The 56,916-nt window shown below is 61.4% G+C and carries 52 protein-coding genes (1 of these 52 only partly in view); 24 read left to right on the top strand and 28 right to left on the bottom strand.

The features are described 5' to 3' along the window. From FHT79_RS30255 to gyrB, 5 genes are all read left to right on the top strand, one after another. Positions 1–215, top strand: the end of a protein-coding gene (locus FHT79_RS30255) for a Tim44/TimA family putative adaptor protein (RefSeq protein WP_047615912.1). It extends 490 nt beyond the left edge of the window; the window shows 215 of its 705 coding nt (coding positions 491–705); its start codon lies beyond the left edge, outside the window; the stop codon is at positions 213–215. After that, positions 208–1,326, top strand: a complete 1,119-nt coding sequence (locus FHT79_RS30250; RefSeq protein WP_183904632.1) for a murein transglycosylase A — start codon at positions 208–210, stop codon at positions 1,324–1,326. Before FHT79_RS30255 ends, FHT79_RS30250 begins: the two co-directional genes overlap by 8 nt. Next, positions 1,326–1,892: a Smr/MutS family protein gene (locus tag FHT79_RS30245; RefSeq protein ID WP_132574492.1), complete on the top strand. Its 567-nt coding sequence runs from the start codon at positions 1,326–1,328 to the stop codon at positions 1,890–1,892. The genes FHT79_RS30250 and FHT79_RS30245 overlap by 1 nt, the downstream gene beginning before the upstream one ends. Then, positions 1,889–2,266 (top strand): helix-turn-helix domain-containing protein, encoded by a 378-nt coding sequence (locus FHT79_RS30240; protein WP_047615918.1) that lies wholly within the window; start codon positions 1,889–1,891, stop codon positions 2,264–2,266. Before FHT79_RS30245 ends, FHT79_RS30240 begins: the two co-directional genes overlap by 4 nt. A gap of 134 nt (positions 2,267–2,400) precedes the next feature. Continuing rightward, positions 2,401–4,836 (top strand): DNA topoisomerase (ATP-hydrolyzing) subunit B, encoded by a 2,436-nt coding sequence (gyrB, locus tag FHT79_RS30235; RefSeq protein ID WP_132574494.1) that lies wholly within the window; start codon positions 2,401–2,403, stop codon positions 4,834–4,836. Between the two features lie 87 nt (positions 4,837–4,923). Here the strand turns inward: gyrB and FHT79_RS30230 are convergent, their stop codons facing one another. Then, the gene (locus tag FHT79_RS30230) at positions 4,924–5,523 is read right to left on the bottom strand and encodes a nitroreductase family protein (protein WP_047615924.1); all 600 of its coding nucleotides are present in this window, start codon (positions 5,521–5,523) and stop codon (positions 4,924–4,926) included. A gap of 46 nt (positions 5,524–5,569) precedes the next feature. Further along, positions 5,570–5,854 (bottom strand): DUF2218 domain-containing protein, encoded by a 285-nt coding sequence (locus tag FHT79_RS30225; RefSeq protein ID WP_047616089.1) that lies wholly within the window; start codon positions 5,852–5,854, stop codon positions 5,570–5,572. Positions 5,855–6,024: 170 nt separating this feature from the next. Here FHT79_RS30225 and FHT79_RS30220 point away from each other — a divergent pair, with 170 nt between their 5' ends. The 10 genes from FHT79_RS30220 (at position 6,025) to FHT79_RS30175 (ending at position 16,134) form a co-directional block, all read left to right on the top strand. Beyond that, complete coding sequence (locus FHT79_RS30220; protein ID WP_183904631.1) at positions 6,025–6,978, top strand: glutathione S-transferase family protein; 954 nt, start codon at positions 6,025–6,027, stop codon at positions 6,976–6,978. A 151-nt stretch (positions 6,979–7,129) separates the two neighbouring features. After that, the gene (locus FHT79_RS30215) at positions 7,130–7,972 is read left to right on the top strand and encodes a fumarylacetoacetate hydrolase family protein (RefSeq protein WP_183904630.1); all 843 of its coding nucleotides are present in this window, start codon (positions 7,130–7,132) and stop codon (positions 7,970–7,972) included. A gap of 204 nt (positions 7,973–8,176) precedes the next feature. Next, positions 8,177–9,454 (top strand): polyhydroxyalkanoate depolymerase, encoded by a 1,278-nt coding sequence (phaZ, locus tag FHT79_RS30210; protein WP_127431155.1) that lies wholly within the window; start codon positions 8,177–8,179, stop codon positions 9,452–9,454. A gap of 145 nt (positions 9,455–9,599) precedes the next feature. Next, a complete protein-coding gene (locus tag FHT79_RS30205) occupies positions 9,600–10,034 on the top strand; it encodes a DUF2852 domain-containing protein (RefSeq protein ID WP_132574498.1) in 435 nt (144 codons plus the stop codon). Between the two features lie 108 nt (positions 10,035–10,142). Beyond that, positions 10,143–10,901 carry a SprT family zinc-dependent metalloprotease gene (locus FHT79_RS30200; protein ID WP_127431156.1) on the top strand — a complete coding sequence of 253 codons (759 nt, stop codon included), beginning with the start codon at positions 10,143–10,145 and terminating at the stop codon, positions 10,899–10,901. A 75-nt stretch (positions 10,902–10,976) separates the two neighbouring features. After that, complete coding sequence (locus tag FHT79_RS30195) at positions 10,977–11,645, top strand: phosphoribosylanthranilate isomerase (protein WP_047615938.1); 669 nt, start codon at positions 10,977–10,979, stop codon at positions 11,643–11,645. A gap of 2 nt (positions 11,646–11,647) precedes the next feature. Continuing rightward, positions 11,648–12,868, top strand: a complete 1,221-nt coding sequence (gene trpB, locus FHT79_RS30190; protein WP_047615941.1) for a tryptophan synthase subunit beta — start codon at positions 11,648–11,650, stop codon at positions 12,866–12,868. A gap of 3 nt (positions 12,869–12,871) precedes the next feature. Continuing rightward, positions 12,872–13,711, top strand: a complete 840-nt coding sequence (gene trpA / locus FHT79_RS30185; protein WP_047615944.1) for a tryptophan synthase subunit alpha — start codon at positions 12,872–12,874, stop codon at positions 13,709–13,711. A gap of 137 nt (positions 13,712–13,848) precedes the next feature. Beyond that, entirely contained in the window at positions 13,849–14,754 is a 906-nt protein-coding gene (gene accD, locus FHT79_RS30180; RefSeq protein ID WP_047615946.1) for an acetyl-CoA carboxylase, carboxyltransferase subunit beta, read from the top strand. A 27-nt stretch (positions 14,755–14,781) separates the two neighbouring features. Then, on the top strand, positions 14,782–16,134 hold the full coding sequence (locus tag FHT79_RS30175; RefSeq protein ID WP_179867870.1) for a folylpolyglutamate synthase/dihydrofolate synthase family protein: 1,353 nt from the start codon (positions 14,782–14,784) through the stop codon (positions 16,132–16,134). Positions 16,135–16,205: 71 nt separating this feature from the next. Here FHT79_RS30175 and trxA read toward each other — a convergent pair whose 3' ends face one another. The 12 genes from trxA to FHT79_RS30115 all read right to left on the bottom strand — a co-directional run bounded on the left by trxA (position 16,206) and on the right by FHT79_RS30115 (position 34,051). Continuing rightward, positions 16,206–16,526 (bottom strand): thioredoxin, encoded by a 321-nt coding sequence (gene trxA, locus FHT79_RS30170; protein ID WP_063473894.1) that lies wholly within the window; start codon positions 16,524–16,526, stop codon positions 16,206–16,208. A gap of 74 nt (positions 16,527–16,600) precedes the next feature. Further along, positions 16,601–20,152: a double-strand break repair helicase AddA gene (addA, locus tag FHT79_RS30165; protein WP_183904629.1), complete on the bottom strand. Its 3,552-nt coding sequence runs from the start codon at positions 20,150–20,152 to the stop codon at positions 16,601–16,603. Next, the gene (addB, locus tag FHT79_RS30160) at positions 20,145–23,339 is read right to left on the bottom strand and encodes a double-strand break repair protein AddB (protein WP_183904628.1); all 3,195 of its coding nucleotides are present in this window, start codon (positions 23,337–23,339) and stop codon (positions 20,145–20,147) included. The genes addA and addB overlap by 8 nt, the downstream gene beginning before the upstream one ends. Positions 23,340–23,342: 3 nt before the next feature. Further along, a complete protein-coding gene (locus FHT79_RS30155; protein ID WP_132574506.1) occupies positions 23,343–24,074 on the bottom strand; it encodes a nucleotidyltransferase family protein in 732 nt (243 codons plus the stop codon). Positions 24,075–24,087: 13 nt separating this feature from the next. Next, positions 24,088–25,605, bottom strand: a complete 1,518-nt coding sequence (tsaE, locus tag FHT79_RS30150; protein WP_183904627.1) for a tRNA (adenosine(37)-N6)-threonylcarbamoyltransferase complex ATPase subunit type 1 TsaE — start codon at positions 25,603–25,605, stop codon at positions 24,088–24,090. Continuing rightward, positions 25,602–28,187: a PAS domain-containing sensor histidine kinase gene (locus FHT79_RS30145; protein WP_132574508.1), complete on the bottom strand. Its 2,586-nt coding sequence runs from the start codon at positions 28,185–28,187 to the stop codon at positions 25,602–25,604. Before FHT79_RS30145 ends, tsaE begins: the two co-directional genes overlap by 4 nt. A 203-nt stretch (positions 28,188–28,390) precedes the next feature. Beyond that, entirely contained in the window at positions 28,391–29,791 is a 1,401-nt protein-coding gene (gene ahcY / locus FHT79_RS30140) for an adenosylhomocysteinase (protein ID WP_047616091.1), read from the bottom strand. A 274-nt stretch (positions 29,792–30,065) separates the two neighbouring features. Beyond that, positions 30,066–30,341, bottom strand: a complete 276-nt coding sequence (locus FHT79_RS30135; protein ID WP_003544133.1) for an HPr family phosphocarrier protein — start codon at positions 30,339–30,341, stop codon at positions 30,066–30,068. Between the two features lie 9 nt (positions 30,342–30,350). Further along, positions 30,351–30,752, bottom strand: coding sequence for a PTS sugar transporter subunit IIA (locus tag FHT79_RS30130; protein ID WP_003544139.1), 402 nt, complete (start codon positions 30,750–30,752; stop codon positions 30,351–30,353). A gap of 150 nt (positions 30,753–30,902) precedes the next feature. Then, a complete protein-coding gene (locus tag FHT79_RS30125) occupies positions 30,903–31,352 on the bottom strand; it encodes a serine/threonine protein kinase (RefSeq protein ID WP_048338406.1) in 450 nt (149 codons plus the stop codon). After that, on the bottom strand, positions 31,349–33,139 hold the full coding sequence (locus FHT79_RS30120) for a sensor histidine kinase (protein WP_048338405.1): 1,791 nt from the start codon (positions 33,137–33,139) through the stop codon (positions 31,349–31,351). The genes FHT79_RS30125 and FHT79_RS30120 overlap by 4 nt, the downstream gene beginning before the upstream one ends. Positions 33,140–33,316: 177 nt before the next feature. Then, positions 33,317–34,051 carry a response regulator transcription factor gene (locus FHT79_RS30115; protein ID WP_188947094.1) on the bottom strand — a complete coding sequence of 245 codons (735 nt, stop codon included), beginning with the start codon at positions 34,049–34,051 and terminating at the stop codon, positions 33,317–33,319. A gap of 338 nt (positions 34,052–34,389) precedes the next feature. Between FHT79_RS30115 and FHT79_RS30110 the strand changes: the two genes are divergently transcribed. From FHT79_RS30110 to FHT79_RS30100, 3 genes are all read left to right on the top strand, one after another. Continuing rightward, positions 34,390–36,000, top strand: a complete 1,611-nt coding sequence (locus FHT79_RS30110; RefSeq protein WP_048338404.1) for a phosphoenolpyruvate carboxykinase — start codon at positions 34,390–34,392, stop codon at positions 35,998–36,000. Positions 36,001–36,163: 163 nt separating this feature from the next. Next, entirely contained in the window at positions 36,164–36,601 is a 438-nt protein-coding gene (arfB, locus tag FHT79_RS30105) for an alternative ribosome rescue aminoacyl-tRNA hydrolase ArfB (protein ID WP_047615978.1), read from the top strand. 1 nt (position 36,602) lies between these two features. Next, a complete protein-coding gene (locus FHT79_RS30100) occupies positions 36,603–37,214 on the top strand; it encodes an alpha-ketoglutarate-dependent dioxygenase AlkB (RefSeq protein WP_183904626.1) in 612 nt (203 codons plus the stop codon). Positions 37,215–37,241: 27 nt separating this feature from the next. On the opposite strand, the gene coaA is transcribed toward FHT79_RS30100, so the two are convergent. Genes coaA through hisB form a run of 9 tightly spaced genes read right to left on the bottom strand, consistent with a single transcriptional unit; the run spans position 37,242 to position 42,675 of the window. Further along, positions 37,242–38,237 (bottom strand): type I pantothenate kinase, encoded by a 996-nt coding sequence (gene coaA, locus FHT79_RS30095; RefSeq protein WP_183904625.1) that lies wholly within the window; start codon positions 38,235–38,237, stop codon positions 37,242–37,244. Beyond that, positions 38,234–38,557, bottom strand: a complete 324-nt coding sequence (locus FHT79_RS30090) for a phosphoribosyl-ATP diphosphatase (RefSeq protein ID WP_017962659.1) — start codon at positions 38,555–38,557, stop codon at positions 38,234–38,236. The genes coaA and FHT79_RS30090 overlap by 4 nt, the downstream gene beginning before the upstream one ends. A gap of 17 nt (positions 38,558–38,574) precedes the next feature. After that, on the bottom strand, positions 38,575–39,363 hold the full coding sequence (hisF, locus tag FHT79_RS30085; protein ID WP_047615982.1) for an imidazole glycerol phosphate synthase subunit HisF: 789 nt from the start codon (positions 39,361–39,363) through the stop codon (positions 38,575–38,577). Then, on the bottom strand, positions 39,364–40,110 hold the full coding sequence (hisA, locus tag FHT79_RS30080) for a 1-(5-phosphoribosyl)-5-[(5-phosphoribosylamino)methylideneamino]imidazole-4-carboxamide isomerase (protein WP_183904624.1): 747 nt from the start codon (positions 40,108–40,110) through the stop codon (positions 39,364–39,366). A 6-nt stretch (positions 40,111–40,116) separates the two neighbouring features. Then, complete coding sequence (locus tag FHT79_RS30075) at positions 40,117–40,674, bottom strand: hypothetical protein (RefSeq protein WP_183904623.1); 558 nt, start codon at positions 40,672–40,674, stop codon at positions 40,117–40,119. Beyond that, positions 40,671–40,853 carry a hypothetical protein gene (locus FHT79_RS30070; protein ID WP_063473904.1) on the bottom strand — a complete coding sequence of 61 codons (183 nt, stop codon included), beginning with the start codon at positions 40,851–40,853 and terminating at the stop codon, positions 40,671–40,673. The genes FHT79_RS30075 and FHT79_RS30070 overlap by 4 nt, the downstream gene beginning before the upstream one ends. A gap of 52 nt (positions 40,854–40,905) precedes the next feature. Then, positions 40,906–41,556 carry an imidazole glycerol phosphate synthase subunit HisH gene (gene hisH / locus FHT79_RS30065; protein ID WP_047615989.1) on the bottom strand — a complete coding sequence of 217 codons (651 nt, stop codon included), beginning with the start codon at positions 41,554–41,556 and terminating at the stop codon, positions 40,906–40,908. A 2-nt stretch (positions 41,557–41,558) separates the two neighbouring features. After that, positions 41,559–42,044: a DUF2628 domain-containing protein gene (locus tag FHT79_RS30060; protein ID WP_097544623.1), complete on the bottom strand. Its 486-nt coding sequence runs from the start codon at positions 42,042–42,044 to the stop codon at positions 41,559–41,561. A 22-nt stretch (positions 42,045–42,066) separates the two neighbouring features. Then, entirely contained in the window at positions 42,067–42,675 is a 609-nt protein-coding gene (gene hisB / locus FHT79_RS30055; protein WP_047616097.1) for an imidazoleglycerol-phosphate dehydratase HisB, read from the bottom strand. A gap of 236 nt (positions 42,676–42,911) precedes the next feature. Here hisB and hslV point away from each other — a divergent pair, with 236 nt between their 5' ends. From hslV to FHT79_RS30030, 5 genes are all read left to right on the top strand, one after another. Further along, entirely contained in the window at positions 42,912–43,439 is a 528-nt protein-coding gene (gene hslV / locus FHT79_RS30050) for an ATP-dependent protease subunit HslV (protein ID WP_004677140.1), read from the top strand. Positions 43,440–43,559: 120 nt separating this feature from the next. Further along, on the top strand, positions 43,560–44,867 hold the full coding sequence (gene hslU / locus FHT79_RS30045) for an ATP-dependent protease ATPase subunit HslU (protein WP_132574520.1): 1,308 nt from the start codon (positions 43,560–43,562) through the stop codon (positions 44,865–44,867). A gap of 188 nt (positions 44,868–45,055) precedes the next feature. Next, positions 45,056–46,003, top strand: coding sequence for a DUF1402 family protein (locus tag FHT79_RS30040; RefSeq protein ID WP_063473906.1), 948 nt, complete (start codon positions 45,056–45,058; stop codon positions 46,001–46,003). A gap of 47 nt (positions 46,004–46,050) precedes the next feature. Further along, positions 46,051–47,463 carry a cytochrome P450 gene (locus FHT79_RS30035; RefSeq protein WP_183904622.1) on the top strand — a complete coding sequence of 471 codons (1,413 nt, stop codon included), beginning with the start codon at positions 46,051–46,053 and terminating at the stop codon, positions 47,461–47,463. 85 nt (positions 47,464–47,548) lie between these two features. Further along, entirely contained in the window at positions 47,549–49,720 is a 2,172-nt protein-coding gene (locus FHT79_RS30030; protein ID WP_183904621.1) for a malate synthase G, read from the top strand. Between the two features lie 71 nt (positions 49,721–49,791). Here FHT79_RS30030 and FHT79_RS30025 read toward each other — a convergent pair whose 3' ends face one another. After that, the gene (locus FHT79_RS30025; protein ID WP_183904620.1) at positions 49,792–50,475 is read right to left on the bottom strand and encodes a L,D-transpeptidase; all 684 of its coding nucleotides are present in this window, start codon (positions 50,473–50,475) and stop codon (positions 49,792–49,794) included. A 179-nt stretch (positions 50,476–50,654) separates the two neighbouring features. On the opposite strand from FHT79_RS30025, the gene FHT79_RS30020 reads away from it, so the two are divergent. Continuing rightward, entirely contained in the window at positions 50,655–51,149 is a 495-nt protein-coding gene (locus FHT79_RS30020) for an MmcB family DNA repair protein (protein ID WP_010029986.1), read from the top strand. Between the two features lie 12 nt (positions 51,150–51,161). Here FHT79_RS30020 and FHT79_RS30015 read toward each other — a convergent pair whose 3' ends face one another. From FHT79_RS30015 to FHT79_RS30000, 4 genes are all read right to left on the bottom strand, one after another. After that, complete coding sequence (locus FHT79_RS30015; protein WP_011649881.1) at positions 51,162–51,740, bottom strand: ActR/PrrA/RegA family redox response regulator transcription factor; 579 nt, start codon at positions 51,738–51,740, stop codon at positions 51,162–51,164. A 67-nt stretch (positions 51,741–51,807) separates the two neighbouring features. After that, the gene (locus FHT79_RS30010) at positions 51,808–53,136 is read right to left on the bottom strand and encodes an ActS/PrrB/RegB family redox-sensitive histidine kinase (protein ID WP_174824491.1); all 1,329 of its coding nucleotides are present in this window, start codon (positions 53,134–53,136) and stop codon (positions 51,808–51,810) included. Between the two features lie 23 nt (positions 53,137–53,159). After that, entirely contained in the window at positions 53,160–55,625 is a 2,466-nt protein-coding gene (hrpB, locus tag FHT79_RS30005) for an ATP-dependent helicase HrpB (protein ID WP_183904619.1), read from the bottom strand. Then, positions 55,622–56,569 (bottom strand): ornithine cyclodeaminase family protein, encoded by a 948-nt coding sequence (locus tag FHT79_RS30000; RefSeq protein ID WP_183904618.1) that lies wholly within the window; start codon positions 56,567–56,569, stop codon positions 55,622–55,624. Before FHT79_RS30000 ends, hrpB begins: the two co-directional genes overlap by 4 nt. Positions 56,570–56,916 lie beyond the last annotated feature (347 nt).

Raw genomic sequence — 56,916 nt, 5'->3', positions numbered from 1 at the left:
AAATCACCCATGCGGAGACGAAGGGCAGCGAAGCGCAGATCACCGTGCGCATCATCAGCCAGCTCATTTCGGCCACCTACGACAAGGCGGATGTGCTGATCGAAGGCGACGCCGAAAACGTCGCCGAGGTCAACGACCTCTGGACCTTTGCCCGCGACACCCGCTCGCGCGACCCGAACTGGAAACTCGTGGCGACCGAATCGGAACATGAGTGACCACGCAGCGGACTTCGTCCTGCAGGCCATAAGCTTCGACACTCTGGAAGGCTGGAAGGATGATGATCCTTCCGGCCTTTTTGAAGTCATGCGACGCTGCCGGCGGCAAATCAGCGATGTCAAACCGTACCGCACCGGATCGCTTGGCCTGAGTTCGGAAGACCTGCTCCCGCTTCTGGTCGCCGCCGAAGATGTCAGTCCGTCATCTCCGCCATCGGCGCGCGCCTTTTTCGAGACGCACTGTCGACCCTTTCTGATTCGCCGCAAGGACGGCAATTCCGGCTTCGTCACCGCCTTCTACGAGCCTGACATCGAGGTGTCGGAGCGGCCGGACGAAATTTTCCGTTTCCCTTTCTACCGGCGCCCGGACGATCTGATCGATCTCGACGACGCCAATCGCCCCGCCGAGCTCGACAGCGCCTATGCTTTCGGCCGTCTGCATGACGGCGGCATCGGTGTCTATCCGGACCGCCGCGCCATCGATCGGGGTTTTCTCGAAGGCCGAGGCCTCGAAATCGCCTGGGCGAAGTCGAAGGTCGATGTCTTCTTCGTGCATGTGCAGGGCGCAGCCCGCCTGCGCTATCGGGATGGCCGTATCGGCCGCATCACCTATGCCGCGAAGGCCGGCCATGCTTTTTCGGCGATCGGCAAGTTGCTGATCGAGAGGGGCGAGATCGATCGGGCGGAGATTTCGATGCAGGCGATCCGCGCCTGGCTGGCGCGCAATCCCGAGCGCGTCGACGAGGTGCTGTGGCATAACCGCTCTTATATTTTCTTCCGGGAAGCGCCGGTTGCCGATCCTGAGGCCGGTCCGATCGCTGCCGCCAAGGTGCCGCTTCTCGCCGGGCGCTCGCTTGCGGTCGACCGGATGATCCATACGTTCGGTTTTCCCTTTTTCATCCGCGCCGAAAGCCTCACCCATCTCGATCACGGTCGACCGTTCCGCCGGCTGATGCTGGCGCTCGACACCGGCTCGGCGATCGTCGGGCCGGCGCGCGGTGACATCTTCACCGGCTCGGGGGATATGGCTGGGGAAAGTGCCGGCACGGTCCGCAACGATGCCGATTTTGCCATCCTCATTCCCAATGCCGCCGCCGGACGATTCGACTGATGGCCAGGGATCGCAAGCTCAGTGCAGATGAGAGGATCCTCTGGGGCAAGGTTGCCCGCAGCACGCGGCCGATGCCCGGCAAGGCGGGGGCGCTGACCGAACTCGACGCCTTTCTTGCCGAAGCCGAAGCGGCGGCCGAACGGGAACAGGAAAAGCAGACACCCGCCGCGCCCATGCCGATGCAGCCGACGCTACCAACGGCGACGAAACCGTCGGCGGGGGTGCATCATCCGCTGGAAAAGCCGGTCAAACGCAAGATCGCCAAGGGCCGGCTGGCGCTCGAAGCGCGGATCGACCTGCATGGGCTGGTGCAGAGCGAGGCCCATGTCATCCTTCTCGATTTCCTGATCCGGGCGCATGAGCGCGGCATGCGCCATGTGCTTGTCATCACCGGCAAGGGCAGCTCGATGGGCAGCGAAGGCGCGCTGAAGCGGGCCGTGCCGCTCTGGTTCTGCAAGCCCGAATTCCGCTACCTGATCTCGTCTTATGAACCTGCCGCGCAGCATCATGGCGGCGAGGGCGCGCTCTATATTCGCCTGTCGCGGCGGCATGGGGAAAGACCATGACACCCTTCGGAGAGGCGGTTCGCCGGCTGAGAGCCCGCAAGGGCGTCTCGCAGAAGGAGATGGCGCAAGCGCTGAACGTCTCTCCCGCCTATCTCTCGGCGCTCGAACATGGAAAGCGTGGCCTGCCGACATTCGACCTGCTGCAGCGCATCGCCGGCTATTTCAACATCATCTGGGATGAGGCCGAGGAACTGTTCCTGCTCGCCCGCTCATCCGACCCGCGTGTCGTCATCGACACGTCAGGCCTGCCTCCCGAATATACCGAATTTGCCAACCGGCTGGCGCGGCGGATTCGCAGCCTTGACAGTGCGGAGATAGGCCGGCTATCGGCTCTTCTCGAAAATGGCGGCAAAGGCGACGGAAAAGCGTCATAATCCCCTGTTTTATGCCCTGTTTTAGGGGCTTGCCATGGGAACTGGGTTCAAAAAACCTATATACAAGAGGGAAGAAAGCCGGTGATTCGCAAGGCGCGCCGCAGCTTTACGACAACAGGGAAAATCTCAACAGAATGAGCGATACATCCGCGACGGAAAACGGCGTAAGCACCGAATATGGCGCAGATTCCATCAAGGTTCTGAAGGGCCTCGATGCCGTGCGCAAGCGCCCCGGCATGTATATCGGCGATACCGACGATGGCTCCGGCCTTCATCACATGGTCTATGAAGTCGTCGACAACGCAATCGACGAAGCGCTTGCCGGTCATGCCGACATCGTCACCGTCACGCTCAATCCGGATGGCTCGGTGACGGTGACCGATAACGGCCGCGGCATCCCGACGGATATCCATACCGGCGAAGGCGTGTCGGCCGCCGAAGTCATCATGACGCAGCTCCATGCCGGCGGTAAGTTCGACCAGAATTCCTACAAGGTCTCCGGCGGCCTGCACGGCGTCGGCGTCTCCGTCGTCAATGCGCTTTCCGTCTGGCTGAAACTGAAGATCCGCCGCCAGGGCAAGATCCATGAAATGAGCTTCAGCCATGGCGTGGCCGATGCGCCGCTGAAGGTCACGGGCGAAGCACCGAATGAGACCGGCACCGAAGTGAGCTTCATGCCGAGCACCGACACCTTCACGATGACGGAGTTCGATTACGGCACGCTGGAGCATCGCCTTCGCGAACTCGCCTTCCTGAACTCAGGCGTGCGCATCCTGCTGACCGACAAGCGCCATTCCGATATCAAGCAGGAAGAATTGCGTTACGATGGCGGCCTCGAGGCCTTCGTTGCCTATCTCGACCGTGCCAAGAAGTCGCTCGTCGACAAGCCGGTTGCCATCCGCGGCGAAAAGGACGGCATCACCGTCGAAGTGGCGATGTGGTGGAACGACAGCTATCACGAGAACGTGCTCTGCTTCACCAACAACATTCCCCAGCGCGATGGCGGCACGCATATGGCCGGTTTCCGCGCCGCGCTGACGCGCCAGGTGGTTTCCTATGCCGACAGTTCCGGCATCACCAAAAAGGAAAAGGTAACGCTGCAGGGCGAAGACTGCCGCGAAGGCCTGACGGCGGTTCTGTCGGTCAAGGTGCCCGATCCGAAATTCTCCTCGCAGACCAAGGATAAGCTCGTTTCCTCGGAAGTCCGTCCTGTTGTCGAAAGTCTGGTCAACGAGGCGCTGAGCACCTGGTTCGAAGAACATCCAAGCGAAGCCAAGATCCTCGTTGGCAAGGTCGTCGAGGCCGCCGCCGCCCGCGAAGCGGCCCGCAAGGCGCGCGAGCTGACCCGCCGCAAGGGCGCACTCGATATCGCTTCGCTGCCGGGCAAGCTCGCCGACTGCTCCGAGCGCGATCCGACAAAATCCGAAGTCTTCCTCGTCGAGGGCGATTCTGCCGGCGGTTCGGCCAAGCAGGGCCGTTCGCGCGAAAACCAGGCAATCCTGCCGCTGCGCGGCAAGATCCTGAATGTCGAACGTGCTCGTTTCGACAAGATGCTGTCGAGCCAGGAAATCGGCACGCTGATCACCGCACTTGGCACCGGCATCGGCAAGGACGAGTTCAATGTCGAAAAGCTGCGCTACCACAAGATCATCATCATGACGGATGCCGATGTCGACGGCGCCCATATCCGCACCCTGCTGCTGACCTTCTTCTTCCGCCAGATGCCGGAACTGATCGAACGCGGCCATCTCTACATCGCCCAGCCGCCGCTCTATAAGGTCGCGCGCGGCAAATCGGTGCAGTATCTGAAGGATGAGAAGGCGCTCGAAGAATATTTGATCGGCCAGGGTCTGGAAGATGCCGCACTGCGGCTCGGCAGCGGCGAGGTCCGCACCGGTCAGGATCTGCGCGAGGTCATCCTGGATGCGCTGCGCATGCGCGCTTTGCTCGACAATCTCCACTCGCGCTACAATCGTTCCGTTGTCGAACAGGCAGCCATCGCCGGCGCCCTCAACGCGGACCTCGTCAGCGACCAGGCAAGGGCGCTGGCGCTGGCAAACGAAGTGGCAGGCCGCCTCGATATCATTGCCGAGGAAACCGAGCGCGGCTGGCAGGGCGATCTGACCAGCGATGGCGGCCTGCGCCTGGAACGCATGGTCCGCGGCGTCAAGGAAATTGTCGTGCTCGACATGGCGTTGATCGGCTCTTCCGATGCCCGTCACATCGACCAGCTGACCGCACGTCTCAAGGAAATCTATCAGACGCCGCCGTCGTTGCATCGGCGCGAAGGCGATGTCGAGATCTCAGGCCCGCGTGCCTTGCTCGACGCGGTCTTCGCCAGCGGCCGCAAGGGCCTGACCATGCAGCGCTACAAGGGCCTCGGCGAGATGAATGCCGAGCAGCTTTGGGAAACGACGCTCGATCCGAATGTCCGCTCGTTGCTGCAGGTGAAGGTCAATGATGCCACCGATGCCGATGGCCTCTTCGCCCGCCTGATGGGCGACGAGGTCGAGCCGCGGCGCGAATTCATCCAGGAAAATGCGTTGAGCGTCGCAAACCTCGATATCTGATTGATATTTAAAGCCCAAAAAGCCCCGCTATCCCTGGATGGCGGGGCTTTCGTTTATCCGGATATCTGCTTGGTCCCTGGCTTCGCGTCAGTTCGCAGCGAAGCGGCCGTTGAAGGCGACGTCGGAGAGCGGCTTGCGCTGGCTGGGGAATTCGCGCGCCTGATTGCGTTCGGAAAGAACGCTCTTGTCGGCGAGCTTGCCGACGGCGACGCCTGCCTCGACCCGGTACCCCTCGGGAATGGCGAAAGCCTGCCTGATCTCCTCGTGTTTGATGCCGCCCATGCCATGGGCGTAGAAACCGGAGAGCCGCGCCTGGATCGCCAGATGCCCCCAGGCCGCACCGGCATCGAAGGAATGGGTGTAGCTCGGCTTCTCCTCGCCGGAGCCGGCAACGCCGGTGAAGGCGCGCGACACGACGAAGATCAAGGCCGACGCATTCCTCGCCCATTCCTGGTTGGCGTCGACGAGCAATGCGACGAATTTCTCCCAATGCTCCGAACCTTTGAGCGCATAGATGAAGCGCCAGGGCTGATGGTTGGCTGAGGACGGAGCCCAATGGGCGGCTTCGAGCAGGCTGAGCAGCTGCGCTTCCTCGATAATTTCGCCGGTGAAGGCGCGGGGCGACCAGCGATCGAGAAACATCGGATCGATCGGATATTCGGATTCGCGGTGATTGCTCTTCGTCATGCTTGTTCCAGGGTTCGGGGCAGAAAATTTGGATCGGGGGCCGGGCTCAGTTGGTCCAGACGATGTCGAGCTCCTCGCGGAAGGCGAAGCGCTTCAGGTGATCGTCGATGACATCATGCATTCTTTGCTGTTGCGCGGGATCGGCGACGGAAAGTGTCATGGTCAGCGCCGCATCGTCGGCAGAAAACGTCACCTCGGCCGTATCGCTGAACGGCACCCGGCCCTTCACGGGATCGAAATCGACGCTGAACTTGTGGCTCCAGTGTTTGCAAAGCTGCTGCAGGTAGCGGCTCGCATGTTCGGTCCGCACGACGGCCTTGGAGAGATGCATGTCGAACTCCACTTCATCTTGTATCGCGGAGTCATATTTCCTGCGTCCTCGGCTTGGCAAGCGCAGCATCGTCGCAGTTTGGGTGTACAGACTGTCTCCAGAAAAGCGCCCTCACGCCGGCGTCGAAGCAGGATAATGAACGGTCTCGTCAATCGATTGGAGAGTTGCGCATGCTGGTGAACGGAAAATGGACGGAAGACTGGCAGCCCGTCCAGGCCAAGGACGAGAAGGGCGGTTTCATCAGGCAGACCTCGAGTTTCCGCAATTGGGTGACCCTGGATGGCACCGCCGGGCCGACGGGCGAAGGCGGCTTTGAAGCCAGCGCCGGCCGTTATCATCTCTATGTCGCCTATATCTGCCCCTGGGCCTCGCGCACCTTGATCGGCCGCAAACTCAAGGGCCTGGAAGACGTCATCTCCGTTTCCGTCGTCGAACCGCTGCTGAGCAAGCAGGGCTGGCGTTTCGGTGATTATCCCGGTGCGACGCAGGATCACGTCAATGGCGTAACCTATATGCATGAAATCTATACCAGGGCAGCACCCGATTTCACCGGCCGGGCCACCGTGCCGGTTCTCTGGGACAAGCGGAAAAAGACCATCGTCAACAATGAATCCGCCGATATCCTGCGCATGCTGAACGGCGGCTTCGGCAACTTGGCAAAAAATCCGATCGATCTTTACCCGGCGGAAAGGCGCGCCGAGATCGATGCTTTCAACGATCGCATCTATCCGACCCTCAACAACGGCGTCTACCGCGCCGGCTTCGCCACCACCCAGATCGCCTACGAAGAAGCCTTCGCCGATGTCTTTTCCTGCCTCGACTGGGTCGATCCGCAATTCGAAGGCCGGCCTTTTCTTTTCGCCGAGCATCCGACGGAAAGCGATATTCGGCTTTTCGTGACGCTGGTGCGCTTCGACGTCGCCTATCACGGCATCTTCAAATGCAATCTGCACCGTCTTTCCGACTATCCGAACCTGCGCGCCTTCTGCCGTCGCATGCTGGATTGGCCGGGCATCGCAGAAACGGTGAATCTCGATCACATCAAGCGCGGCTACTATTCGGTCGAAAGCCTCAATCCGACGAAAATCGTCCCTGCCGGCCCCGATCTGGCCGAAATTTTTTGAAGCATGATGTCGAAAGGATGGAGGCAGTTTTCGGCAAAAATCATCCGAATTGCAGAAAAGCCGTACCGCTTGCCGGCAAAGCCGTAATGACACCGATGAATAATTCGTTCATAGGTGGTTGCAAATCCGTTTTCGATGAGGAGGAATTTCCATGAAGCTGATGCGTGTTGGCGAAGCAGGCAGTGAAAAACCCGCGCTTCTCGATGCCGATGGCAAGATCCGCGATCTCTCTGGTCATGTCGCCGATATCGGCGGCGAGGCGATCACGCCGGCAGGCCTTGGGAAGATCGCTGCGATCGATCCCAGGAGCCTTCCGGAGCTTTCCCCCGGCCGCATCGGCGCCTGCGTCGCAGGCACTGGCAAGTTCATCTGCATCGGCTTGAATTATTCGGATCACGCTGCCGAAACCGGTGCGACCGTGCCGCCCGAGCCGATCATCTTCATGAAAGCAACATCGGCGATCGTCGGGCCGAACGACGATGTCATCATCCCCCGCGGTTCGGAAAAGACCGATTGGGAAGTCGAACTCGGCGTCGTCATCGGCAAAACTGCCAAATATGTAACGGAAGCCGAAGCGCTGGATTATGTCGCCGGCTATTGCGTCTCCAATGACGTTTCCGAGCGCGCTTTCCAGACCGAGCGGTCCGGTCAATGGACCAAGGGCAAATCCTGCGACACCTTTGGCCCGATCGGCCCCTGGCTCGTCACCAAGGATGAAATTCCGCAACCGCAGAACCTCGGCATGTGGCTGACGGTCAACGGCCAGAAGATGCAGAACGGCTCGTCGAAGACGATGGTTTACGGCGTTGCTTTTCTCGTCTCCTACCTCAGCCAGTTCATGTCGCTGCATCCCGGTGACGTGATCTCGACCGGTACGCCTCCGGGCGTCGGTATGGGCCTCAAGCCGCCGCGTTATCTCAAGGCCGGCGACGTGGTCGAACTCGGCATCGAAGGTCTCGGCACGCAGAAGCAGACCTTCGTAGCGGATCGTTAACGACGCTTCCTGCTGAGAAACTTAAGTTTTCAGGCTGATGATGATGCCGGAGATCAATTCTGCGGCATTTCTTGTGTGGGTCTGGCTCGTCCATGTTGCTGTGCAACAAAAAACTGTTAGTCTGCGTTACGTGCCCGCATGGCGAAAAGACTCGATGCCTTTCAATCGGCGTCATCTTTTCGATAGAGAAAGGTGGCGCCTTCCATGTTTTATCAGCTTTATGAATTGAACCATGCCGCCATGGCGCCGTTTCGCGCCGCGGCCGATATCATGCGGTTTGCTTATGCCAATCCGCTGAACCCGTTCGCCCACACGCCGTTCGGCCGGACGATGGCGGCAAGCCTCGAAATGTTCGAACGCACGACGCGGCGCTACGGCAAACCGGAATTCGGACTGAAGCAGACCACGGTCGGTGATCAGACAGTTTCCGTCCGCGAAGAGATCATCTGGTCGCGACCTTTCTGCAATCTCCTGCATTTCGCCCGCAATGTTCCGCCGGCCCGCGGCAATGACCCGCGCATCCTGATCGTCGCGCCGATGTCCGGCCACTACGCCACGCTGCTACGCGGCACGGTCGAAGCGCTGCTGCCGAGTGCGGATGTCTACATCACCGACTGGATCGACGCCCGCATGGTGCCGATGACGGAAGGCACGTTCGATTTCGACGATTACGTCGATTATGTCATCGAGATGCTGCATTTCCTCGGCCATGACACGCATGTTATCGCCGTCTGTCAGCCTTCCGTCCCTGTGTTGGCAGCCGCTGCCGTGATGGAGGAAGCCAATGATCCGCTGTCGCCCTCGTCCATGACGCTGATGGGCGGCCCGATCGACACGCGCATCAACCCGACGGCGGTCAACAAGCTCGCGCAGGAGCGGTCGCTGCAGTGGTTCTCCGACAATGTCATCATGAACGTGCCCTGGCCGCAGCCGGGTTTCATGCGCCCGGTCTATCCAGGATTCCTGCAGCTTTCGGGCTTCATGTCGATGAACCTCGATCGCCATCTCGTCGCGCACAAGGAATTCTTCATGCATCTCGTGAAGAACGACGGCGAGCCGGAAAAACATCGCGATTTCTACGACGAATATCTCGCCGTCATGGATCTGACCGCCGAATTCTATCTGCAGACGGTGGAGGAGGTCTTCATCAAGCATTCACTGCCGAAGGGTGAGTTGATGCATCGCGGCAAACGCGTCGATCCGGCGGCAATTCGCAAGGTGGCGCTTCTGACCGTCGAAGGTGAAAATGACGATATCTCGGGGGTCGGTCAGACAAAGGCGGCGCAGACCATCTGCGTGAACATTCCCGAAGATATGCGCATGCATTATCTCCAGCCGGATGTCGGTCATTATGGCGTTTTCAACGGTTCGCGTTTCCGCCGCGAGATTGCGCCGCGCATCATCAATTTCGTCCGCCAGCATTCCCGTTCGGCCGTTAAGCCTCCGGTCCCGCGTGTCATCAAGGGCGGTCGGACGGGCTGATTCAGCGATAGCTGAATTAGCAAAACGGATTCAAGGCCTTGTTCGATTTCGCGGGCAATCGTCTTGAAGGCACCTATTGCGGTAACCACATCGATTTCAGCGTTCGGTATCCTGCCGGGCGCGGAAAGCGAGGGATACCCGCACGATGAACCAGTCAGCATTGCTTCGACCGGATTGGACTCCGGCTACCATTGCCCTGATGATTCTCGGCTTCGTGGTTTTCTGGCCTCTGGGTCTTGCCATGCTTGCCTACATCATCTTCGGCGACCGTCTGCGCGGCTTCAAGCGTGACGTCAACCAGGCGACCGATGGCTTCTTTGCCTCCTGCCGCCGCCCGCATGGACGGCACCGCCCGCACTTCTCGACCGGCAACGTCGCCTTCGACGACTGGCGCAAGGCCGAGATCGACCGGATCGAGGAAGAGCGCCGCAAGCTCGACGAAATGCGCGAGGAATTTGACGCTTACATGCGTGAACTCCGCCGCGCCAAGGATCAAGAAGAGTTCGACCGCTTCATGCGCGACCGCAAGAACGCCAAGCGCGATGACAACGGCCCGGTCGCTGAGTATCAGACGCCGTGAACGCCTGAACCATCAAATGATGACCGGCATCTTCCGATGCCGGTTTTTCCATGTCTGCCTGCCTGGCAAATCGTTTAGATTCGGCGGCGAATCGGATAGAAAACAGCCATGTTTCCGCTTCTGAAGACAAGGCCGAAAGCGCGAAAGCCGGTTGCGCCCGAAACGCGGACGCTCGACGTCGCCGGCCGGCTGATGCCGTTGACCATCAAGCAGCATGACCGGGCGACGCGCATCACGCTGCGTATCGAACCGGGTGGCCGGGCCTTGAAGATGACGGTGCCGAAGGGCCTGGCGACGCGTGAGGTCAATGCCTTCCTCGATCGCCACCAGGGCTGGTTGCTCACCAAGCTTGCCAAGTTTTCGACCGATACCGGCCTGCGCGACGGCGGCCAAATTCTGTTTCGCGGCGTTTCCCATCACATCCAGCATACCGGCGGCTTGCGCGGGCTGACGGAGGCGGTCTTGATAGACGGCAGGCCGGTGCTGCGCGTCAGCGGCATGCCGGAACATGTCGGACGGCGCATCGCGGCCTTTCTCAAGAAGGAAGCGCGCGCCGATCTCGCCAGACTGGCCACCATGCATGCCGGAGCGATCCGGGCGCCGATCCGCTCGATCTCGATGAAGGATACCCGCAGCCGCTGGGGCTCGTGCTCGTCGGAGGGAAATCTGAGCTTTTCCTGGCGCATCGTCATGGCGCCGCCCGCAGTGATCGATTATCTCGCCGCCCATGAGGTCGCCCATCTCAAGGAAATGAATCATGGGCCGCGGTTCTGGGCGCTTTGCAAGAAGCTTTGCCCAGGTATGGAAGAAGCGAAATCCTGGCTGAAGCGGCATGGCAGCCAGTTGCACGCCATCGATTTCGATTAGCCCAAAGCCGCGCTAAATACAGCTTTCCATGCAAATTGGCTCGACTCTTGCCGCATTTCGTGTCACTTCGCTGCCATGAAACCGGATATCAAGATCTGTGGCTTGAAGACGCCCGACGCTGTCGATCGCGCACTGAAACGCGGCGCGACCCATATCGGTTTTATCTTCTTCGAAAAAAGCCCGCGCTATATCGAGCCGGACCTGGCGGCAAAACTTGCCGAACCTGCACGTGGCAAGGCGAAAATCGTCGCCGTCGTCGTTGATCCGACCAACGACGAGTTGGATGAGATCGTATCGCTGTTGAAGCCGGACATGCTGCAGCTCCACGGCAACGAGAGCCCCGAACATGTGCTGACCATAAAGGCGGTCTATGGTCTGCCTGTGATGAAGGCACTTCCGGTGCGCACGGCCGACGATCTGAAACGCGTTGAGGCCTATATCGGCATCGCCGATCGTTTCCTTTTCGATGCCAAGCCGCCGAAGGGTTCCGAATTGCCGGGCGGCAATGGTGTTTCCTTTGATTGGAGCCTTCTCGCTTGGCTTGACGGCAGCGTCGACTACATGCTTTCCGGCGGGCTGAACAAGGACAATGTCGCGGATGCGTTATTCATCACCAAAGCACCGGGCATTGACGCTTCCTCAGGCGTCGAAACTGCGCCTGGCGTGAAGAGCGTCGCGAAGATCGATGAATTTTTTGACGCGGTCGAGAAGGCGAGTGCGCCTGTCATGGCCTCAGGGAGTTGAAAGTGAACGAGACGCCAAAACCGAATTCCTTCCGTTCCGGCCCCGATGAAGACGGCCGTTTTGGTATTTATGGCGGTCGTTTCGTTGCCGAAACGTTGATGCCTTTGATCCTCGATCTGCAGGACGAGTGGAACAAGGCGAAGAACGATCCGGCATTCCAGGCCGAATTGAAGCATCTCGGCGCACATTATATCGGTCGCCCGAGCCCGCTCTATTTCGCCGAGCGGCTGACGGCCGAACTCGGCGGCGCGAAGATCTATTTCAAGCGCGAGGAGCTGAACCACACCGGCTCGCACAAGATCAACAACTGCATCGGCCAGATCCTGCTTGCCAAGCGCATGGGCAAGACCCGGATCATCGCCGAAACCGGTGCCGGCCAGCATGGCGTCGCCTCTGCGACCGTTGCCGCCCGCTTTGGCCTTCCCTGCGTCGTCTACATGGGCGCCACCGACGTCGAGCGTCAGGCGCCGAACGTATTCCGCATGAAGCTGCTCGGCGCGGAAGTCAAACCGGTGACGGCAGGCAGCGGGACGCTGAAGGACGCCATGAACGAGGCGCTCCGCGACTGGGTCACCAATGTCGAGGATACTTATTACCTGATCGGAACGGCAGCCGGTCCGCATCCCTATCCGGAGATGGTCCGCGATTTCCAGTCGGTGATCGGCACTGAAGCGAAAGAGCAGATCCTGGCGGCCGAAGGCCGTCTTCCGGATCTGGTCGTCGCTGCCGTCGGCGGCGGTTCGAATGCCATCGGCATCTTCCATCCCTTCCTCGACGATCCCTCCGTTAAGATCGTCGGCGTCGAAGCCGGCGGCAAGGGCCTGCAGGGCGACGAACATTGCGCGTCGATCACCGCCGGTTCACCGGGCGTGCTGCACGGCAACCGCACCTATCTGCTGCAGGATGGCGACGGCCAGATCAAGGAAGGCCACTCGATTTCGGCCGGTCTCGATTATCCCGGCATCGGCCCCGAACATTCCTGGCTGAACGACACCGGCCGCGTCGACTATGTGCCGATCATGGATCACGAAGCGCTCGAGGCTTTCCAGACGCTGACCCGCCTCGAAGGCATCATCCCGGCGCTCGAGCCCTCGCATGCTATTGCCGAGGTCATCAAGCGCGCACCGACGATGGGCAAGGACGAGATCATCCTGATGAACCTCTCCGGCCGTGGCGACAAGGACATCTTCACCGTCGGCAAGATTCTGGGAATGGGACTGTAAGACATGACCGCACGCATGGATAAACGCTTTGCCGAGCTGAAGGCCGAGGGCCGTCCGGCGCTTGTCACCTATTTCATGGGCGGCGATCCCGACTATGACACCTCGCTCGGCATCATGAAGGCGCTGCCGGAGGCCGGCTCCGACATCATCGAGCTCGGCATGCCCTTTTCCGATCCGATGGCTGACGGCCCGGCGATCCAGCTGGCCGGCCAGCGCGCCCTGAAAGGCGGCCAGACGCTGAAGAAGACGCTGCAGTTGGCGGCCGATTTCCGCAAAACCAACGATGCGACGCCGATCGTGATGATGGGTTACTACAACCCGATCTATATTTACGGCGTCGAGAAATTCCTCGACGACGCGCTCGCCGCCGGCATCGATGGCCTGATCGTCGTCGACCTGCCGCCCGAGATGGATGACGAGCTCTGCATTCCGGCGATCCGCAAGGGCATCAATTTCATTCGCCTGGCGACGCCGACGACGGATGAGAAGCGCCTGCCGAAGGTGCTGAAGAATACCTCCGGCTTCGTCTATTACGTCTCGATGAACGGCATCACCGGTTCGGCGCTGCCCGATCCGTCGCTGGTTTCGGGCGCTGTCGAGCGCATCAAGCAGCACACCAAGCTGCCCGTCTGCGTCGGCTTCGGTGTCAAGACGGCGGAACATGCAAAGGTTATCGGCGGTTCGGCCGACGGCGTTGTTGTCGGCACCGCGATCGTCAATCAGGTCGCGACCAGCTTGACGAATGACGGAAAGGCAACGGCGGACACGGTTCAGGCCGTTGCCACGCTGGTGCGCGGCCTTTCCACGGGAACACGTTCGGCGCGCCTTGTTGCTGCCGAATAGTTTGCCCACATTGGCACTCAGGCATGTCGCGCAAAACTGTGCAGCGGTTTTCCGTCCGGAATTGCGTACAAAAGGATAGAGCGGTTCGCCGCTTCCGTTAAAAGCTGAACCGCTCTGGTCAATCAGGAGTATTCGAGTTGAACTGGATCACCAACTACGTTCGCCCGCGGATCAATTCCATGCTGGGCCGTCGCGAAGTGCCGGAGAATCTCTGGATCAAGTGCCCGGAAACGGGCGAGATGGTCTTCCACAAGGATCTGGAAGGCAACAAATGGGTCATTCCGGCGTCCGGTTATCACATGAAGATGCCGGCCAAGGCCCGTCTGATTGATCTTTTCGACAATGGTGAGTTCGAATCGCTGCCGCAGCCGAAGGTCGTGCAAGACCCGCTGAAGTTCCGCGATTCGAAGAAATACAGCGATCGCTTGCGCGATAGCCGCCTCAAGACCGAGCAGGAAGATACGATCCTCGCCGGTGTCGGGAAGGTGCGGGGATTGAAGCTCGTGGCTGTCGTGCACGAATTCAATTTTATCGGCGGTTCGCTCGGCATTGCCGCCGGCGAGGCGATCGTCAAGGCTTTCGAGCGTGCGACGGCTGAAAAATGCCCACTGGTCATGTTCCCCGCTTCCGGCGGCGCGCGCATGCAGGAAGGCATCCTGTCGCTGATGCAGCTGCCGCGCACGACGGTTGCCGTCGACATGCTCAAGGAATCCGGCCAGCCCTATATCGTTGTGCTGACCAATCCGACCACAGGCGGCGTTACCGCCTCCTATGCCATGCTTGGCGATATTCATCTGGCCGAACCCGGCGCTGAAATCGGCTTTGCCGGCAAGCGCGTGATCGAGCAGACCCTGCGTGAAAAACTACCCGAAGGCTTCCAGACCTCCGAATACCTGTTGGAGCATGGTATGGTCGATATGGTCGTCAAACGTCACGATATTCCGGAAACGCTGGCGCGTCTCCTGAAGATCCTGACGAAGAAGCCGGTTTCGGCGGCGAACAACATGAATAGCGGCGCAATCGCTCTGGCGGCGAGCGCCTGATAACCGATAAGCAGGCGGGGTGCCGAATTGATACCCAGAGGCCAAACCGCGGTGAGTGAGGCAGCACAGGAGATCGACAAACTCATGGGATTGCATCCCAAGGGGTTCGATCTGTCTCTCGATCGCATCACCCGTCTTCTCGATGTGCTCGGCAATCCCCACAGGAAACTGCCGCCGGTGATCCATGTCGCCGGCACCAACGGCAAGGGGTCGGTTACCGCCTTCTCCCGCGCCCTGCTCGAAGCCGGCGGCTACAGCGCCCATGTCCACACCTCGCCGCATCTCGTCAATTGGCACGAGCGTTATCGCATCGGCGTCAAAGGCGGACGCGGACAGCTCGTGGATGATGCCGTCTTCGCCGAGGCCGTGCGTCGTGTGGCCGATGCCAATGCAGGACAGCACATCACCGTCTTCGAGATCCTGACGGCGGTCACCTTCATCCTGTTTTCCGAACATCCGGCCGATGCCGCGATCATCGAAGTCGGTCTCGGCGGCCGGTTCGACGCGACGAATGTCATTTCCGATCCGGCCGTCTCGGTGATCATGCCGATCTCGCTGGATCACCAGCCCTATCTTGGCGACAGAGTGGAGCTGATCGCGGTCGAAAAGGCCGGCATCATGAAGCCGGGATTTCCCGTTGTCATCGGTCATCAGGAATATGACGCAGCGCTCGACGTCCTGATGTCGACGGCCGAACGGCTGCATTGCCCGAGCGCCGTCTTCGGGCAGGATTTCATGGCGCATGAGGAATATGGCCGGCTCGTCTACCAGGACGAGTTCGGTCTTGCCGACCTGCCGCTGCCGCGCCTTCCCGGTCGCCACCAATATGCCAATGCCGCCGCCGCCATTCGTGCCGTCAAGGCGGCCGGTTTCACCGTCACCGAGACGATGATGGAAAAGGCGATGAGTTCGGTCGAATGGCCGGGCCGGCTCCAGCGTTTGAGCGAGGGCCGGCTGCTCTCGCATGCGCCTGCCGGCGCCGAAATCTGGATCGATGGCGGGCACAATCCCGGTGCCGGTGAAGTGATCGCCGAAGCCATGGCCAATTTCGAGGAGCGCCAGCCTCGGCCGCTTTTCCTGATCATCGGCATGATCAACACCAAGGATCCGGTCGGTTATTTCAGGGCCTTTGCCGGCTTGGTCGAGAAGGTTTTCTGCGTGCCGATCCGCGGCAGCGAAGCGATGATCGATCCGGTGATATTGTCGAATGCCGCCTATGATGCGGGCTTGGTTGCCGAACCGATGTCGACGGTCGGCGATGCGCTGGAAACCATCAAAGCCGTGCTTGATCCGGAAGCCTTGCCGCCGCGCATTCTGGTCGGCGGCTCGCTCTATCTCGTTGGCGATGTGCTTTCCGACAACGGCACGCCGCCGAAGTGAACCCTGCAAATTGAAAAAGCCCGGTCGGAACCGGGCTTTTCGTCAATGCGATATCATCAGGGCGATATCAATCAGGCAGCGTTCGAAATCCAGTTCGAAAGGGCGGTCTTCGGCTTGGCGCCGACAGAGATATCGGCAACTTCGCCGCCCTTGAAGATCGCAAGGGTCGGAATGGAGCGCACGCCGAACTGTGCGGCGAGTTCCGGGTTCTCATCGATATTGAGCTTGGCGACCTTGACCTTGCCTTCCAGCTCGACGGCGATTTCTTCGAGGCTCGGTGCAATCATCTTGCACGGGCCGCACCATTCAGCCCAGAAATCGACGACGACGGGTTCTGCGGATTCCAGAACTTCCGACTGGAAGTTATTGATATCGACTTTCACGGTAGCCATGGGCTGCTCCTTTACCGAATTGGATGTTGAACCACATGTGATGGTGCGGCGCCGAATTTTCAATGTCCGGTATTTCACTTTGTCTTGACTCCTGCAAGCGCCAAACCGAGCGCCTTTTCGCTCAGCGTGTAGAGCGAGGCGTTCTCGGTATAGACAAGCATGCAGTCGATCCGCTTATCAGGATAGAGCGGCGCCAGGATCTCGCGATAGATCGCGAGCTGCGCCTTGTGCGCGAAGGGGATGGCCTCTTCCGTTGCCGGCGGCACCCGGTTGGTCTTGTAGTCGAGAATGACGACGCGATCGGTAAGGACGGCAAGCCGGTCGATGCGGCCGGAGACGGCATAGCGCCGGCCTTCGAGCGTCAGCGTTCCCATGATCGAGACCTCGGGCTGGGCCTGCGCACCGAGGACGTCCTGCAGGCCCTGCTCGTCCAATAGTTTCAGAACCGAATCGACAAGCTTGCGCCGTTCGCCTTCCGGCCAGAAACGAGCCGCCCGTTCGGCATAACGGCTCGCCGCATCGGGCTGTTCGGCAGGTGGAATGTCGGGAAGCGCCTGCAGCATGCGATGGATCAGTCTGCCCTTCTCCAGTGAACGATCGCTGCGCGGCTTCTCGGTAAACAGCGGCGAAACGACCAGCAACCCGCCCTCGTCTTCATCGATGATCGTGCCGGCGCCGGAGGGGCTGAGCGGCCGGGGCAGCGCAGCCTGCGGTGGCAAGGGCCGTAACAGGCCGTCCGGCAAACTCTCCTCGTTGTCACGCTCCTCGCTGCGGTTGACACGCTCGAAGCTTCGTTCCACCCGCGGCACACGCCATTTGATGCCCGGCCATTCCCCATCGGGACCGGAGAATGTGGTCGCTTCCACAAGTGGATGATCGTCGCTCAGTGCCGTCGAGATCATCATATGCCAGGTGTCGTTGTTTACGCGCACGCCGCGATAGCCGCAGACGACCAGCCGGTCGGCGGCACGCGTCATGGCGACATAAAGCAACCGGCGATATTCTTCTTCCGCCAGCATCTGGATCCGCGCCGCATCGTCCTGCGTCAGCGAATTGGAAAGATCGGAGACAGGAACCCAGACCGGCATCGGCGGCTCGTCGGCGTCCGTCTCGATCAGGCGAAGCTTGGGCAGATGAGTATGGGTGAAGGCCTTCGAACCTCCGTCGACCAGGAAAACGATCGGTGCTTCAAGACCCTTGGAAGCATGCACCGTCATGATCCGCACTTCGTTGCGCCCCTTGTCCTGCTCACGCTTCATCACGGGTGCTTCGAGTTCAAGCGTCGAGATGAAGGATTGCAGACCGGGAAGGCCGGAGCTCTCGTGGTCGAGCGTGAAGGTCAGGAATTCGTCGAGAATATCGCTGACCTCGGTGCCGAGACGGGCAAGGAATTGTCGTCGCCCGCCATGGCTGCCCAGCACACGGGCATAGAAATCATGAACCGACAGGCTTCTGGACTGCCGGAGGAACAATTCCAGCCTTTCGACGGCAACGCGGAAGCGTTCGGTGCCGTCGGCGGCGAAGCTTTTGAGATGGCTCCAGGCGCTCTCATTATCGCCGCGCAGGCCGGCAATCGCAAAGATGTCGTCCTCGGAAAGATCGAAAAGTGGGCTCTTGAGCACCGCGGCGAGCGAAAGATCGTCTTCCGGCAGAAGCAGGAAACGGCCGAGCGCCAGCAGATCCTGCACGGCGATATGGCTGGTCAGCACCAGTCTGTCGGCGCCGGCGACGGGAATGTCGCCGCAGCGCTTCAAGGCGCGCGTCAATGCATTGACGAAGGCGTCGCGCTTGCGCACCAGCACCAGGATGTCGCCGGCTTCAATCAGGCGCTCTTTGCCTTTGTCGACGATCGTCTCGCGGCCGACGAGCGTGCCGATCGAGTGGGCGATCCGCCGCGCGAGGATTGCGGCCGGCGCGCTTTCCGGCGTCGCGTCGAAGGGCGCCGTCCAGTCTTCCTCCTTCACCACCGTTTCCGGCGCGACCATCTCCCAGAGGTCGACGGCGCCAGGATGTCCGATGCGGCTGGAGCGGTGCACGACCGGCTCGCCGAGCGCGCTGAGGCCGCGCGCGTTCTCGGGTGTCTTGAAAATATGGTCGACGGCCTCGAGCACGTCGGCGGTCGAGCGGAACGACAGCGGCAATCGGACGGAGGAAAAGCTCTGTCCGCTATCGGACACGCGCCGCCGCGTTCGGTCGCTTTCCTCGGAAAAACGCTCGGGCCGCGCCCCCTGGAAGGAATAGATCGACTGCTTTTCGTCGCCGACGGCAAACAGCGTGCGCACGATCGGCCGGGCGCTTTCGCCGGCGAAGAAATCTTCGGCGAGCGACTGTATGACGCTCCACTGGATCGGGCTGGTATCCTGCGCCTCGTCGACGAGGATATGATCGATACCCCGATCGAGCTTGTAGTGGATCCAGGGGCCGACGCCGCTTTTCGTCAAAAGGTCGGCGGTGCGGGTGATCAGGTCCTCGAAATCAAGCTGGCTGCGCTGCTTCTTCAGCTCTTCATAGTCGTGATTCAGCCGGGCGGCGAGCACGAGTGCTGCATGCGTGGCGCCGTACATCCGCATCAGTTTCAGCCGATCGCGGCTTGCGGCGACATGCGCGCGGGCAATGGCGATGGCGCCCGCCAGCTGGGGTGCCTCGGCAAGCATCGCCTTGACCGAGAATTGCGAGTCCGCCTTCGGCTCGCCCTTGGCTGTTAGAAAAATTTTCTCAAGAAATTCAGCGCGCCTTGCGTCGTCGCGTTCCCGCCCGGCGAGCCTGAGGCCGTAGGCAACCTCCTGCGCCTTCGCGCCGCCCTTCTGGTCGGCCAGCGACAGATAAAGCTCCAGCATGCCGCCCGAAAGCTCCGGCAAAGGCCAATATTGCGCCGCGATCCGGCTTTCCGTGTCGCCTTCGGCAAGGCCGAGCTTTTGGCGCAGGACCATCTCCATACCGCCCTGCTGTTCGGCCGTCGCGGTGAAACGACGAATGGCGTTGCGGTTGGCGACGATATCGCCGAGCAGGTTCTCCAGCCCGGATTCGTCGCCGAGATTGAGCACGTAGGCGAATGCCTCGGCAAGGGCGCTGTCTTTCTCCGGCGCCGTTGCCGTCAGCAGCGCCCGACGCGCATCGGAAAGCAGGGATGCCGCCGCGCGATCGTCGAGGACCGAGAAATGCCCGGCAACGTTGGCCTCCAGCGGGAATTGATGCAGCAGCGCCTCGCAAAAGGCATGGATCGTCTGGATCTTCAGCCCGCCGGGCGTCTCCAGCGCCTTTGCAAACAGCCGGCGCGCCTCGGCAAGCTTCAATCCGTCGGGAGCCGTACCCTCGATCTGCATGATCCGCCGGCTAAGGTCGTCATCATCGAGCACCACCCAATCCGCCAGCCGTTCGAAGACCCGGTTCGACATTTCGGAGGCTGCAGCCTTGGTATAGGTGAGACATAAGATGGCCGAAGGCCGCGCACCGGCCAGCAGCAGCCGGATGACGCGCTGTGTCAGCACATGCGTCTTGCCGGAGCCGGCATTGGCCGAAACCCACGCCGAACGCAGCGGATCGGAGGCAATCGCCTGCTGGATGGTCGTCCAGCCGATCCAGGCGCCGGGATCGTCGTCGGTGGGAAGCGCGGTCACATCACTCATCGCCGCCGCCCTCTTCGGTTTCGGCCGTCGACCACTCGGAGACGCGGGCCAGATGATCGTAGTCGCCGCCGAAATCGAATTGCTGGGCCGGGATCAGCCGCGCGGTAAAACCTCTTTCGCTGGATTGCAGCAAACCCACGAATTTGACCAGTTGATCGATCGATTCGGCGGCGAGATCCATCGCGGATTTCGCCTTGTCGCTGCGGGCAGAGTTTTCGTTGTTGACCGTATCGACCTGGAAGCGGCTCCCGGGTCGCAGACGCACATAGAGCAGGTCTTGCGGCACGCGGCTGCCGGCATCGCGGAAGGCGCCGGCGCTCAAGGCCGCCGCTTCAAGCGCAAGCTGCGGATCGAGAAGCACGCGCGCCTGCGCCGGCGAGGGATTGTAGCCGGTCTTGTAGTCGATGATGTCGGCCGAGTGTGGTCCTGTTATGTCGATCCGGTCCGCGACGCCAGTGAGCCGGATATTGATCGGCTCCAGCTCCATACCGCCCCGCACCTCCGTCAACGTTTTCAGGATGCCATGCCGCCGTCCGGCCTCCCATTCGAGGAAGGCGCGGGCCACCTCGCGAAAGCGCGGCCGCCAGACGGCATCGATATGCGGCGGTAGCCGCTCCATGTCGAAAAGTTCGGAAAGGATGCGCTCCATGGCCGCTGCCGCATCCGGTGTCCCGGCAATATGAGCCTCGCGGATGAACCGGTCGACGATCTTGTGGTAGAGCGTTCCGCGTTCGGCCGCACCCGGATCGCGGTTGAACGCGTCGACGGGGTCGAGACGCAGGATGCGGCGGGCATAGATGGCGTAGGGGTCGCGGCGCAGCCGGCCGACTTCGCTGAAGGAATAGGATTTCGGCTGCAATGCCAGCGGCGGTTTCGGCGAGGGTCGTTGCGCCGGCGTCTGGCTATCTCCCCGATCGATGAGGCCGGCCCATTGCAGGAACCGGTTGCCGCGCCCTTTCAATTCCGCTTCGAACGCCTCTCCGCCGAGCGCCAGCAGCCGCTGCAGCCAGCGCGAGGCGACGGTCGGCGTCGAGCCCTGGCGCAGCGCGCGCGAATAGATCAGATGGCGCGTGCCGTTTGCCATCTCGAAATCATGCGCCAGCTGGCCGATGCGTCGTTCCGGCGGTTCGAGGCCGATCTCCGTCTTCATCATCCGTGGAATGAAGGGGTTATTGGCGGTCTGCCCCGGCCAGGTGCCCTCGTTCAGGCCGCCGAGGATCAGCGTATCGACGCTCTGCAGGCGGGCTTCCAGCGTGCCGAAGATGAAGAGGCGGGGATGGCTGAGCGCCCGCGGCTTCACGGCATGACCGGCGGCAAGGGCGGCCATGATGTCGATCCATTGCGGTCCGTCGGCCTCCATCTGGCCGTCCGTGTCGATCACCTCGCTGAGCAGGGCGGCGAGTGCATCTCCCGCTTCACCAGACCAGAGATCGGCGAGATTGCCTTGCGGATCGACCGCGACCGCTTCGAGCGAACGGCCGGTGCGCTCCGCCCATTCGGACAATGTGAAGCTCAGAGTTCTCCCGCGATCTTCCGGCCGGTGTCGCATCAGTGCCGACGCCAGTGGCTCGGTCGCCTGCGTGACCCGCCGGGCAAGGTCGTTTGCGGCGTCGGCTGCATCAGGCGAAAGCGCTTTGCGCCATTGCGGCGCGTGCCTGTCCAGCGCCTGTTCGGCAAGTTGGTGGGTGAGCAACGGCTCGAGCGTGCTGATATCCACCTCGGCCACGCCGCCGCGCAGCGCCAGCAGCTCGAGCGCCTCGGTAGCGGAAATCAATGCGTCACGTTCCAGGCCGAAGCGGGCAAGCGGATGTTTGAGCAAAGAGACGATCGCCACCGGATCGCCCGGTCGCAGCGCTGCCTCGAGCAGCAATTGCAGCAAGGTGCCCTGCGGCATGGCCGCAAGCGGTGTACCCGCCGAATCGTCGGCGAGGATGCCGAAGCGGGAAAGCTCGGCCATGACCCGCCGCGCGAGATTGCGGTCCGGCGTGATGAGTGCTGCCCGGCTCTCGCCGTCCTGTCCCGGCCTCTCCAGTGCAAGCCGGAGCGCGATGGCAATCGCGGTTGCTTCTTCGCGTTCGTTGGCGGCTTCGATCAGCGAAACATCGGCGAAGGCTGAAGGCAGGGTGCCCTCGGGCAGGCCGCTCTTCCATGCCCCCCAATCACTGGTCGCCTCCGATGGGGCGAGGGCTCGAGACAGGATTTCGGCGCGCCGGTCAAGATCGCCCTCCGGTCCGTCGAGGGGCGTTACGTCGGCACGCGTCAGCTTCAGCCGCTTGAGCAGCGACGACAGGCCATATTGCGGATGGCTGCGACTTGCCGGATTGGCATGTTGGCCGGGCGCCGGTTCCGGCGCGACCATCTGCCAGTGGTTCTCGGGCATGACGAGATCGAGGCCCGGCAGCACGATGACGCCTTCGGGCAGATTGGCGACGGCGGCGATGAGATCGGCGGTGGCGGGAACGGAACCCGTCGAACCGGCGATGATGATCGGCCCAGCGGGTTTCGTCCCCGAAAGCCGGCTTGCTTCGGCCCGGAGAATGGCGTTTCTGTGCCGCGCCGGCGAGGATTTGCCGAGTTCCGAAAGCCGCTCCGGCCAGAAAGCACTGGCGATCTGCAGGAATTCTGCCGTCAGCTGCCACCAGGCGGCATAGTCGCCGGTGTCGAGTTTCGACAGCTCCGACCAGTCGAGATCCTCGGTTTCGATTGAATCGATCAGTTCCGCCAGGTTGCGGGCGAGCCAGATCGCATCCGCCGGGCTTGCGGGTGCGACGAGCGGCGAGTCCGAATGAATGTGGCGGACGATCTCAGGCAGCTTGTTTCGCCAGGCGAGGATCAGGCGCGCCAGTTCCAGAAGACGGGCGGTATTCGACAATGGTTGGGCGAGATCGATCGTAGCCGGCAGTGCCTCGTCGAAATAACCGCTGTCGTCATCGGTTTCGCCGAGCGGACGGATGACCGGCAGAATCGCCGAGCGGCCGCCGAGCAGATCGACGAATTCAGAGCGCAGAACGCGCACGGCGCGCCGTGTCGGCAGGTAGATTGTTACCTTGGCCAGCGATAGCGGATCATCGGCCTCGTGCCGGAAGAGTGGCGTCAGCCGGCCGTCGCAAAGCGTCGTCGCCAGCGTTTTCAGGAAGGAGAGACCCGCCGGGATTGTCAGGATGCGTGGCTGGTGCCGCTCCGCCATGGCTTAAGCGAACGCCCGCAATCGTCGGATCGTTTCTTCCGCCTCGCCGATCGCCTCCGGCGTTCCCACAGTCAGCCAATGGCCTTCGAGCACCATGCCGAAAAGTCGTCCGCGCGCGATCGCCTTGTCGAAATAGATATTGAGGTTGAAGGCATCCTTCGGCGCATCGTCGAACAGCGATGGGTTCATGGCGATGGCGCCGGCATAAACGACGGGATTGGATGGATCGTCGCGATAACGCGCCAGCCGGCCATCGGCCGCCAGACTGAAGTCGTTCTTGCCGTTGTGACCCGTCGTATCTTCGATCCCAACGCAAAGCAGCGCCATATCCATGTGGTCGGCATCGAAGAAGCCGGCTAAGCGTTGCAGGTTCGTCGGCCGCCCCGGCTGTTCGCCGATCCAGAAGAGATCGGCATTCATGACGAAAATATTGTCGCGGGTAAGCAGGCCGAGCCCCTTCGCCAGCCCGCCGCCGGAATTCATCAGCGCGTCACGCTCGTCGGAAATGACGATGTCGAGGCCGCGATAATTCCCGAGATGATCGAGCATCTGTTCGGCGTGGTGGTGAACATTGACGACGGCGCGTTCGACGCCGGCCGCCACCAGCGAATCCAGCGCGTAGTCGATCATCGGCTTGCCGTCGATCTTCACCAGCGGCTTCGGGATCGTGTCGGTGATCGGGCGCATGCGGGTTCCGAGACCCGCGGCCAGTACCATGGCTTGTCTGATGGTCATCCTGATTCGGAACTTATGATTCGCTCTGGCCTATTCCAGCCCTTGCGCACCAATCGCGCAAGGGGGCAAGCGTTTCATGCTCGAGCGCGACGTTCAGATAGGCGAGCGTGCGCGGCATGTGTTTCAGATAACCCGGCTTGCCGTCGCGCTGCAACAGCCGCACCCAGAGGCCGGCAAGCTTGCAATTGCGTTGCGCCGACATGATCGCCCAGGCCTTCATGAATCCGGTTTCGTCGAAACCGCCCTGTGCGTGGCGTAGCGTCAGATAGTCAGCCATCAATTGTTGGAAGAGATCCGGCTCGATCGTCACACGCGCATCCTGGACGATCGAGGCGAGATCATAGGCCGTGGGGCCGATCATTGCGTCCTGGAAATCGATGAGGCCGATCCGTTGGATGCCCGTCGCCTGCGGTCGCCAGATGATATTCGGCGAGTGGAAGTCGCGCAGCAGCAGGTTGTTCTCGGCCGATGCAAGCTCATCGATGAGCCTATCCCAGATCGCCAGATAATCCGCCCGCTCTTCCTCCGTTGCCGGTACTCCCTGACGCTTCCAGGGCAGGTGCCAGTCGAGCACCAGCCGCACCTCCATCTTCATCGCCGTGCGGTCGAAATCAGGAATATGATGGACATGCGCCTTTCCAACAGGGATGTCCTGCGCAAACTTTAGGGCGTGCAGTTTGGCAAGGCAGGCAACGCTTTCGCGATAGCGTTCGACAATAGGTTGGCCCCGGGCATCCAGAACGCCGTCGCTGCCGAGATCTTCGATCAGCAGAATACCCTTGTTATAATCCACCTTGTAGATCTCGGGCGCCGCAAAGCCGTCCTTGCGCAGCACATCGGCGATCGCCACGAAGGGATAGGCGTTTTCGGCGAGATGCGCGACTTTGGGATAGGGTTTGCCGTCGAGAACCGGCGGTCCTTCGGCAAGCGGCGGCCAGTCCATCAGGATGACGCGCTGGTTTTCGGCCTTCGGATAGATCGCCTCATAGGCACGTAACGAGGCATCGCCGGTCAGGAAGCGACGCCTCGCTTCGGGATGACCAGCATCGTCAAGGAAATCGCGAATCGACAGGACACGACGGATGCGTGAATTTTGCGCACCGGTAGCTCTGATTGTCGCCCGGCGGCCATTACCTTCATGTTCCAGCGTCAGCGCGATGCGCTCCGCAGGCAGTTCGCTCTCGGCCATCTCAGGCCATTCGACGAGACAGATGCCGTTTTGCAGAGCCTCGTCGAAGCCCAGTTCCATCAGTTCGGCCGGATCGCCAAGCCGGTAGAGATCGAAATGAGAAACGGGGATGCGCAGGTCGTAGGATTGCACCAGCGTGAAGGTCGGGCTCGGGACTTCGAGCTCCTCGTCATCGGCGATGGCGCGCAGGATCGCGCGGGCGAGCGAGGATTTCCCCGCGCCGAGATCGCCGGAAAGAGCAAGGCAGTCACCGGCTTTCAGGGCCAGCGCCAAATCTTCGCCGAGGCGGAGGGTGGCCGCCTCGTCTTCCAGAAAAAGCGAGATTGCATCGCCGGTCGTCATTCGGCGGCGGCGGAATGCGGTACATCGACCGAGGGAATACGGCAGACGACGGTCGTGCCATTGCCGGGTTCGCTGTCGATCGTCACGTCGCCATGATGCAGGCTGACGAAGCTGTCAACGATCGAAAGGCCGAGGCCGGCGCCGCCGCGTTTGCCGCTTTTCGCTCCCGTCGCGAAACGGTCGAAGACGGTGGCGATCATGTCAGGCGAGATGCCCGGGCCGCGATCGCTGACGGAGAAGACGAAATCCGTGCCGTCGCGATGGCATTCCAGCGAGATCGAGCTGCCTTCGGGCGAGAAATTCGCCGCATTGGAAAGCAGCTTCAGCAGGATCTGTTTCAGCCGCTGCGGATCGGCAACGATCGAGCCGAGATAGGCGGGTGCGGTGATTTCGAGTGCGACGCCGCTTTCCTGGAGACGATCGGCGATCTGCATCGACACGTCGTCGAGCAGATCGTTGAGATCAATATCCGCATAGTTGAGGCGCATGATGCCGGCATCGACGGTCGCAAGGTCGAGAATATCGTTGACCAGCGTCAAGAGAACGGAGGACGAGGTCGAGATGTGGTCGATATATTCGGCCTGCCGTTCGGTCAGCGGGCCGACGCCCGGCGTGCGCAGGAGATCGGTGAAGCCGATGATGTTGGTCAGCGGCGAACGCAGCTCGTAGGACACGTGCTGGACGAAGTCGTTCTTCAGCTCGTCGGCCTTGCGCAATGCTTCGTTCTTCTCGGTCAGCGCGCGCTCGGCCCGCACGCTGTCGGTCATGTTGACGAAGGTCAGCATGGTCTGGGCGTTCGGCAGCGGGATAACGGCGTAGTCGAGCACGAGGCCGGAGAAGAGTTCCAGCGTCCCCTGGCCCGAGCGGCGTTCGTCGTCGAAGCTGGTGATCAGTTCGGCGAAGGCCTTCCAGCCGTCCGGCCGGTCATAAGACGGCGCGCAGGCCTCGCCCAGCGCACGAATATGGGTGCCGGGCTTGGCTTCGGTTTCCGTGATCCCCCAGAGCGCGCGGAAGGCCGGGTTCGAAAGGCGGATGCGTCCGTCAGGGCCAAACACCGCCACACCTTCGGAAAGATGGTCGATCGTTTCGCCCTGTACCTTGACCAGCGTGTTGTAGCGCGTTTCGAGATCGACCTGCTCGGTCAGGTTTTCGAACACCCAGGTGGCGCCGCCCTGGGGATGGGCAGTCGCGAAGACGCGCAGCGTCTGACCGTTCGGCAGGTGCCAGAGATCGGATTGCGTGTCGAGCGCGCGATAGACGGAGAGCGCGGTTTCCTTCCAGCTTTTCCAGTTGAGCTGGTCCGGCAGTTTCTTGGCTGCCCGCAGCCGCTCGAGCAGCTCGCTATTGTCAGGCCGGCCTTCGAGGAAGGCGATATCGAGCTGCCAGAGCGCCACGAAGGCCTGGTTGTAGAATTGCAGGCGGCGGTCGCCGTCGAAAATGGCAACGGGAGTGGCAAGATGATCGAGCGTCTCGGCATGGCTCTTCAGCGTCCGCTCCAATTCGGCGCGCACGGCCTCTACGTCGGACACATCGATCGCGATGCCGGCCGAGCCGCCGGGAACCCTGACGTCGACGACGTCGAAGAATGTGCGGTTGCCGCGCACGACCGTCGAGATCGTGTCGTGGAAGGGCGATTCCGGCGTCGTCGTCGCGCGAATGCGCTCGCGCGCCACGGTAGTCAGCATCTCGCGGCCTTCATTGATCGCCTGCTGCGGCGAGCGCGCTTCGACCGCCTCGCCATAAGCCTGGTTGACCCAGGTGAGGCGCCCCACCGGGTCGCGCTGCCAGGCCGGCATGTCGATCGCGTCGAGCATGGTCTGGAAGGCCGAGATCGAGGTCATCAGCCGGTCGCGCTCGATCCGGAGCTCTGCGAGTTCGGCGCGCAGATTGTTGAGCGCCACGAAACGGACGAAGGCACGCCCGCCGGAAACCCGGCCCTGCGCCTCGAGGATTTCGTCGCGGATGGTTTCGACCACCATGTCGAAGCTCTGTGCCTCGTCGCGCAGCCGATCGATCGCCTTTTCCAGTTCGGAGGCCGAACGTGACTTCAGCCACAGGCCGAAGGCCAGGAATTCGCCGTCCTGCGGCGCGCCGGTCTCGGGCGGAAGCTGGCCGAGCAGTTCAGGGCGGGCATTGCCGTCCCAGATGACGATCCGCCGATTCTTGTCGGCGATCAGAGCCTGGTATTGGGAAATGCGCTGCTGGGCGTCAGAGAGTGCCGAGCGGATTTCCCGGCTCTCGTTTTCCAGATTGCCGCGCTGGCGCACGAGCCACAGCGTCGAAAGCAGTGCCGCCGATATGACGCCGATGACGACGGAAACGCCGACGACTTGCGAGGATGTGAAGAGGTGGGCCGAGGCCGCCGCCTGCTGCTCCGTCTGTGCCAGAACCGGCCGCGCCAACGCGGCAAGCGCGGTACCGGCCGCGCAGGTTTTCAGGAAGCGCGCCAATGGTCCATGCTCTTGCTTTGCGGCCTCGTGTGCCGTTGCAGATTTATATCCTTGGCCTGCCATGAGCGGGCGGCGACCGGCGCAAGCGCCATCATCCGCCTGACCGGGCAGGCTGCTTTTCATTTCCGACATCCGCGGTATGTCTCCGTCCTTCAATGTGCCGCATTACGACAAGACATCCCATTTTCGCAGCGGTCGGACGGGGTCCGGCGCCACGAATCAAGTCTTAAAACAATACTTCGGAAGGGAATCGGCGGGAAGGGAGCGTCCAAAAAATAAGCCGCGACATTTGTCAATGCCGCGGCTTCTACATCTTGTGGATATTAACGGTCGGATCAATATCTGTAGTGGTCGGACTTGAACGGGCCCTTCGGCGAGACGCCGATATAGGCAGCCTGTTCCTCGGAAAGCTCGGTCAGCTTCACGCCGAGCTTGTCGAGATGCAGGCGCGCGACCTTTTCATCGAGATGCTTAGGCAGGATATAGACCTTGTTGGAATACTGGTCGGGCTTGGTGAAGAGCTCGATCTGCGCCAGCGTCTGGTTGGTGAAGGAAGCCGACATCACGAAGGACGGATGGCCGGTGGCGTTGCCGAGATTGAGCAGGCGGCCTTCGGAAAGAAGGATGATCCGGTTGCCCTTGGGGAATTCGATCAGGTCGACCTGCGGCTTGACGTTGGTCCACTTGAGATTGCGCAGCGCAGCGACTTCGATTTCGTTGTCGAAGTGACCGATGTTGCCGACGATCGCCATATCCTTCATCTGACGCATATGGTCGATGCGGATGACATCCTTATTGCCCGTGGTGGTGATGAAGATATCGGCCGAGGAAACGACGTCCTCGAGCAGGACGACTTCATAACCATCCATGGCGGCCTGCAGGGCGCAGATCGGATCGGCTTCGGTCACCTTGACGCGGGCGCCGGCACCGGAAAGCGATGCGGCAGAACCCTTGCCGACGTCGCCGTAACCGCAGACGACGGCAACCTTGCCGGCCATCATCACGTCGGTGCCGCGGCGGATACCATCGACCAGCGATTCCTTGCAGCCATACTTGTTGTCGAACTTCGACTTGGTGACGGAGTCGTTGACGTTGATGGCCGGGAAGGGCAGCAGGCCCTTCTGGCTGAGCTGGTAAAGGCGATTGACGCCCGTCGTGGTTTCTTCGGTAACGCCCTTGATGGCATCACGCTGCTTGGTGAACCAGCCCGGCGAAGCGGCAAGGCGCTTCTTGATCTGCGCGAAGAGGATTTCCTCTTCTTCGGAATGCGGATGGGACAGCACGTCCTCGCCGGCTTCGGCGCGGGCGCCGAGCAGGATATACATAGTGGCGTCGCCGCCGTCATCGAGGATCATGTTGGAAAGGCCGCCATCGGCCCACTGGAAGATCTTGTCGGTATACACCCAGTAGTCTTCGAGCGACTCGCCCTTGATGGCGAAGACCGGAACACCGGCAGCGGCGATCGCGGCAGCGGCATGATCCTGCGTCGAGAAGATGTTGCACGAGGCCCAGCGGACTTCGGCACCGAGCGCGACCAGCGTTTCGATGAGCACGGCCGTCTGGATGGTCATATGCAGCGAGCCGGTGATGCGCGCGCCCTTCAGCGGCTTTGCCTGGCCGAATTCGGTGCGGCAGGACATCAGCCCCGGCATTTCGGTTTCGGCGATCGTAATTTCCTTGCGGCCGAAGTCCGCAAGCCCGATATCGGCGACGACATAATCTTTTTCAGTGCTCATAGAGGTCTCCAGGCTGAAAAACGTCTCAAAATTGGCGCAGGCGCGAAGATGACCGCGCGACGGATGGGCCGCGTGCTCATGCATGTCGCCTGGAAGTGCAGCGGTTCCGGGACAACGACAGGCATAACGACGAAGAGCTAAAGTGCATTGCATGAACCAAGTTCGATGCGAACGCGCGTTAGCGCACGGCATGTCGCCGTTTAGCAGGCTTCGTCTGAGATGGCAATAAGGATATAAAGAAGTCTTTATATGTTTATATGAGCTCGGCCGGAGCTCACATTTCTTCGCCGAACCTGTTCTGGATCAGCTGATCCAGCGCCTCCAGGGCTTCCTCGGCCTGACTGCCGCTCGCCGAGACGACGACGCTAGAGCCGGGGCTGGCCGCAAGCATCATCAGGCCCATGATGGAAGTGCCGCCAACCGTCATTCCATCTTTGGAAACGGTGATGGCTGCATCGAAGGTTTCGACCATCTGCACGAATTTGGCGGAGGCGCGCGCGTGAAGACCGCGCTTGTTGATGATCAGGAGTTCCCGGGAGAGCGATGTCATGAAGGCCCGTTATTTTCCGCTGAGCACACGGCTCGCGACATTGATATATTTCCGCCCGGCTTCGGAAGCCTCCACCAGGGCCTTCTCCATGTTGTTCTCGCCGCGTACGCCGGCAAGCTTGATCAGCATCGGCAGGTTGACGCCGGCAATGACTTCGGTATGGCCGCTGCTCATCACTGATATGGCGAGATTGGACGGCGTGCCGCCGAACATGTCAGTCAGGATGACGACGCCATGGCCGTCATCGGCACCGGAAACGGCTTCCAGAATGTCCTGCCGTCTCTGGTCCATGTCGTCTTCGGGGCCAATGCAGACCGTCTCGATGAATTTCTGAGGACCGACGACGTGCTCGACAGCATGACGAAACTCTTCAGCCAGCTTGCCATGAGTGACAAGCACAAGTCCGATCATGATATTACTGCTCCCATATACGCAATCGGTGGCCCCAATATCGCAATGCAGCAATTACGTCCACCGGTGGGGGCACATCTTGGCTATGAAAAGCCGAAGTGCAAGATAAAAATGCGAATATATAAGGCAGATTGACCAATCCGGAAGGCTTCAATGCCCGATATCGGGTGCTTTCGCCATCAGGATCGCAAGCGGTGCGGAAACACCTGTGAGCAACCGCAATGCGGGAAGCGAAAATCCGGCCGCAAGGCTGACGGTTTCGCCTTCGGGGGGCAGGCGGTTTTCGCCGGAAGCGGTGCCCGGAAGCACGGCATAATGCATGGCTGCGCTCGGAATATGATCCTGCTGGACGATGCCGGTGCCGCGAAGCTCGATCAGCCCGGCGATCGACGGTGGGCATGTGGCGATGACCGTGCCGGCCTCTCCCGACAAAAGCACCTGGTCGTCGGCGACCAGTGCCGTGAAAAGCCCGAGCCGGCGCGCCTCGGTCATGCAGGTGAAGGCCAGCATCGATTTGCCCCAGCCGGAGGGGCCGCTGAACAAGAGTCCCGTCCTGCCGACGACGATCGCCGTCGCATGAATGTTCAGAGCGTCGGTCATGCGGCGGCGTCGACGGGCAAAGAGAGGATGAAGCGCGCGCCGAGCACATGTCCGCCTTCGGAATCGGTAATGTTTTCGGCTCTCAGCGAACCGCCATGGGCTTCGGCGATCTGGCGGCTGATCGAAAGGCCGAGGCCCGAATTCTGGCCGAAGCCTTCCGATTCCGGACGGTCCGTATAGAAACGCTCGAAGATACGGTCGATATTTTCCGCCTGGATGCCCGGACCATTGTCTTCGATCGTCGTGACGCAGCGCGAACGTGTCCGCACCAGCCGCACGATAATCTTGCCGCCCTTTTCCGGCACGAAAGAGCGGGCGTTCTCGATCAGGTTGGCGATGATCTGGCCGATGCGCAGATCGTGGCCGTTGACCACGAAGCGGGTCTTGACGTTCGGCTTGCGTTCGATCGCATATTCGATCTCCACCTGCTTCTTGCTGCTCCGGACCTGGCGCGAAACCTCGATCAGGTCGCGCAGCAGCACCTCCATGTCGACGGAGCCGGCGTCGACGCGGGCGAGTTCGGCATCGAGGCGGGAGGCGTCGGAGATATCGCTGATCAGCCGGTCGAGACGGCGGACGTCGTGCTGGATGACATCCATCAGCCGCTTCTTGGAATCGTCGGAGCGGGCGAGCGGCAGCGTTTCGACAGCGCTGCGCAGCGATGTCAGCGGATTCTTGAGCTCGTGGCTGACATCGGCCGCGAAACTCTCGATCGCATCGATGCGGTCGTAGAGCGCCGTCGTCATTTCGCGCAATGCGATGGAAAGATTGCCGATTTCATCCTGGCGGGCGGAGAAGTCGGGGATCTCCTCACGCGCCTTGGCGCCGCGGCGCACACGGATGGCGGCGGCCGAAAGGCGGCGCAGCGGATTGGCGATCGTCGAGGACAACACCAGCGAAAGCAGCACGTTGACGAGCGTCGCGACGCCGAAGACGCGCATGATGGCAAGCCGCTCGGCATGAACGATATTGTCGATGTCGCCTGCCTGTGTCGACAGCAGCAGCACGCCGAGCACGGCGCGGAAGCGCTGGATCGGCACGGCGACGGAAACGATGAGCTCGCCTTTTTCGGTCGTGCGCACGACCGCCCCGCGCACGCCGGTCAGCGCGTTCATCACCTCGGGATAGATCGAGCCGTCGCCACCCGGCGCCTCTTTGTAGACCGGCAGATTGCCGGGCTGCAACGCCTTGTTGAACAGGGTCGCGAACCACTCGCTCCAGGTCTGTTTCTCCTCTTCGACCGGCGGCAGATCGAAGCGCAGCACCTGGCCGCGCGAATAGAGATGGCGCGAATCGAGCAGCAGATTGGCGTCGGCATCGAAGATGCGGGCGCGTGTGCGCGTCGGAGAGATCAGCCGGCGCAGCACCGGGGCGACCTTCTCGGGGTCGATCGGAAATTCCAGGTCTTCGTCGTTCGGCACCGGGGTGATGCTCTGACCGGCCTGCAGCTCGAGCAGCTTCTGCGGATCGATGGTGATCGAGTTGGTATCGACCGAGGCGGAGGCCGAAACGGCGCCGGCGATGATCTCGCCCTGCGTCAACAGGCTCTCGACGCGAGCGTCGATCAATCCCTCGCGAAACTGGTTGAGGTAGAGGATGCCGCCAACGAGAACCAGCAGCGCGGCCAGATTGAAGAACAGGATACGCCGCGTCAGGCTCGAAAACACCGCATTGCCGAAGATGCGGCGGATCAGCGTGAAGGGGTGCGACCAACGGCGGCCTCGGACGCGACGGGTGCTCACGCCCTCCGCATCGTCCAGATCCCTTTCCTGCACCAACTGTGCCAATGACAGGCCCTTTCGAAGGGCGGGGCCGGATGGAACCGGCCCGCTGCCCTCAACAATTCCCACAGCGCCGCGCGTCTTTTCAGACGCGCAAAAGGCGCTGCAACAGTTTGAACCGCTGCATATTTTATTCTTGGATCGGCTCCAAGGAATTATGCAGTCGCGCCGCGCCGGTTAGGCTCAGGCTGCTTCGCGGAAGCGGTATCCCACTCCGTAGAGTGTTTCAATCATATCAAAGTCGGTGTCGACCATCTTGAATTTCTTGCGCAGCCGCTTGATGTGGCTGTCGATGGTCCGGTCGTCGACATAGACCTGTTCGTCATAGGCCGCGTCCATCAGCGCGTCGCGGCTTTTGACGACGCCGGGGCGCTGCGCCAGCGAATGCAGAATCAGGAATTCGGTCACCGTCAGTGTCACGGCCTCACCCTTCCAGGTGCAGGTATGGCGTTCCTGGTCCATGACCAGCTGGCCGCGCTCCAGTGAGCGGGCCTGCTGCACCGCGCCGGCCTTCGGCGCGCCGGCGGGGCTAGTGCCGGCGGCAGCGGCTTCACGGCTGGAGGCGCGGCGCAGGACGGCGCGCACGCGCTCGACCAGCAGGCGCTGCGAAAATGGCTTGGTGATGAAATCGTCGGCGCCCATCTTGAGGCCGAACAGCTCATCGATCTCCTCATCCTTGGAAGTGAGGAAGATGACGGGAATATCCGACTTCTGCCGCAGGCGGCGCAGCAGCTCCATGCCGTCCATGCGCGGCATCTTGATGTCGAAGATCGCCAGCTGTGGCGGTCGCGCCAAAAGGCCGTCGAGCGCCGAGGCACCGTCCGTATAGGTCTCGACCTTATATCCTTCGGCCTCCAGTGCGATCGACACAGAGGTAAGGATGTTGCGGTCGTCATCAACGAGCGCGATTGTCGGCATGGTGTTGGTCTCCGTCATCAGTGCGCAATCTCCCGGATTTTGCTCTCCCCAGGCGGTCTCAATGACCGGATGCGCTTATGGAGGATAAAGGTGGAACAAATTGTGGCAAAGATAAAGGGGAAGATTGTCGTAAAATTCGCCGGCAATCTTAAGTGGTGCGGCAAAATGTTTAAACGCGGCTCCTTAAAACGATTTAAAATGTAGGCCATAAATTTAAATCGATTAAATATTTGATATTACTGCACTTTCTCAATTTCTACATCTTGTGTTTTAAAATTTCTGCCCGTATTTTCGCGCTTAGTTTTAACGGCAACGAGCCTGAGCGAAGGGAACTAGCCATGGAAATGTTCGGAGTTCATAACCCGGCAACAGAGCTGGCAACGGTTGGATTGGGCGGCGCAGCCAGCGCTCGCTACAACTTTTCCGCCGCCGCGCTCTATGAAGAAGCGATCCGCCGGGGCGAAGCCGAACTGACCGCTCAAGGTGCACTGCGGGCTATCACCGGCCAGCACACCGGCCGTTCGCCGCGCGACAAGTTCGTTGTTCGCGATGCCAATACCGACGGCGAGATCTGGTGGGACAACAACAAGCCGCTCTCGCCGGAACATTTCACCCTGTTGCGCGACGATATGCTTGCGCATGCCGCGGGCAAGGAACTCTTCGTCCAGGACCTCGTCGGCGGTGCCGAGGAAGGCCACGCCCTGCCGACCCGCGTCGTCACCGAATTCGCCTGGCATTCGCTGTTCATCCGCAATCTGCTGATCCGCCCCGACGCTGCAGCGCTCCCCACCTTCGTGCCGAAGCTGACGATCATCGATCTGCCGAGCTTCAAGGCCGATCCGGCCCGCCACGGCTGCCGTTCGGAAACGGTGATCGCCTGCGATCTCACCAACGGTCTCGTCCTCATCGGCGGCACGTCCTATGCCGGCGAAATGAAGAAATCGGTCTTCACCGTGCTCAACTACCTGCTGCCGGCCAAGGGCGTGATGCCGATGCACTGCTCGGCCAATGTCGGCCCGGACGGTGACGCGGCGGTCTTCTTCGGCCTTTCCGGCACGGGCAAGACGACGCTTTCGGCCGATCCGGCCCGGACGCTGATCGGCGACGACGAACACGGCTGGAGCGAGAATGGTATCTTCAACTTCGAAGGCGGCTGCTACGCCAAGACCATCCGCCTCTCGGCCGAGGCCGAGCCGGAAATCTATGCGACGACGCAGCGTTTCGGCACTGTACTGGAAAACGTCGTGCTCAACGAAAGCCGCGAGCCGAATTTCGACGACGGGTCGCTGACCGAGAATACCCGTTGCGCCTATCCGATGGATTTCATCCCGAACGCCTCGGAAACGGGCCGCGCCGGGCACCCGAAGACGATCATCATGCTGACCGCCGATGCCTTCGGCGTGATGCCGCCGATCGCCCGATTGACGCCCGACCAGGCGATGTATCACTTCCTCTCCGGCTACACCGCCAAGGTGGCCGGCACCGAAAAGGGTGTCGTCGAGCCGGAAGCGACCTTCTCGACCTGTTTCGGCGCCCCGTTCATGCCGCGGCATCCGGCCGAATACGGCAATCTGCTCAAGGAGCTGATCAGCCGTCATGGTGTGCAATGCTGGCTGGTCAATACCGGCTGGACTGGCGGCGCCTATGGCACCGGCAAGCGCATGCCGATCAAGGCGACACGTGCGCTTCTCGCTGCGGCTCTGGCCGGTGAACTCGGCAATGTCGAATTCCGTGCGGATCCGAATTTTGGCTTCGCCGTGCCGGTCTCGGTCAACGGCGTCGATGGCAGCATTCTCGATCCACGCTCGACCTGGGCCGACAAGGCAGCCTATGACGCGCAGGCCGAAAAGCTGGTCTCGATGTTCATTGCCAACTTCGCCAAGTTCGAAAATCACGTCGACGGCGGCGTCCGCGATGCAGCCCCCGGCGTGAAGGTCGCCGCCGAATAAGGCGCGCAAGCAATTCCAGCAAAAGTGTGCAGCCGTTTTGCGTCCGGAATTGCGCTAGACAGACTCCCTGACTCACGTGAAACCCGGCATCGCAGGATTGCCGGGTTTTCCTTGATGCCGGCCGATATTTTCAATTCATCGTCGATGTGAGATAGAACGCCGCATGGCCAGCGACGCGCTCTATATCGATGACAGGATCACCATCGCGGGATGGGAGCTGACGGAACAATTCGTTCTGGCGGGTGGTCCCGGCGGGCAGAATGTCAACAAGGTCTCGACGGCGGTCCAGCTGTTCTTCAACATTCCGAATTCGCCGTCCCTCAATGATCGCGTGAAAACCAACGCGATCAAGCTTTCCGGCCGGCGTCTGTCGAAGGACGGCGTGCTGATGATCGAGGCGAGCCGCTTTCGCAGCCAGGACCGCAACCGCGAGGACGCGCGCGACCGGTTGAAGGAACTGATATTGGAGGCCGCCAAGCCGCCGCCGCCGCCGCGCAAGAAGACCAAACCGACCAAGGGTTCGGTCGAACGCCGCCTGAAGGAAAAATCCGGCCGCTCGGAAGTCAAGAAAATGCGCGGCCGCCCCGGCGGTAGTGAATGACATGCCGGTACTCCTGAGCGGCATCCGCCATCTCCCCGGCTATCTCGACCGCGCGCGTCAGGAGGCATTGGTCGAGGTAATCCGCGCTGTCGTCGCCGAAGCGCCGCTTTACGTGCCCGCCATGCCCGGCACCGGCAAACCGATGTCGGTGCGCATGACCAATTGCGGGCCGCTCGGCTGGGTGACGGACAAGGAGTGCGGCTATCGTTACCAGCCGATGCATCCGGCGACCGGCAGGCCCTGGCCTGATATGCCGCAGCAACTGCTCAATATCTGGAATGACGTTGCCGGTTACGACAAACCGCCCGAAGCCTGCCTCGTCAATTTCTATTCCGACGACGCGCGCATGGGCCTGCATCAGGATAAGGACGAACAGGATCTCAAGGCCCCGGTTGTCTCGCTTTCGCTCGGCAACAGCTGCCTCTTTCGCGTCGGCGGTCTCAGCCGCAATGACCGTACCCTATCTTTCAAGCTTTCGAGCGGTGATCTGGTCGTGCTCGGCGGCGAGGGGAGACTGTGTTTCCATGGCGTCGACCGCATTCACCCGGCGACGTCGACGCTCCTGAAAAATGGCGGCCGCATCAATCTGACGCTGCGCCGCGTCAATCCCTGAAGCTGATATTCGGAATAGAATCGTCTGCTATAGTTTTCGCAGCGCGACCTGTTCGATCAGATGATCCTTGCCCTTTTTCAGGATGAGATCGGCGCGCGGACGCGTCGGCAGAATGTTCTGGCGCAGGTTCTTCAGGTTGATATTCGCCCAGAGATCCTCGGCGATATTAAGCGCTTCCGCGTCGCTGATCGAGGCGTAGCGATGGAAATAGGAATTCGGATCGCGGAAGGCCGTCTCGCGCAGCCGCATGAAGCGCGTGACATACCAATTGTGGATCTGATCTTCCGCGGCATCAATATAGATCGAGAAGTCGAAGAAGTCGGAGACCATCGGTACGATCTTGCCGCCGGCAGGCAGATCGCGCGATTGCAGCACGTTGATGCCCTCGAAGATCAGGATGTCGGGCCGGTCGACGATCTTGTATTCGTCCGGCAGCACGTCGTAGACGAGGTGCGAATAGCTGGGCGCCTTCACATCCGGCTGCCCCGCCTTGATTGCCGAGAGGAAGCGCAGGATCGCCGCTGTGTCGTAGCTTTCCGGAAAGCCCTTGCGCTGCATCAGCTTTTCCCGCTGCAGCACGGCGTTCGGATGGAGGAAGCCGTCGGTGGTGACGAGATCGACCTTCGGGCTGGAAGGCCAGCGCCCCAGAAGCTCCTTGAGGATACGGGCCGTGGTTGATTTGCCCACCGCGACCGAGCCGGCGATGCCGATGACGAAGGGCGTCTTCGTCACATCGGACAGGCTGAGGAAGCGGTTGCGCTGTTCAAATAGCATCTGCGAGGATTCGACATGCGCCGAAAGCAACCGCGACAGTGACAGATAGATGCGCCGGACCTCGTCGAGATCGATCGGATCGCCCATCGAACGCAGCCGTTTGACCTCGCCGCCAGTCAGCGTCAACGGCGTGTCGGCGCGGAATTTCGCCCATTGTTCGGAAGAGAAGAAGTGGTAGGGCGAATAGGATTCCGACTGGAAGTGATCCAACGTTTCCGGCACCCCGATAATCTCAGTCGCGATACTCATGAACTCTGCCGGCTGGCCTTTTCCTTGAGGCCGGACTGCGCGGTTCTGCGCTCGAGTTCGGCCATGACATTCTCTAACGGTATTTCAGCAATCTTCAATACGACCAATAGGTGATAGAGCACATCGGCGGCCTCATAGGTCAGATTGTCGCGGTCGCCGGTCACCGCCGCCATCACGGCTTCGATCGCTTCTTCGCCGAGCTTCTTTGCCGCTTTCGGCTGGCCGGCGGCCACGAGCTTGGCTGTCCAGGATTGCTCCGGCGAGGCTTTCGACCGCTCTGCGACAATGCTTTCGAGATCGGAAAGGGAAAATCCGCTCATAGGTCCGCTTTCAAGGTTCAGTCGAGACGCATGTCGATGCCGCACTTCGACATATAGTGCTTCGCCTCGCTGACGGAATAGGTGCCGAAATGGAAGATCGACGCGGCGAGCACGGCATTGGCATGGCCCTCCTTCACCCCGGCGACCAGATCGTCGAGATCGCCGACTCCGCCCGACGCGATCACCGGCACACGCACCGCATCGGCGATCGCCCGCGTCAGTTCCAGATCGTAGCCGACCTTGGTGCCGTCGCGATCCATCGAGGTGACCAGCAACTCGCCGGCGCCGCGCGCCACCATCTTCTGGGCGAATTCGACGGCATCGATGCCGGTCGCGTTGCGGCCGCCATGCGTATAGATTTCCCAGGCGCTGAGATTGTCGCCGCCGACCGCCTGCGTGCGCCGGCGCTTGGCGTCGATCGAAACGACGATGCACTGGTCGCCGAACTTGTCGGCGGCTTCAGCGACGAAGTCGGGATTGCTGACGGCTGCCGAATTGATCGACACCTTGTCGGCGCCGCACAGCAAAAGCTTGCGGATATCGGCGATAGCACGCACGCCGCCACCGACCGTCAGCGGCATGAAGCATTGGTCGGCCGTGCGCGACACGACATCGAAGATCGTCTCGCGATTGTCCGAGGAGGCGGTGATGTCGAGGAAGCAGAGTTCGTCGGCGCCGGCCGCATCATAGGCCTTCGCGGCTTCGACGGGATCGCCGGCATCGACGAGGTTGAGGAAGTTGACACCCTTGACGACGCGGCCGTCCTTGACGTCGAGGCAGGGGATGACACGGGCCTTGAGGGTCATTTACGCGGTCTCCTTCGCCCGGGCCGCTTTGATCAGCGCCAGCGCTTCCTTGGGATCGATACGGCCGTCATAAAGGGCACGGCCCGAGATCGCCCCTTCCAGCTTGCGTGCATCGGGTTCCAGCATGCGTCTGACATCGTCGAGCGAGGCAAGGCCGCCCGAGGCGATGACGGGAATGGAGACGGCATCGGCAAGCTCCAGCGTCGAGCTCCAGTTGATACCGGTCAGGATGCCGTCGCGGTCGATATCGGTATAGATGATTGCGGCGACGCCGGCGCCCTCGAATTTCCTGGCGAGCTCGACGATGCCGAGTTCGGAGGCCTCCGCCCAACCCTCGACGGCCACTTTGCCGCCCTTGGCGTCGATGCCGACGGCGACATGACCAGGAAATTTCCGGCAGGCTTCGATGACCAAAGCCGGATTTCTGACCGCGGCGGTGCCAAGAATGACGCGCCGCAGCCCGCGCGACAGCCAGGCCTCGATATGATCGAGTGTGCGGATGCCGCCGCCGAGCTGCACCGGATTGTCAGTTGCCTTCAGGATCGCCTCGACGGCATCGCCATTGGCCGAATGTCCCGCGAAAGCGCCGTCGAGATCGACCACATGCAGCCATTCGAAACCCTGGTCTTCGAAGGATCTCGCCTGGGCGGCCGGATCGGTGTTGTAGACCGTCGCCTGTTGCATGTCGCCGAGCTTCAGGCGGACGCATTGGCCGCCCTTCAGGTCGATCGCGGGAAAAAGGATCATGTCGTCTTACGTCCGTAGAGTGGTCGGTACCATCAGCGCATTCCACGCATCTACGATATCCGAGCGGAAAAAGACAGCGGCAATGGTGGCCGCGCCGAAAAGCAAAAGAAGGAGCAGGATGACGGCAAAGCCGGCCCGGACCTGGCGCCAGAAGCCGAGGCGCCTCTTCATCGATTTCTCGATTTCGCGCACCCGGTGCAGTGCTTCGCTGTTGACTGCGGTGAGCCGGATTTCAGCCTCCATCGCCTCGACATAGGTCTCGGCATAACTCGACAGGATCTGCGAGGCGCGATCGCGCAGCGTGTTGCGCAGGTCGGTGGAGAGATAGTTGCTGCTGACGGCGGCAAGCTCGGCCTCGTTGGGCGAACGGCCGGCGTTGCGCTGACGATGGCTGAGGACGAAATCGCGCTTCTGCCGCTCATAGAGTGCATAGGCAAGCAGGCCGATCAGGTCATCCTCGCCCTCGATATAGAATTCCAGCACCGCTTCAGTGACGTCGCCGGCGTTGACGCCGTTGGCGCGCAGCAGCGAATTCTCGTTGCCGGCAAGAAATTCATGGATCATCGGTCCAGCCTTTCTTTCAACACCTTGGCCGCATTGGAGAGCGCTTTCTTATGGATGGTTTCGTCGACACGACGAATGATCGTTCCGTCGGGAAGCCGAATATCCGAGAAGGGCGGCAGGCCTTCCCTGGAGGGTCTCAGCGTGTAGAACACCTTGCCTGATTTCCGCGAAGTCGGCATCGAGCGCACTCCTGTTCCGCCGTTTCCATAAAGGGGAAATAAGGCGGCGGTATTACGGGTTCCAGCGCAGGAAATTGGCGATCAGCGCCAGGCCGAGCTTCTGGCTCTTTTCCGGGTGAAACTGCGCCCCGACCATGTTGTCGCGCCCGACCAAAGCGGTCATCGGGCCGCCATAGTCGACGGTCGCGATGACATCCTCAGCGTTTTCGGCGGCAAGATGGTAGGAATGCACGAAATAGGCGTGCAGCCCCTGCGAGCCGGTGGGAATGCCGTCGAAGAGCGGATGTTCGCGTTTCAGGTCGAGCGTGTTCCAGCCGATCTGCGGGATCTTGAGCGTAGGATCGTCAGGCGTCATTTCGATGACGTCACCGGGAATCCAGTTAAAACCATGCGTAACGGTCTTCTCGAGGCCGCGCGAGGACATGAGCTGCATGCCGACGCAAATGCCGAGGAACGGCCGTGCCTTCTTCTCGACAGCCTCGATCAGCACCTCGGCCATCCCAGGCACGGCATCGAGGCCGCGCCGGCAATCGGCATAGGCGCCGACGCCGGGAAGCACGATGCGATCGGCCGCGGCAACATCCTCCGCCTTGTCGGTGAGATTGATATGCGCATCGATACCCGCCTCACGGGCCGCTCGCTCGAAAGCCTTGGTCGCGGAGCGCAGATTGCCGGAGCCGTAGTCGATAATCGCGACGCGCATCGTCAGCGTCCTCCATCAAAACCAAAGAGACCAAGCGATGTGGCTTGGCCGTGCGGGCTGTTCGAACGGGCCTTGTTGTCCCAGTCCGGTGCCGCGGTGTCGTCACTCGCCGCGACGCCCGTCCTGTCTGCGAAATAGACCTGCTCGGCAATGCCGATCGTATCGGCTGCAATGAGCGTGTCTTCGTTCCAGCCCTTGGCGGCAAGGCTGCGAATACGGAAGTTCTGGCCCTCGAGACCGACCAGCATATTCACGCCAAGCATGATTGCCGCTCCCGCCGGTCCGAGGCCCGGTTCGTCCATCAGCGCCCCGCCAATCCCCTGCAGCAGAAAGGCTGCGGCCGCATGCAGCCACAGCCGATGCGCCAGCAGCCAAGCCCATGGAAACAGGAAGCCGAGCAGCGTGAAACCGTCACGGATGGTTCGCGTCTCGTTGACCGTGGCGCTCGAGCCGCCAGGCGGTGTCAGGAAAATATAGCTGGATGTCATTGTCGCCGCTCCCTTGAGGGGCTCAGACGAGCGTACCCTTGGTCGAAGGGACGCGGCCCGCCTGTCTCGGATCGATCTCTGTCGCCGTGCGCAATGCGCGGGCAACGGCCTTGAAGCATGTCTCGGCAATATGGTGGTTGTTGGCGCCATAATGGTTGAGAATATGCAAGGTGATGCCGGCATTTTGGGCGAGCGCCTGGAAGAATTCGCGAACGAGCTCGGTGTCGAACGTGCCGATTTTCGGCGCGCTGAAGGCGACGTTCCAGACGAGGAACGGCCGGCCGGACAGATCGACCGCGGCCTTGGTCATCGTCTCGTCCATGGCGAGATCGATCGAAGCGTAACGGGTGATGCCGCGCCGGTCGCCGAGCGCCTTGGAGATCGCCTGGCCGATGGCGATGCCCGTATCCTCGACCGTGTGGTGGTCGTCGATATGCAGGTCGCCCTTGGCTTCGATCTCCATGTCGATGAGGGAGTGTCGCGAAAGCTGGTCGAGCATATGGTCGAAGAAGCCGACGCCTGTCGAAATCGACGATTTGCCGGTGCCGTCGAGATTGACGGAAACGGAAATCGAGGTTTCGTTGGTCTTGCGGGAAACGCTGCCCGTGCGGCTTGTTACGGTCTCGGCCATATGGCCCTCCATCGGGAATAAGGCCGTTCCTTATCAGGCGCATCGGGAAATATCCAGAAGCCGGGGACGAGAAAAGCCGGCCCATTTGCAATCGGCTCCGGCCCACTTACATAGGGCTCAACACGGCTGGTAACGGCCTGGCCCGGATGACTTTAGGCCTGACTGACCTAAAGTCGGAATCCGGATCGAAATCAACGAATGGCGTAACGCCCGTGTCATGGGCAGACAGGTGTTTTATGACAACAATCATTACAGTTCGAAAAGGCGGCAAGGTGGTGATGGCAGGCGACGGCCAGGTGAGCCTCGGCCAGACCGTCATGAAGGGCAATGCCCGGAAGGTGCGCCGCATCGGCAAAGGCGAGGTGATTGCCGGTTTCGCCGGCGCCACAGCCGATGCCTTCACCCTGCTCGAAAGGCTTGAAAAGAAGCTCGAGCAATATCCCGGCCAGCTGATGCGTGCTGCCGTCGAACTCGCCAAGGACTGGCGCACCGACAAATACCTGCGTAATCTTGAAGCCATGATGCTCGTCGCCGACAAGTCGATCACGCTGGCGATCACCGGCAACGGTGATGTCCTGGAGCCTGAGCATGGCACGACGGCGATCGGTTCCGGCGGCAATTTTGCTTTCGCGGCTGCCCGCGCTCTCATGGATACTGACAAATCGGCTGAAGAGATCGCTCGCCGCGCCCTCGATATCGCTGCCGACATCTGCGTCTATACAAACCACAACATCGTGGTGGAATCCTTGGATGTCGAAGGCTGAACCGCATGCCTTCTAGGCGCTTGGCCTAGACCAGACAGGCCTTCGAGGACTTGGCGAAACAACGACGAATTACGGCCGGGCGCTGCTGAAGGCCCCGGACCGCCAGGAGAATGACACCCAATGACGACTTTTTCCCCCCGCGAGATCGTTTCCGAACTCGACCGTTACATCATCGGCCAGCATGACGCCAAACGCGCCGTCGCGATTGCGCTGCGCAACCGCTGGCGCCGCCAGCAGCTCGACCCGAGCCTGCGCGACGAAGTCATGCCGAAGAACATCCTGATGATCGGCCCGACCGGTGTCGGCAAGACCGAGATCTCGCGCCGCCTGGCAAAACTCGCCGGCGCACCCTTCATCAAGGTGGAAGCCACCAAATTCACCGAAGTCGGCTATGTCGGCCGCGATGTCGAGCAGATCATCCGCGATCTGGTCGAGGTCGGCATCGGTCTGGTGCGCGAGAAGAAGCGGGCCGAGGTGCAGGCCAAGGCGCATGTGAGCGCCGAGGAGCGTGTTCTCGATGCGCTGGTCGGCACGACAGCGTCGCCCGCCACCCGCGAAAACTTCCGCAAGAAGCTCAGGGACGGCGAGCTCGACGACAAGGAAATCGATATCGAGGTGGCCGATGCCGGTTCCGGCATGGGCGGCTTCGAAATTCCCGGCATGCCGGGCGCCAATATCGGCGTTTTGAACCTGTCGGAAATGTTCGGCAAGGCGATGGGCGGCCGCACCAAGAAAGTCCGCACGACGGTCAAGGCCTCCTACAGCGATCTGATCCGCGACGAATCCGACAAGCTGATCGACAACGAGGTGATCCAGCGCGAGGCCGTTCGCTCCACCGAGAATGACGGTATCGTCTTCCTCGACGAAATCGACAAGATCGCCGCCCGCGACGGCGGCATGGGCGCCGGCGTTTCGCGCGAAGGCGTCCAGCGCGACCTCCTGCCGCTCGTCGAAGGCACGACCGTCTCGACCAAATACGGGCCCGTCAAGACCGACCATATCCTCTTCATTGCCTCTGGCGCCTTCCATGTCTCCAAGCCCTCGGATCTCCTGCCGGAATTACAGGGCCGCCTGCCGATCCGTGTCGAATTGCGTCCGCTGAACAAGGATGATTTCCGCCGGATCCTGACAGAGACCGAAGCGAGCCTCATCCGCCAGTACCGCGCGCTGATGGAAACGGAAAGCCTGAGCCTCGAATTCACCGACGACGCGATCGACGCGCTTGCCGATGTCGCCGTGCACTTGAATTCCTCCGTCGAGAATATCGGTGCCCGCCGCCTGCAGACGGTAATGGAGCGGGTCCTGGACGATATTTCCTACAACGCGCCGGATCGGGGCGGGACGGGCGTGACGATCGATGCCGCCTACGTCCGCGAACATGTCGGTGATCTCGCGCAGAATACCGATCTCTCGCGCTTCATTCTGTGATATCGGCGCACCGGTTCATGTCTTTACCGATGTGAATACCGGATTGTGACGAACTCGACCCTCGACAGCGGGCCCTTTACTTTTTAGTGAAGGCCCGTTTTGTTTTCCGCTCCGGCTTTATTCGGCCAAGATTCTGGTCCAGTCAGCCGCATCGCAAACAGGACGATGAACGGACGGGATAGCGGATCGTGCGACGCCTTTTGACAAGCCTTTTGATTGCCGTTGCCCTGGTGAATTCGGCGCCCGCCTTCGCCATGCAGACGGTGCCGGCCGGCAATCGGCACGCCGAGCAGCCCGATATTCCCGGCGCCTCGGTCAGGCGCACCAAGGGCACCAAGAGCAGCTTCGACCTGAAATATGAAAAGGTCCATGAGCTGCTGGCGACCGATCGCGAGCTGATGGGCAAGATTCGCAAGGTCTCCAGCGCTTACGGCATCAATCCCATCCATGTCGTCGGCGCGATCGTCGGCGAGCACACCTACAATGTCGACGCCTACGACCGGCTGCAGGCCTATTATGTCAAGGCCGCCTCCTATGCCGGGGAAAGCTTCCGCTTCGCCTATGACGGCGAAAGCGTCGATGAATTCGTGGCGCGGCCGCAATTTGCCGAGTGCAATGGCAAGAGTGATTCCTATACGCTTTGGTCCTGCCGCGAAGATGTCTGGGAAAGCGATTTCCGCGGCAAGTCGGTGGGCGGCAAGAGCTTCCCCAACAACCGCTTCAGCGCGGTGTTTTTCCAGCCCTTCTATGCCGGTCAGACCTTCGGCCTCGGCCAGGTCAATCCGCTGACGGCGCTGATGCTCTCCGATCTCGTCTCCCGCGTGTCGGGTTATCCGAAGCTGAACGAGAAGAATGCCGGCGCCGTCTACAAGGCCATCATGGATCCAGATATCTCGCTCGCCTTCGTCGCGGCCTCGATCCGCAGGTCGATCGACGATTACAAGGAGATTGCCGGCATGGATATTTCGGGCAATCCAGGCCTGACCGCGACGCTTTATAATGTCGGCAATTCGCGCCAGCGCGCCGCAGCCCTTGCTGCGAAAAACCGTGGCGCCGGCACGACCGCCTGGCCGGAGGAGAATTATTACGGCTGGCTGATCAACGACAAGCTGGACGAACTCAAGGGCCTGCTCTAGCTTCAAGCCTGACGGGAAGCGTAGATCTTCCCCGAAAGGCTTTTCCGATGGACATGCGTCCTGACCCCTTCGTTCCGCCAGCACCGTTGCCGCGTACCGTGCCGCCGAGCCGGCTGGAAATCATCCGCATTATCCTGCGCAATCCGCTCGAACTCTGGGGCGAACCGTCCTACACGCTGCCCTGGATCCGCACCAATTTCTTCGGCCAGAGGACGCTGATCGTCAATGATCCCGGCCTCATCAAACATGTGCTGGTCGACAATGCCAACAATTACCGCATGTCGGATGTGCGCCAGCTCGTCCTGCGTCCGATCCTCCGCGACGGACTTCTGACCGCCGAAGGTCCCGTCTGGAAAAGATCGCGCAAGGCGGTTGCGCCTGTTTTCACCCCCCGCCATGCCCAAGGCTTCGCCGGGCAGATGTTACGCCAATCCGAAGACTATGCCTGCAAATATGAAAGCGCAGGCGAGGCAGGCACAATTTTCGATATCAGCACCGACATGACCGAGCTGACCTTCGCGATTCTCGCTGATACATTGTTCTCCGGTGAAATCGTCACCTCGAGCGGCCATTTCGCCGATGACGTCAACGAACTCCTGCATCGCATGGGCCGCGTCGATCCGATGGATCTGATGCGCGCTCCGTCATGGGTTCCACGTGTGACACGCATCGGCGGCCAGAAAGTGCTGGAGAAATTCCGCGCTATCGTGCGCAACACGATGGATATGCGGCTCGCAAAGATGAAGGCTGACCGCAGCACTGTGCCCGAAGATTTCCTGACCCTGCTCTTGGAGCAGACCGGCCCCGAGGGGCTGACGAAGGAGGAGATCGAAGACAATATTCTGACTTTCATCGGCGCCGGCCATGAGACGACAGCCCGGGCCTTGGCGTGGACGCTGTATTGCGTATCGAACAGCCCGCATATCCGCGAGGCGATGGAAGCAGAAATCGACGCGGTGCTCGCCACCGGGGCCGAACCTGTGGAATGGCTGGATCTGATGCCGCAGACGCGCGCCGCCTTCGAGGAGACTTTGCGCCTCTATCCGCCGGCCCCATCCATCAATCGCGCCGCCATATCGGATGATTCCTGGACAAGCGCCAAGGGCGAGCGGATAGAGATCGAGGCCGGTGTCACGGTGCTCATCATGCCCTGGACGTTGCATCGCCACGAACGTCATTGGGATAGGCCGCGCGCCTATATGCCCGAACGCTTCCTGCCGGAAAATCGCGGCTCCATCGGTCGCTTCCAGTTCCTGCCTTTCGGCGCCGGTCCGCGTGTCTGCATCGGCGCAACCTTTGCGCTTCAGGAGGCGGTGATCGCCCTTGCCGTTCTGATGCATCGCTATCGTTTCGATTCCACCGATCAGACCAACCCTTGGCCGGTGCAAAAGCTGACGACGCAGCCGCAGAATGGATTGCCGATGCGCGTAACGCCGCGCATAATTTCCGCGAAAGCATAAATCTTTCGAATTATTGCGGAATTGACTGTGAATGAAAGCCGGGCAAAGTGGCAGCATTCAAAGTCGTTGCCAGGGAGAATGCCGCATGAGCCGCGTTGATAAGAACGGTCTTGCCGTCGAAACGGTCCTTCATGATTTCCTCGTCGGGGAGGTGCTGCCGGGCCTGGCGGTCGATGCGGACAAGTTCTTTGCCGATTTTTCGGCGATCGTTCACGATCTCGCTCCGAAGAATCGTGCGCTGTTGGCAAAACGCGACGAGCTACAGGTCAAGATCGATGACTGGTATCGCCGGCATGGCGCGCCGACGGATATGGACGACTACCAGTCCTTCCTCCGCGAAATCGGCTATCTCCTGCCTGAGGGATCGGACTTCCAGGTTTCGACCCAAAATGTCGATCCGGAGATCGCCTCGATTGCCGGACCGCAGCTCGTCGTTCCCGTCATGAATGCCCGCTATGCCCTGAACGCTGCCAATGCTCGCTGGGGCTCGCTCTATGATGCGCTCTACGGCACGGACGCCATTGCCGAGAGCGACGGCGCCGAAAAAGGCAAGGGTTACAATCCGAAGCGCGGCGAGAAGGTCATCGCCTGGGTGCGCGATTTCCTCGATACGTCAGCGCCGCTGCAGGATTTGCGCTGGAAGGATGTCGGGAGTTTCGCCGTCAAGGATGGAGTGCTCGCTGTCAGATCGATCGATGGCGAGCAGGCCACGCTGACGGACGCCCGCCATTTTGCCGGCTATCGCGGCGACGCCGCCGCTCCGACGCATATTCTCCTGAAGAACAACGGCATTCACATCGAGATCGTCATCGATGCGGCGACGACGATCGGAAAAGTCGATCCGGCGCATATTTCCGATGTCTGGCTGGAATCGGCAATCACGACGATCATGGACTGCGAGGATTCGATTGCGGCTGTCGATGCCGAGGACAAGGTCACCGTCTATCGCAACTGGCTCGGCCTGATGAAGGGCAATCTGCGGGAAGAGGTGGCAAAGGGCGGAACGAGCTTCATCCGCAAGCTCAATCCGGATCTGCAATATGCCGGTCCGGACGGAACCTCCTTCGAACTGCATCGCCGCTCGCTGATGCTGGTGCGCAATGTCGGTCACCTCATGACCAATCCGGCGATCCTCGACCGTGACGGCAATGAAGTGCCCGAGGGCATCATGGATGCCGTCATCACCGGCTTGATCGCGCTTTACGATATCGGCCCGGCCGGCCGGAAGAAGAATTCCCGCGCCGGCTCCATGTATGTGGTCAAGCCGAAGATGCATGGACCTGAAGAGGTGGCCTTCGCCGTCGAGATTTTCTCGAGGGTCGAAGATGCGCTTGGCTTGGCGCGCAACACCATCAAGATGGGCATTATGGATGAGGAGCGCCGCACGACCGTCAATCTCAAGGAAAGCATCCGTGCCGCCCGCGAGCGCGTCGTCTTCATCAATACCGGCTTCCTCGATCGGACCGGCGACGAGATCCACACCTCGATGGAAGCCGGCCCGATGATTCGCAAGGGCGACATGCGCCAGGCGGCCTGGATTTCCGCCTACGAGAACTGGAATGTCGACATCGGGCTCGAATGCGGCCTTGCCGGCCACGCCCAGATCGGTAAGGGGATGTGGGCGATGCCGGATCTGATGGCGGCGATGCTCGAACAGAAGATCGCCCATCCGAAGGCCGGCGCCAACACCGCCTGGGTACCGTCGCCGACGGCTGCAACCCTGCATGCCACCCATTATCACCGGGTCAATGTCGCCCGCGTTCAGCAAGGACTGAAGGATCGCGCCCGCGCCAAGCTCTCCGACATTCTCTCCGTGCCGGTTGCGGTGCGGCCGAACTGGACGCCGGAGGAAATCCAGCGCGAGCTCGACAACAATGCCCAGGGCATCCTCGGTTACGTCGTGCGCTGGGTCGATCAGGGTGTCGGTTGCTCGAAGGTGCCCGACATCAACAATGTCGGCCTGATGGAGGATCGCGCCACATTGCGCATCTCGGCTCAGCACATGGCGAACTGGCTGCATCACAAGGTCGTCACGGAAGCTCAGATCGTCGAGACGATGAAGCGCATGGCCGCTGTTGTCGACCGGCAGAACGAATCGGATCCCGCCTATCAGCCGATGGCCGGCAATTTCGACGGTTCGATCGCCTTCCAGGCCGCCCTCGATCTCGTCCTGAAGGGCAGGGAGCAGCCGAACGGCTACACCGAGCCGGTGCTTCACCGCCGCCGCCTCGAGCTGAAGGCGAAGCAGGCTGCGTGATAGGAAGATACGAAAAGGCCGCCGGAACGACAGTCCCAGCGGCCCTTTTTTTACCGAATTCGATATCTAGCTTACTGAATGACGACGACCTTGGATGTGCCCTTGCCGGGACGAACGCGGCTGTAGAGGTCGATAACATCCTGGTTCATCAGGCGAATGCAGCCCGAGGAAGCGGCGGTGCCGATCGAAGCCCATTCCGGCGTGCCGTGCAGGCGGAAGAGCGTGTCCTTGCCGTTCTCGTTGAAGAGATACATGGCGCGTGCGCCGAGCGGATTGCTGAGACCCGGGCCCATGCCGTCTTCGACATATTTGGCGACGTCGGGCCGGCGGACAGCCATTTCCTTCGGCGGGTGCCAGGTCGGCCATTCCTGCTTCCAAGCGACGTAGGCGGTGCCGGCCCATGCGAAGCCCTGCTTGCCGACGCCGATGCCGTAGCGCATCGCCTTGCCGTTGGCCAGGATGTAATAGAGGAAGCGCTCGCGCGTGTTGACGATGATCGTGCCGGGGCGCTCGGTGGTCTCGTAGTTGACGACCTGGCGGCGGAACTGCGGCTTGACCCGGCTGATCGGGATCGCCGGCAGCGAGTATCCGGCATCCTTCGTCACGCCGTAGGCGTCATCGAAGATCTGGGCCGTCTGTACTGTCGGGCCTGCGCCCTTGTCGTCGACGGACGCGCTGTCTGAGCTCGTGGAGCAACCGGCCAGAGCGAGCGTTGTCAGCAGGCCAAATACAGGGAATGCATTGCGGATGCGCATGGATGACTCTTGAAGTTTTGGGGCAAGGAGAACGGTCTCTCGACCATCGTTGATTATGGTTTATTTTCGATTAACTTGCGCTTTGCAAGGCTACTGCAGCGCGACAAATCCGTCTGCGGCGCAAATTAGAAGCGCATGGTTTTTTTGCAACAACACGCCAGCCCCTGCGGTGGTTATCCATGACGATTTTGAGTGTTTACAATAACAATCCGTTAATCGATGGCCGGCAATCGGACAGGGCCATGATGGTGCGGCGGGGAACGCAGATATTGCTGCATGAAATGCGCCATGCCGTGCTGCCCGAACTGCCGCTCGCCAGCGGCCGCCGCGCCGATCTGATCACGCTTTCGGAGAAGGGCGAGGTCTGGATCATCGAAATCAAGACATCGATCGAGGATTTCCGGGTGGATCGCAAATGGCCGGAATACAGGCTGCATTGCGACCGCCTGTTCTTTGCGACTCACCAGGATGTGCCGCTCGACATATTTCCCGAGGAATGCGGTCTGTTCCTGTCGGATGGTTATGGCGCCCATATGATTCGCGAGGCGCCGGAACACCGCATGGCGCCGGCCACGCGCAAATCCGTCACGCTCAATTTCTCGCGTGCCGCCGCCCAAAGGCTGATGATGGCCGAATGGGCGAACGGAAAACCGTTCACCGTGGACGATGTCTGATGCTGCGCCTGCTTATTTTGGCGCGCGCTTGGCAAGGATGCGCTGCAGTGTGCGCCGGTGCATGTTGAGCCGGCGCGCCGTTTCGGAAACATTGCGCTCGCACATTTCATAGACCCGCTGGATGTGCTCCCAGCGCACCCGGTCGGCCGACATCGGATTCTCGGGAAGTTCCGCCTTTTCGCCCGGCCGCTGCGTCAGCGCCGAAAACACGTCGTCGGCATCCGCAGGCTTTGCCAGATAATCGACGGCGCCGAGCTTCACGGCCGTGACCGCCGTTGCGATATTGCCGTAGCCGGTCAGCACGATGATCCTGGTGTCGTCACGCCGCTGGCGGATCGCCTCGATGACGTCAAGCCCATTGCCATCGCCGAGCCGCAGGTCGACCACCGCATATTTCGGCGGCCTGCCTCTCGATTTGGCAACGCCCTCCGCCACTGATTCGGCTGTCTCCACCTGGAAGCCGCGCGTCTCCATCGCCCGTGCCAGGCGGCGCAGGAACGGCCCGTCGTCGTCGACGATCAGCAGGCTGGCGTCGGGACCGATATGATCCTCATCCGACGCGGCGAAATTGTCATGGTTCTGTTCTGTCATCGTTTCGGTCCCGGCGGTTGAACGCCCGATCTGCGTCAGCCGCTCTATCCTGTTTATGCCGACAAAGTCATTTTGTCGAATTTGCGTCGATCAGCATACGTGGCCATTCGATTCGGATACGCGCGCCCGCACTTTCCGGATCGCGGTTCTCGAAAATCAGCGACGCGCCCGAGCGCTCCAGCAGCGTCTTGGCGATGAAAAGCCCGAGCCCCAGGCCGCCGGCCGTATCCTCTTTCTGCCGCTTGGTCACATAGGGCTCGCCGATCCGCGTCAGAATATCGGGCGCATAACCGTTCCCATCGTCTTCAATGACGATCAGCACTTTGTCGTGATCGTGCTCGATGGTGACGGTCACTTTCTCGCGGGCATAATCGACGGCGTTTTCGATCAGGTTGCCGAGCCCGTACATGATGCCGGCATTGCGGTCGGTCACCGGCTCGCCCTTGCGTGGGCTCTTTTCGATGAGTTCCAATCTGATGCCGAATTCCCGGTGCGGCGCGACGATCTCCTCGATCATCGAGGAAAGCGGCAGGCGGCGCATATGCGCTTCGCCCTCGGAGGAAAGTGTGGTCAGCCGCCGCAGGATATCGCGGCAGCGTTCGCTCTGGCTGCGCAGCAGCATCACGTCCTCGCGGAAACGATCGTCGTCCTTGAGTTCCCGCTCCATTTCCTTGGCGACGACGCTGATCGTCGCCAGCGGCGTCCCGAGCTCATGGGCGGCGGCGGCCGCCAGCCCATCGAGTTGCGAAAGGTGCTTTTCTCGCTGCAGCACCAGTTCGGTCGCAGCCAACGCATCGGCAAGCTGGCTCGCTTCCATCGAGACCCGATAGGCATAGAAGGCGGCGAATGCCATTGTCGAGGCGATCGAGCACCAGACGCCGAACTGCATGACATTGTGCACGTTGATCTCGACCCCGTCGAACCAGGGCAGCGGAAAGGGCGAAAAGGCAAGCACCGTGATGCAGACCATCGCAAAGCCGATCAGCGCGGTGCTGTAGCGGATCGGCTGCGAGGCAAAGGAGATGATGACGGGCACGCAGACGAGCGCGGCGAAGGGATTGGCCAGGCCGCCGGTGATGAAGAGCAGCGCGCAGAGCTGCAATAGGTCGAAGCCGAGCAGAGCGAAGGCGGCCGGCGCTTCCAGTCGGTGGGTCGGCGGATAACGGATCGTCAGGTAGAAATTCACCCAGGCAAGGGCAGCGATCAGCGAAGAGCTGGCAATCAGCGGCAAAGGAAATTTCAGCCAGAAGGCAACGATGAACACCGTCAGCGCCTGTCCGCCGACGGCAAGCCAGCGCAGCCGCACCAGCGTCTGCAGGCGCAGCCTGCGGCTATTATGCCGGTCTTCCAGCGTATAGCCTTCCGTCTTGTCGATCATGCCAGGCTTGTCGATCATGCCGCGGGCTCCTTGAATGGGCCTCATGTACCACGCGGTTTTGCCCGTGTCGTCGGCAACGCATCTTCCGGCCGCTCCGGCCAGGGATGCCGGGGATAGCGGCCGCGCATATCCGCACGCACATCCCGCCACGAGCCGGCCCAGAAGCCTGGCAGGTCGCGCGTCGTCTGGATCGGCCGGTGCGCCGGCGACGTGAGTTCGAGCAGCAGCGGCAGGCGACCGCCGGCAATCGCCGGGTGCTGCTTCAGCCCGAACAGCTCCTGCACGCGGATCGTCAGCACCGGCTCCTCGCCCTCATATTGGATCGGATGCCTTTGGCCGGTGGGGGCCTCGAAATGGGTCGGCGCGAGCCGGCTGAGGTCGCGTTGCAATTCATGCGGTACCAGGGACATCAGGCCGTTCGAAAGTCCGGCTGCTGATATTTCGGACAGGCCGCGGGCCTCCGTCTGGAAGGGTGCGAACCAGTTGTCCAGCCGGGAAAGCAGGGCGTCATCGCTGACATCGGGCCAAGGTTCGCCGATTGTCCTGTGGAGGAAGCCGATCCGCTCGCGAAGCTGAATGGCTTCCTTCGAGAAGGCAAGTTGATCGAGCCCCAGCTCGCGCACCCCATCCACCAGCGCCTGGGTGACGGCTGCACCGGAGGGGCGCGGCAAGGGCGTCTCGTCGAAGATGATCGCGCCGAGCCGGGTTGCTCGCCGCGCCCGTATTTGCCGGCTTTGCCGATCGAAGAATATTTGATCGCCGGATTTGATCTCGCCGGGCAACTCGGCTTCGATGTCGCCGCGTGTCACTTCGGCTGCCGCCAGAACCCGCGCCTGCGCCGCTCGTCCGGTGAGATCGGCAATCACCAGCATCTGGCTGCCCGCCAGCCTCTCGGTTTCCGGCAGCTCCGCGCCGCGCCCGTTCGCCATCACGAATCGGCCGCGTCCGCCGCGCTGAAGTGCGATTCGGTCCGGGAATGCGTGCAATAAAAGCTGGCCCGCAAGCGCCGGCGCCGTTGCCGCACCGCTGTCGAGGCCGCTCGCCAGCCGTCCCGCCAGCCGGCGCGAGGCCTCTGCTCTCTCGCCGCGCTCAGCCTTGAAGCGCCGCAGCCGTTCCTCGATATCGACGCTCGTTCCGCCAAGCCCCTGTTCGGTAAGAAGCACGGCGATCATCGCTGCATCCCGGGCATATCCGGCTTCCCCCGCCGAGACGACCATGGCGGCAAGCCGCGGCGGCAGTGCCAGATCGCGCATCACCTTGCCGCGCGCCGTCAGCGCTCCGTCCTTGTCGAGCGCGCCGAGCTGGCCGAGCAGAACCCGCGCTTCCCTCAGCGTCGTTTCCGGCGGCTGATCGACGAAGGCAAGGGATGCCGGATCTTGAACGCCCCAATGTGCGAGGTCGAGCACCAGCCCCGAGAGATCGCTGGAAAGGATCTGCGGCGGTGTGAAGGCCGGCAGTGCCGCCGTCTGTCCCTGGTGCCACAGCCTGACGGCGATACCCGGTTCCGTTCGTCCGGCACGACCCGCCCGCTGATCGGCGGAAGCCCGCGATACGCGCACCGTCTCCAGCCGTGTGATCCCGGTCGACGCCTCGAACACCGGCAGACGCTGCAGCCCGCTGTCTATAACGATCCTGACGCCGTCGATGGTGATCGAGGTTTCGGCGATCGATGTCGCAAGCACGATCTTACGCGTCCCCTGGGATGCCGGTCGAATAGCCGCATCCTGCTCCTTCTGGCTGAGATTGCCGTAAAGCGGCGCAATCACCGTTTCGGCTCCGAATCGTCCCTGCAGACGTTCCACCGTCCGCGTGATTTCCGCCTGGCCGGGCAGGAAGGCGAGGATCGAGCCGGCCTCATTGGCATGCGCATCGAGTATCGCCCGGGTGACGGCATCCTCGATGCGTTCGCCGCCCGGCCGATCCTGATAGCGGATATCGATCGGAAAGCTGCGCCCCAGGCTTTCGATGACGGGCGGATGGTCGAGCAGGGCGGCCACACGTTCGACATCGAGGGTCGCCGACATGACGAGGATGCGCAGATCCTCACGCAGCGCCGATTGGACGTCGAGCGCCAGAGCGAGTCCGAAGTCTGCATCCAGCGAACGCTCATGGAATTCGTCGAAGATCACCGTCGAGACACCGGTCAGTTCCGGGTCGTCGAGGATCATCCGGGCGAAAACCCCTTCGGTCACCACCTCGATCCGTGTCGCTGCCGATATTCTGTTGTCGAGGCGCATGCGGTAGCCGACCGTCCCGCCGACCTGTTCGCCGATCAGCGATGCCATCCGGCTTGCCGCTGCCCGCGCCGCCAGACGTCGCGGCTCCAGCAGGATGATCTTGCCGTCACCGCGCCAAGCCTGGTCGAGCAGGTATAGCGGCACCAGCGTCGTCTTGCCGGCGCCGGGTGGTGCGGAAAGAACGGCGCGTCTCCGCTCGGCCAAGGCGGTACCGACGGCCGGCAGGACATGTGAAACCGGAAGGTCCGGCAATGATGCACTGATTGTCACTTTCGGCCCGTCACAGTCTCATAGGCAAGAATCGCCCCGGCGAGATCTTCCAAAGCTGCGCCGACCGACTTGAACAGCGTGATCTCAGCGTCGTGGCTTCGTCCGCCATGGGCGCCGCTGACGAGTTCCGCAAGCTCGGCCTTGATGTCGCTTTCTTTCATCACACCGCTTTTCAGCGGCTGGACGATGTCGCCCGCCTCGCTGATAGCGCCGGCGCGCGTATCGACATAGACCGAAGCACGGCGGATGGCCTCGTCGTCGCTTTCGCGCATGTTCGGTTTGAAGGCGCCGACGAGATCGAGATGGGCGCCGGGTTTCAGCCATTCGCCTGATATCAGCGGCTCGCCGGAAAGCGTGGCGCAGGAAATGATATCGGCCGTCCGCGCCGCGGTTTGCGCATCCGCGACCGCCTCGGCATCGAGGCCGAGCGCTCGTGCTTCGGCGGCGATCTTTTCCGCCGCTTGGCCGTTGCGGCCCCAGACCCGATAGCGCTTGATCGGTCGGGTCGTGCCGTGGGCCAGCATCAGGTTGAGCGACAGGCGACCTGTTCCGCAGACCAGCATCTCCTCCGCGTCGGGACGGGCGAGATGACGGGCCGCCAGAGCCGATGCCGCCGCCGTCCGCCGCGCGGTCAGTTCGCCGCCGTCGATTGCGGCAAGCATCTCGCCGGTAGCGCCGGAGGAAAGAAGATAGGTTCCGAAGATCGCCGGCAGGCCCCGCCGCACATTGCCTGGGAAGACCGAGACCGTCTTCACCCCGGCATAGCGCCCGGGAACCCAGGCCGGCATCAGGAGCAGCGTCGCGCTCTCTTCATTCGGGACGTCCATTTCATGGTGATGGCGCACCGGCATCACGCAATCGCTCTGGAACATCCGGGCGATCGCCTCGATCAGCTCCGGCCAGGGCAGGGCCGCGCGCGTCTGTTCTTCATCGAGGACAAGCATTCTTCACTCCGCCGTATCGTTCTTCATCGCCAAACTAGCGAGTGAGGCGCGTCATAGGCAAGCACCCTGGAATTCCGCGTCGGGCACCCCATATATGGCTTGTCTCCCCCCGCCGAAGCCTTTCTTTCAGGATTCGGCAAAACGAATCTCAAAAACCACCCAATCGGGCGGGAGATTTGCTTGTTTTTGAAGGCGACCCCTAAAAGCCCTTCATTTTCAACCTGTTACAAAAATGTCAAAAAACTTTGTTTTGGTGTGTTGACTTGGAAAAGGGGTTAGTTCTATAAGCCCCCTCACTGAACGAGGGCGGCGGCGCTGCTGGCGACGAAGTCTTTCGTTCTAAAGAA

The sequence above is a fragment of the Rhizobium sp. BK212 genome (genome assembly GCF_014197475.1).
Classification (GTDB): Bacteria; Pseudomonadota; Alphaproteobacteria; order Rhizobiales; family Rhizobiaceae; genus Rhizobium; species Rhizobium anhuiense.
This window is presented reverse-complemented; position numbering and strand designations above follow the sequence as displayed.

What these genes read in the sequence shown, in the direction of transcription:
- FHT79_RS30215 (WP_183904630.1), top strand. Translation starts at nt 7,130, where the DNA reads ATGAAGCTGATGCGTGTTGGCGAAGCAGGCAGTGAAAAACCCGCGCTT.
- FHT79_RS30130 (WP_003544139.1), bottom strand. Translation starts at nt 30,752, where the DNA reads ATGATCGGACTTGTGCTTGTCACTCATGGCAAGCTGGCTGAAGAGTTT.
- FHT79_RS30075 (WP_183904623.1), bottom strand. Translation starts at nt 40,674, where the DNA reads ATGATCCATGAATTTCTTGCCGGCAACGAGAATTCGCTGCTGCGCGCC.
- FHT79_RS30205 (WP_132574498.1), top strand. Translation starts at nt 9,600, where the DNA reads ATGAACCAGTCAGCATTGCTTCGACCGGATTGGACTCCGGCTACCATT.
- FHT79_RS30200 (WP_127431156.1), top strand. Translation starts at nt 10,143, where the DNA reads ATGTTTCCGCTTCTGAAGACAAGGCCGAAAGCGCGAAAGCCGGTTGCG.
- FHT79_RS30245 (WP_132574492.1), top strand. Translation starts at nt 1,326, where the DNA reads ATGGCCAGGGATCGCAAGCTCAGTGCAGATGAGAGGATCCTCTGGGGC.
- FHT79_RS30225 (WP_047616089.1), bottom strand. Translation starts at nt 5,854, where the DNA reads ATGCATCTCTCCAAGGCCGTCGTGCGGACCGAACATGCGAGCCGCTAC.
- FHT79_RS30125 (WP_048338406.1), bottom strand. Translation starts at nt 31,352, where the DNA reads ATGACCGACGCTCTGAACATTCATGCGACGGCGATCGTCGTCGGCAGG.
- FHT79_RS30240 (WP_047615918.1), top strand. Translation starts at nt 1,889, where the DNA reads ATGACACCCTTCGGAGAGGCGGTTCGCCGGCTGAGAGCCCGCAAGGGC.
- FHT79_RS30195 (WP_047615938.1), top strand. Translation starts at nt 10,977, where the DNA reads ATGAAACCGGATATCAAGATCTGTGGCTTGAAGACGCCCGACGCTGTC.
- trxA (WP_063473894.1), bottom strand. Translation starts at nt 16,526, where the DNA reads ATGGCTACCGTGAAAGTCGATATCAATAACTTCCAGTCGGAAGTTCTG.
- FHT79_RS30145 (WP_132574508.1), bottom strand. Translation starts at nt 28,187, where the DNA reads ATGTCGGAAATGAAAAGCAGCCTGCCCGGTCAGGCGGATGATGGCGCT.
- FHT79_RS30060 (WP_097544623.1), bottom strand. Translation starts at nt 42,044, where the DNA reads ATGACATCCAGCTATATTTTCCTGACACCGCCTGGCGGCTCGAGCGCC.
- addB (WP_183904628.1), bottom strand. Translation starts at nt 23,339, where the DNA reads ATGGCGGAGCGGCACCAGCCACGCATCCTGACAATCCCGGCGGGTCTC.
- FHT79_RS30250 (WP_183904632.1), top strand. Translation starts at nt 208, where the DNA reads ATGAGTGACCACGCAGCGGACTTCGTCCTGCAGGCCATAAGCTTCGAC.
- FHT79_RS30070 (WP_063473904.1), bottom strand. Translation starts at nt 40,853, where the DNA reads ATGCCGACTTCGCGGAAATCAGGCAAGGTGTTCTACACGCTGAGACCC.
- ahcY (WP_047616091.1), bottom strand. Translation starts at nt 29,791, where the DNA reads ATGAGCACTGAAAAAGATTATGTCGTCGCCGATATCGGGCTTGCGGAC.
- FHT79_RS30100 (WP_183904626.1), top strand. Translation starts at nt 36,603, where the DNA reads ATGCCGGTACTCCTGAGCGGCATCCGCCATCTCCCCGGCTATCTCGAC.
- hisH (WP_047615989.1), bottom strand. Translation starts at nt 41,556, where the DNA reads ATGCGCGTCGCGATTATCGACTACGGCTCCGGCAATCTGCGCTCCGCG.
- FHT79_RS30020 (WP_010029986.1), top strand. Translation starts at nt 50,655, where the DNA reads ATGACGATTTTGAGTGTTTACAATAACAATCCGTTAATCGATGGCCGG.
- trpA (WP_047615944.1), top strand. Translation starts at nt 12,872, where the DNA reads ATGACCGCACGCATGGATAAACGCTTTGCCGAGCTGAAGGCCGAGGGC.
- FHT79_RS30010 (WP_174824491.1), bottom strand. Translation starts at nt 53,136, where the DNA reads ATGATCGACAAGCCTGGCATGATCGACAAGACGGAAGGCTATACGCTG.
- FHT79_RS30035 (WP_183904622.1), top strand. Translation starts at nt 46,051, where the DNA reads ATGGACATGCGTCCTGACCCCTTCGTTCCGCCAGCACCGTTGCCGCGT.
- FHT79_RS30220 (WP_183904631.1), top strand. Translation starts at nt 6,025, where the DNA reads ATGCTGGTGAACGGAAAATGGACGGAAGACTGGCAGCCCGTCCAGGCC.
- hisF (WP_047615982.1), bottom strand. Translation starts at nt 39,363, where the DNA reads ATGACCCTCAAGGCCCGTGTCATCCCCTGCCTCGACGTCAAGGACGGC.
- FHT79_RS30135 (WP_003544133.1), bottom strand. Translation starts at nt 30,341, where the DNA reads ATGACATCGCTCTCCCGGGAACTCCTGATCATCAACAAGCGCGGTCTT.
- FHT79_RS30115 (WP_188947094.1), bottom strand. Translation starts at nt 34,051, where the DNA reads ATGCCGACAATCGCGCTCGTTGATGACGACCGCAACATCCTTACCTCT.
- hslU (WP_132574520.1), top strand. Translation starts at nt 43,560, where the DNA reads ATGACGACTTTTTCCCCCCGCGAGATCGTTTCCGAACTCGACCGTTAC.
- gyrB (WP_132574494.1), top strand. Translation starts at nt 2,401, where the DNA reads ATGAGCGATACATCCGCGACGGAAAACGGCGTAAGCACCGAATATGGC.
- FHT79_RS30000 (WP_183904618.1), bottom strand. Translation starts at nt 56,569, where the DNA reads ATGCTTGTCCTCGATGAAGAACAGACGCGCGCGGCCCTGCCCTGGCCG.
- FHT79_RS30155 (WP_132574506.1), bottom strand. Translation starts at nt 24,074, where the DNA reads ATGACCATCAGACAAGCCATGGTACTGGCCGCGGGTCTCGGAACCCGC.
- hisA (WP_183904624.1), bottom strand. Translation starts at nt 40,110, where the DNA reads ATGATCCTTTTTCCCGCGATCGACCTGAAGGGCGGCCAATGCGTCCGC.
- hisB (WP_047616097.1), bottom strand. Translation starts at nt 42,675, where the DNA reads ATGGCCGAGACCGTAACAAGCCGCACGGGCAGCGTTTCCCGCAAGACC.
- FHT79_RS30110 (WP_048338404.1), top strand. Translation starts at nt 34,390, where the DNA reads ATGGAAATGTTCGGAGTTCATAACCCGGCAACAGAGCTGGCAACGGTT.
- FHT79_RS30090 (WP_017962659.1), bottom strand. Translation starts at nt 38,557, where the DNA reads ATGAGCGGATTTTCCCTTTCCGATCTCGAAAGCATTGTCGCAGAGCGG.
- addA (WP_183904629.1), bottom strand. Translation starts at nt 20,152, where the DNA reads ATGAGTGATGTGACCGCGCTTCCCACCGACGACGATCCCGGCGCCTGG.
- FHT79_RS30025 (WP_183904620.1), bottom strand. Translation starts at nt 50,475, where the DNA reads ATGCGCATCCGCAATGCATTCCCTGTATTTGGCCTGCTGACAACGCTC.
- coaA (WP_183904625.1), bottom strand. Translation starts at nt 38,237, where the DNA reads ATGAGTATCGCGACTGAGATTATCGGGGTGCCGGAAACGTTGGATCAC.
- hslV (WP_004677140.1), top strand. Translation starts at nt 42,912, where the DNA reads ATGACAACAATCATTACAGTTCGAAAAGGCGGCAAGGTGGTGATGGCA.
- FHT79_RS30015 (WP_011649881.1), bottom strand. Translation starts at nt 51,740, where the DNA reads ATGACAGAACAGAACCATGACAATTTCGCCGCGTCGGATGAGGATCAT.
- FHT79_RS30030 (WP_183904621.1), top strand. Translation starts at nt 47,549, where the DNA reads ATGAGCCGCGTTGATAAGAACGGTCTTGCCGTCGAAACGGTCCTTCAT.
- arfB (WP_047615978.1), top strand. Translation starts at nt 36,164, where the DNA reads ATGGCCAGCGACGCGCTCTATATCGATGACAGGATCACCATCGCGGGA.
- phaZ (WP_127431155.1), top strand. Translation starts at nt 8,177, where the DNA reads ATGTTTTATCAGCTTTATGAATTGAACCATGCCGCCATGGCGCCGTTT.
- tsaE (WP_183904627.1), bottom strand. Translation starts at nt 25,605, where the DNA reads ATGACGACCGGCGATGCAATCTCGCTTTTTCTGGAAGACGAGGCGGCC.
- FHT79_RS30230 (WP_047615924.1), bottom strand. Translation starts at nt 5,523, where the DNA reads ATGACGAAGAGCAATCACCGCGAATCCGAATATCCGATCGATCCGATG.